51 protein-coding genes and 5 pseudogenes (2 of these 56 running past the window's edge) are annotated in these 57,039 nt (G+C 61.0%); 30 read left to right on the top strand and 26 right to left on the bottom strand.

The window, feature by feature from the left end:
* Positions 1-985, top strand: the 3' portion of a protein-coding gene (locus HX866_RS07360; protein WP_177097689.1) for an alpha/beta hydrolase family protein. The gene continues 47 nt to the left of window position 1, outside the view; only the last 985 of its 1,032 coding nucleotides appear in the window; the start codon falls outside the window, past its left edge; its stop codon occupies positions 983-985.
* Between the two features lies 1 nt (position 986).
* Here the strand turns inward: HX866_RS07360 and HX866_RS07365 are convergent, their stop codons facing one another.
* From HX866_RS07365 to HX866_RS07380, 5 genes and pseudogenes are all read right to left on the bottom strand, one after another.
* Positions 987-2,180 carry an MFS transporter gene (locus HX866_RS07365; RefSeq protein WP_177138738.1) on the bottom strand — a complete coding sequence of 398 codons (1,194 nt, stop codon included), beginning with the start codon at positions 2,178-2,180 and terminating at the stop codon, positions 987-989.
* 274 nt (positions 2,181-2,454) lie between these two features.
* The gene (locus HX866_RS07370; RefSeq protein WP_152739692.1) at positions 2,455-4,044 is read right to left on the bottom strand and encodes an ABC-F family ATPase; all 1,590 of its coding nucleotides are present in this window, start codon (positions 4,042-4,044) and stop codon (positions 2,455-2,457) included.
* Between the two features lie 20 nt (positions 4,045-4,064).
* A pseudogene (locus tag HX866_RS34240) lies at positions 4,065-4,340 on the bottom strand (site-specific integrase); the annotation flags it as partial.
* A 125-nt stretch (positions 4,341-4,465) separates the two neighbouring features.
* Positions 4,466-4,996 carry a hypothetical protein gene (locus tag HX866_RS07375; RefSeq protein WP_177138739.1) on the bottom strand — a complete coding sequence of 177 codons (531 nt, stop codon included), beginning with the start codon at positions 4,994-4,996 and terminating at the stop codon, positions 4,466-4,468.
* Positions 4,993-5,304, bottom strand: a complete 312-nt coding sequence (locus HX866_RS07380) for a DUF4406 domain-containing protein (RefSeq protein WP_177138740.1) — start codon at positions 5,302-5,304, stop codon at positions 4,993-4,995. Before HX866_RS07380 ends, HX866_RS07375 begins: the two co-directional genes overlap by 4 nt.
* Before the next feature lie 102 nt (positions 5,305-5,406).
* On the opposite strand from HX866_RS07380, the gene HX866_RS07385 reads away from it, so the two are divergent.
* The 4 genes from HX866_RS07385 (at position 5,407) to HX866_RS07400 (ending at position 6,863) form a co-directional block, all read left to right on the top strand.
* Entirely contained in the window at positions 5,407-5,766 is a 360-nt protein-coding gene (locus HX866_RS07385; RefSeq protein ID WP_177138742.1) for a DUF4160 domain-containing protein, read from the top strand.
* Between the two features lie 75 nt (positions 5,767-5,841).
* Positions 5,842-6,192 (top strand): hypothetical protein, encoded by a 351-nt coding sequence (locus HX866_RS07390; RefSeq protein ID WP_177138744.1) that lies wholly within the window; start codon positions 5,842-5,844, stop codon positions 6,190-6,192.
* Positions 6,193-6,276: 84 nt separating this feature from the next.
* Positions 6,277-6,417, top strand: a complete 141-nt coding sequence (locus HX866_RS07395) for a hypothetical protein (protein ID WP_177138746.1) — start codon at positions 6,277-6,279, stop codon at positions 6,415-6,417.
* A 197-nt stretch (positions 6,418-6,614) separates the two neighbouring features.
* On the top strand, positions 6,615-6,863 hold the full coding sequence (locus tag HX866_RS07400; RefSeq protein ID WP_177138747.1) for a hypothetical protein: 249 nt from the start codon (positions 6,615-6,617) through the stop codon (positions 6,861-6,863).
* 172 nt (positions 6,864-7,035) lie between these two features.
* On the opposite strand, the gene HX866_RS07405 is transcribed toward HX866_RS07400, so the two are convergent.
* A complete protein-coding gene (locus tag HX866_RS07405; RefSeq protein ID WP_177138756.1) occupies positions 7,036-7,287 on the bottom strand; it encodes a hypothetical protein in 252 nt (83 codons plus the stop codon).
* Positions 7,288-7,391: 104 nt separating this feature from the next.
* Between HX866_RS07405 and HX866_RS07410 the strand changes: the two genes are divergently transcribed.
* On the top strand, positions 7,392-7,586 hold the full coding sequence (locus tag HX866_RS07410; RefSeq protein ID WP_177138758.1) for a hypothetical protein: 195 nt from the start codon (positions 7,392-7,394) through the stop codon (positions 7,584-7,586).
* Between the two features lie 177 nt (positions 7,587-7,763).
* Positions 7,764-8,267, top strand: coding sequence for a hypothetical protein (locus tag HX866_RS07415; RefSeq protein WP_256344841.1), 504 nt, complete (start codon positions 7,764-7,766; stop codon positions 8,265-8,267).
* Here HX866_RS07415 and HX866_RS34245 read toward each other — a convergent pair.
* From HX866_RS34245 to HX866_RS07430, 4 genes and pseudogenes are all read right to left on the bottom strand, one after another.
* Complete coding sequence (locus HX866_RS34245; protein ID WP_256344842.1) at positions 8,230-8,586, bottom strand: hypothetical protein; 357 nt, start codon at positions 8,584-8,586, stop codon at positions 8,230-8,232. The genes HX866_RS07415 and HX866_RS34245 overlap by 38 nt on opposite strands.
* A 195-nt stretch (positions 8,587-8,781) precedes the next feature.
* Entirely contained in the window at positions 8,782-8,916 is a 135-nt protein-coding gene (locus HX866_RS34250) for a hypothetical protein (protein WP_256344843.1), read from the bottom strand.
* A gap of 53 nt (positions 8,917-8,969) precedes the next feature.
* Positions 8,970-9,516, bottom strand: a pseudogene (locus tag HX866_RS07425) (nucleoid-associated protein); the annotation flags it as partial.
* 5 nt (positions 9,517-9,521) lie between these two features.
* On the bottom strand, positions 9,522-9,746 hold the full coding sequence (locus HX866_RS07430) for a hypothetical protein (protein ID WP_177138762.1): 225 nt from the start codon (positions 9,744-9,746) through the stop codon (positions 9,522-9,524).
* A 98-nt stretch (positions 9,747-9,844) separates the two neighbouring features.
* On the opposite strand from HX866_RS07430, the gene HX866_RS07435 reads away from it, so the two are divergent.
* The 3 genes and pseudogenes from HX866_RS07435 to HX866_RS07440 form a co-directional block, all read left to right on the top strand.
* Positions 9,845-9,982, top strand: coding sequence for a hypothetical protein (locus HX866_RS07435; protein WP_177138764.1), 138 nt, complete (start codon positions 9,845-9,847; stop codon positions 9,980-9,982).
* A 63-nt stretch (positions 9,983-10,045) separates the two neighbouring features.
* Positions 10,046-10,168, top strand: a pseudogene (locus HX866_RS34680) (hypothetical protein); the annotation flags it as partial.
* Positions 10,114-10,477, top strand: a pseudogene (locus HX866_RS07440) (DNA methyltransferase); the annotation flags it as partial. The pseudogenes HX866_RS34680 and HX866_RS07440, both read left to right, overlap by 55 nt.
* A 19-nt stretch (positions 10,478-10,496) precedes the next feature.
* Here the strand turns inward: HX866_RS07440 and HX866_RS07445 are convergent.
* Positions 10,497-10,823 carry a hypothetical protein gene (locus tag HX866_RS07445; protein ID WP_177138766.1) on the bottom strand — a complete coding sequence of 109 codons (327 nt, stop codon included), beginning with the start codon at positions 10,821-10,823 and terminating at the stop codon, positions 10,497-10,499.
* A 229-nt stretch (positions 10,824-11,052) separates the two neighbouring features.
* Between HX866_RS07445 and HX866_RS34685 the strand changes: the two are divergent.
* The 3 genes and pseudogenes from HX866_RS34685 to HX866_RS07455 form a co-directional block, all read left to right on the top strand.
* Positions 11,053-11,142 (top strand): annotated as a pseudogene (locus HX866_RS34685) (terminase large subunit); the annotation flags it as partial.
* 210 nt (positions 11,143-11,352) lie between these two features.
* Positions 11,353-17,934, top strand: coding sequence for a TcdA/TcdB pore-forming domain-containing protein (locus HX866_RS07450; RefSeq protein ID WP_177138768.1), 6,582 nt, complete (start codon positions 11,353-11,355; stop codon positions 17,932-17,934).
* Between the two features lie 112 nt (positions 17,935-18,046).
* On the top strand, positions 18,047-18,403 hold the full coding sequence (locus HX866_RS07455; RefSeq protein WP_177138770.1) for a hypothetical protein: 357 nt from the start codon (positions 18,047-18,049) through the stop codon (positions 18,401-18,403).
* Positions 18,404-18,431: 28 nt separating this feature from the next.
* Here HX866_RS07455 and HX866_RS07460 read toward each other — a convergent pair whose 3' ends face one another.
* Positions 18,432-19,538: a GNAT family N-acetyltransferase/peptidase C39 family protein gene (locus HX866_RS07460; RefSeq protein ID WP_177138773.1), complete on the bottom strand. Its 1,107-nt coding sequence runs from the start codon at positions 19,536-19,538 to the stop codon at positions 18,432-18,434.
* A 91-nt stretch (positions 19,539-19,629) separates the two neighbouring features.
* Between HX866_RS07460 and HX866_RS07465 the strand changes: the two genes are divergently transcribed.
* Complete coding sequence (locus tag HX866_RS07465; protein ID WP_256261330.1) at positions 19,630-21,216, top strand: RimK family protein; 1,587 nt, start codon at positions 19,630-19,632, stop codon at positions 21,214-21,216.
* A 199-nt stretch (positions 21,217-21,415) separates the two neighbouring features.
* Positions 21,416-22,447, top strand: coding sequence for a threonine ammonia-lyase, biosynthetic (gene ilvA, locus HX866_RS07470; protein WP_177138775.1), 1,032 nt, complete (start codon positions 21,416-21,418; stop codon positions 22,445-22,447).
* Positions 22,448-22,458: 11 nt separating this feature from the next.
* On the opposite strand, the gene eco is transcribed toward ilvA, so the two are convergent.
* Positions 22,459-22,941: a serine protease inhibitor ecotin gene (gene eco, locus HX866_RS07475; protein ID WP_177102053.1), complete on the bottom strand. Its 483-nt coding sequence runs from the start codon at positions 22,939-22,941 to the stop codon at positions 22,459-22,461.
* A gap of 426 nt (positions 22,942-23,367) precedes the next feature.
* On the opposite strand from eco, the gene HX866_RS07480 reads away from it, so the two are divergent.
* Both HX866_RS07480 and pgm read left to right on the top strand, forming a co-directional pair.
* Positions 23,368-23,637, top strand: a complete 270-nt coding sequence (locus HX866_RS07480) for a DUF1652 domain-containing protein (RefSeq protein WP_177097697.1) — start codon at positions 23,368-23,370, stop codon at positions 23,635-23,637.
* Between the two features lie 164 nt (positions 23,638-23,801).
* Entirely contained in the window at positions 23,802-25,448 is a 1,647-nt protein-coding gene (pgm, locus tag HX866_RS07485; protein ID WP_177138777.1) for a phosphoglucomutase (alpha-D-glucose-1,6-bisphosphate-dependent), read from the top strand.
* A gap of 200 nt (positions 25,449-25,648) precedes the next feature.
* Here pgm and HX866_RS07490 read toward each other — a convergent pair whose 3' ends face one another.
* The gene (locus HX866_RS07490) at positions 25,649-26,347 is read right to left on the bottom strand and encodes a pirin family protein (RefSeq protein ID WP_177138778.1); all 699 of its coding nucleotides are present in this window, start codon (positions 26,345-26,347) and stop codon (positions 25,649-25,651) included.
* A 271-nt stretch (positions 26,348-26,618) separates the two neighbouring features.
* On the opposite strand from HX866_RS07490, the gene HX866_RS07495 reads away from it, so the two are divergent.
* Positions 26,619-29,084 carry a UvrD-helicase domain-containing protein gene (locus tag HX866_RS07495; RefSeq protein ID WP_177138780.1) on the top strand — a complete coding sequence of 822 codons (2,466 nt, stop codon included), beginning with the start codon at positions 26,619-26,621 and terminating at the stop codon, positions 29,082-29,084.
* A gap of 6 nt (positions 29,085-29,090) precedes the next feature.
* Here HX866_RS07495 and HX866_RS07500 read toward each other — a convergent pair whose 3' ends face one another.
* Entirely contained in the window at positions 29,091-29,381 is a 291-nt protein-coding gene (locus HX866_RS07500; protein ID WP_177097701.1) for a DUF1652 domain-containing protein, read from the bottom strand.
* Between the two features lie 170 nt (positions 29,382-29,551).
* Between HX866_RS07500 and HX866_RS07505 the strand changes: the two genes are divergently transcribed.
* From HX866_RS07505 to HX866_RS35025, 5 genes are all read left to right on the top strand, one after another.
* Complete coding sequence (locus tag HX866_RS07505; RefSeq protein WP_177138782.1) at positions 29,552-30,367, top strand: helix-turn-helix domain-containing protein; 816 nt, start codon at positions 29,552-29,554, stop codon at positions 30,365-30,367.
* A gap of 49 nt (positions 30,368-30,416) precedes the next feature.
* Positions 30,417-31,823, top strand: a complete 1,407-nt coding sequence (locus HX866_RS07510; RefSeq protein WP_177102044.1) for an NAD(P)/FAD-dependent oxidoreductase — start codon at positions 30,417-30,419, stop codon at positions 31,821-31,823.
* Positions 31,824-31,866: 43 nt separating this feature from the next.
* Complete coding sequence (locus tag HX866_RS07515) at positions 31,867-32,208, top strand: cupin domain-containing protein (protein ID WP_177102042.1); 342 nt, start codon at positions 31,867-31,869, stop codon at positions 32,206-32,208.
* 50 nt (positions 32,209-32,258) lie between these two features.
* Complete coding sequence (locus HX866_RS07520) at positions 32,259-33,338, top strand: polyamine ABC transporter substrate-binding protein (protein ID WP_177138784.1); 1,080 nt, start codon at positions 32,259-32,261, stop codon at positions 33,336-33,338.
* 338 nt (positions 33,339-33,676) lie between these two features.
* Positions 33,677-35,302, top strand: coding sequence for a methyl-accepting chemotaxis protein (locus HX866_RS35025; RefSeq protein ID WP_177138786.1), 1,626 nt, complete (start codon positions 33,677-33,679; stop codon positions 35,300-35,302).
* A 49-nt stretch (positions 35,303-35,351) separates the two neighbouring features.
* Here HX866_RS35025 and HX866_RS07530 read toward each other — a convergent pair whose 3' ends face one another.
* The 9 genes from HX866_RS07530 to HX866_RS07570 all read right to left on the bottom strand — a co-directional run bounded on the left by HX866_RS07530 (position 35,352) and on the right by HX866_RS07570 (position 44,258).
* Positions 35,352-36,329: an NAD(P)-dependent oxidoreductase gene (locus HX866_RS07530; RefSeq protein ID WP_177138788.1), complete on the bottom strand. Its 978-nt coding sequence runs from the start codon at positions 36,327-36,329 to the stop codon at positions 35,352-35,354.
* Positions 36,330-36,348: 19 nt separating this feature from the next.
* Positions 36,349-37,647 carry an MFS transporter gene (locus HX866_RS07535; protein WP_177097708.1) on the bottom strand — a complete coding sequence of 433 codons (1,299 nt, stop codon included), beginning with the start codon at positions 37,645-37,647 and terminating at the stop codon, positions 36,349-36,351.
* A gap of 64 nt (positions 37,648-37,711) precedes the next feature.
* A complete protein-coding gene (locus HX866_RS07540; RefSeq protein ID WP_177138790.1) occupies positions 37,712-38,665 on the bottom strand; it encodes a sugar kinase in 954 nt (317 codons plus the stop codon).
* Positions 38,658-39,446: a sugar phosphate isomerase/epimerase family protein gene (locus HX866_RS07545; protein ID WP_177138792.1), complete on the bottom strand. Its 789-nt coding sequence runs from the start codon at positions 39,444-39,446 to the stop codon at positions 38,658-38,660. Before HX866_RS07545 ends, HX866_RS07540 begins: the two co-directional genes overlap by 8 nt.
* A 71-nt stretch (positions 39,447-39,517) precedes the next feature.
* A complete protein-coding gene (locus tag HX866_RS07550) occupies positions 39,518-40,546 on the bottom strand; it encodes a LacI family DNA-binding transcriptional regulator (protein ID WP_177138794.1) in 1,029 nt (342 codons plus the stop codon).
* 117 nt (positions 40,547-40,663) lie between these two features.
* Positions 40,664-41,593, bottom strand: coding sequence for an alpha/beta hydrolase (locus HX866_RS07555; RefSeq protein WP_177138796.1), 930 nt, complete (start codon positions 41,591-41,593; stop codon positions 40,664-40,666).
* Positions 41,594-41,666: 73 nt separating this feature from the next.
* The gene (locus HX866_RS07560) at positions 41,667-42,608 is read right to left on the bottom strand and encodes a choline ABC transporter substrate-binding protein (protein WP_177138798.1); all 942 of its coding nucleotides are present in this window, start codon (positions 42,606-42,608) and stop codon (positions 41,667-41,669) included.
* A 135-nt stretch (positions 42,609-42,743) separates the two neighbouring features.
* Complete coding sequence (locus HX866_RS07565; RefSeq protein WP_177138800.1) at positions 42,744-43,355, bottom strand: LysE family translocator; 612 nt, start codon at positions 43,353-43,355, stop codon at positions 42,744-42,746.
* 51 nt (positions 43,356-43,406) lie between these two features.
* Positions 43,407-44,258, bottom strand: a complete 852-nt coding sequence (locus HX866_RS07570) for an AraC family transcriptional regulator (protein ID WP_177138801.1) — start codon at positions 44,256-44,258, stop codon at positions 43,407-43,409.
* Between the two features lie 169 nt (positions 44,259-44,427).
* Between HX866_RS07570 and HX866_RS07575 the strand changes: the two genes are divergently transcribed.
* The 7 genes from HX866_RS07575 to HX866_RS07605 all read left to right on the top strand — a co-directional run bounded on the left by HX866_RS07575 (position 44,428) and on the right by HX866_RS07605 (position 54,253).
* Positions 44,428-45,531: a DmpA family aminopeptidase gene (locus HX866_RS07575; protein WP_177138803.1), complete on the top strand. Its 1,104-nt coding sequence runs from the start codon at positions 44,428-44,430 to the stop codon at positions 45,529-45,531.
* A 311-nt stretch (positions 45,532-45,842) separates the two neighbouring features.
* Positions 45,843-47,291: a serralysin family metalloprotease gene (locus HX866_RS07580; protein ID WP_177097717.1), complete on the top strand. Its 1,449-nt coding sequence runs from the start codon at positions 45,843-45,845 to the stop codon at positions 47,289-47,291.
* 135 nt (positions 47,292-47,426) lie between these two features.
* The gene (locus HX866_RS07585) at positions 47,427-47,738 is read left to right on the top strand and encodes an AprI/Inh family metalloprotease inhibitor (protein ID WP_177138805.1); all 312 of its coding nucleotides are present in this window, start codon (positions 47,427-47,429) and stop codon (positions 47,736-47,738) included.
* A gap of 183 nt (positions 47,739-47,921) precedes the next feature.
* Entirely contained in the window at positions 47,922-49,703 is a 1,782-nt protein-coding gene (locus HX866_RS07590) for a type I secretion system permease/ATPase (protein WP_177138807.1), read from the top strand.
* Between the two features lie 14 nt (positions 49,704-49,717).
* A complete protein-coding gene (locus HX866_RS07595; protein ID WP_177138809.1) occupies positions 49,718-51,028 on the top strand; it encodes an HlyD family type I secretion periplasmic adaptor subunit in 1,311 nt (436 codons plus the stop codon).
* 1 nt (position 51,029) lies between these two features.
* A complete protein-coding gene (locus HX866_RS07600; protein ID WP_177138811.1) occupies positions 51,030-52,379 on the top strand; it encodes a TolC family outer membrane protein in 1,350 nt (449 codons plus the stop codon).
* Between the two features lie 26 nt (positions 52,380-52,405).
* Positions 52,406-54,253 (top strand): polyurethane esterase, encoded by a 1,848-nt coding sequence (locus HX866_RS07605; RefSeq protein ID WP_177138813.1) that lies wholly within the window; start codon positions 52,406-52,408, stop codon positions 54,251-54,253.
* A gap of 188 nt (positions 54,254-54,441) precedes the next feature.
* Here the strand turns inward: HX866_RS07605 and HX866_RS07610 are convergent, their stop codons facing one another.
* A complete protein-coding gene (locus HX866_RS07610; protein ID WP_177139285.1) occupies positions 54,442-56,037 on the bottom strand; it encodes an ArnT family glycosyltransferase in 1,596 nt (531 codons plus the stop codon).
* 143 nt (positions 56,038-56,180) lie between these two features.
* Positions 56,181-57,039 carry the 3' portion of a UDP-glucose dehydrogenase family protein gene (locus HX866_RS07615; protein WP_177097723.1) on the bottom strand. The gene runs 503 nt beyond the window's last position, so 859 of the gene's 1,362 nt are visible here — the last part of the coding sequence; the start codon falls outside the window, past its right edge; the stop codon is at positions 56,181-56,183.

Raw genomic sequence — 57,039 nt, forward strand, 5'->3', positions numbered from 1 at the left:
CCTGACGGTGCAGGCTGCCCCGCCTGCTCATTGGAGCGTGGGCTATCATCGCCTGACGTTCCTTGATCCTCTCGACCTCAAGCCGATGTCGGCGATTGCCTTCTACCCCTCCAGTGACCGCGAGCATCCGAGCCGGATCGGCAACTACACGATCCAGGCCAGCGAAGACGCCAAGGTCGCCATCGGCCGTTATCCGTTGTTGATGCTGTCCCATGGTAACGGCGGCACGCCTCTGGCCCTGCACGACCTGGCCACCTCCCTGGCGCGCAAGGGCTTTGTCGTAGTTGCCGTGCTGCACCCTGGCGACAACTACAAGGATCAAAGTCGCCTGGGCACGCTGAGCAACCTTTACGGTCGGCCCATGCAGATTTCCGAAGCCATTACGGCCACCCTTGGCGACACGATGCTGTCACCTTATATCGAAGCCGAGAATGTCGGTGTGATCGGCTATTCGGCGGGTGGCGAAACCGCGCTGATCCTGGCTGGGGCCCAGCCGAATCTGGAGCGACTGCGCCGTTATTGCCAGCAGCGTCCGGATGACAAGGACGCCTGCAACACCAAGGGTGAACTGATCGTCGACCGCGATGACCTGCAGCCGGTGGCGGATCCTCGAGTGCATGCCTTGTTGCTGATGGCGCCGCTGAGCCTGATGTTCGGCCGCCACACCCTGGCCGATGTCCACGTGCCGGTATTGATGTACAGCGGTGGTGACGACAAGCTGGTGTTCCCGGACAAGAACGCTGCTGCCCTTGCGCGCAAGTTGCCGGCGGCGCCTGAGTTCAGGCTGATTGCCGGGGCCGGGCATTTTGTCTTCATGGCGCCCTGCAACCCGGAGCAGCTCCAGGCCACGCCAGGACTGTGCACCGATGCCGAAGGGGTCAATCGTGAGGATATCCATCGCGACCTGATCCACGAAGCCGGGCGTTTCTTCGCCAAGACCCTCAGCACGCCGAGCCATGGCGGGATGCAGACCGCCGATCAGTGAGTCATTGGGCTGCTGCGCGACGTGCCAGCAGCACCGTGACCGACAGGCCGCTGATTGAGAGTAAGGCTGCGGTGAAGAAAATCCACGAATAGCCCAGGTTCGAGGCGATCGCGCCCATCACCGGACCGGCGATAGCCAGGGCCAGGTCGAAAAATACCGCATAGGCGCTCAGGCCCGCACCACGACTAGTGCTCGGCACCTGTTTGATCGCCTCTACCCCCAGCGCCGGATACACCAGCGACAGGCCGAACCCCGCCAGGCCCGCGCCGGCCAGGGCGACGCCGGTGGAAGGTGCCAGCCAGAGCAGCACCAGCCCGAGGGTTTCGATACTCATGCAGACGATGGCCGCCCTGAAGCCGCCGAAGCGGTTGATGCTGCCGATAAAAAACAGTCGAGCGAGGATGAAGCAGGTGCCGAACACCGTCAGGCAATAGGCGGCGCCGGTCCAGCCGCGGCTCAGATAGAACAGGGTGACAAAGGTGGTCAGGGTGCCGTAGCCGATGGACGCCAGGGTCAGGCTGGCGCCATAGGGTGCGATCCGCCCGAACACCGCCCAGAACGGCAGGCGCTCGCCGCGAATCACCGGCACCGAGGGTTTGTTGCGTATCAGCAGCAGGGCGCCGAGGGCCAGGGTCGACAAGGCGATGCCGAGGCTGGCAAAGCCGTAGTCCTCGACCATCAGCACCCCCAGTGGCGCGCCGATGGCGATGGCGCCGTAGGAGGCGATGCCGTTCCAGGAGATGACCCGGGCGGTCTGCTCGGCGCCGACCTGGCCGATCCCCCAACTGATGGTGCCGACGCCGATCAGGCCCTGGGCGATCCCCAGCAGCAGGCGCGCGACGATCAGAATCCCCAGGCTCAGCAACGGCAGGTATTGCACCTGGGTCGACAGCCAAGTCAGCGCGCCGCTTAGAACGATGCCCGACAGGCCATAGATGATCGAGCGCTTGGTGCCGATGCCGTCGGCCATGCGTCCGGCCATGGGGCGGCTGAGCAGGGTCGCCAGATATTGCGAGCCGATGGTCAGGCCGGCGATCACCGCGCTGAAACCCAGTTGTCCGTGCACGTAACCGGGCAACACCGCAATCGGCAGGCCGATGCAGAGGAAGGCGATAAAAGTGTAGAAGACGATGGAAACGATCTGCAGGGTGATCGTCAGGTTGCTGGTCGGTCTAGGGGGTTGCTGGGCGGACATGAAGGCTCGTTCGCGGGCGGGCGGTTAGAGAGCTGCATGATGGCGGGATGGGAGGATAAAAGAAAGCAGGCTAACGAATTTCTTGAGCGTGGCGTGGATATTGGCTTGTCAGTGACAGCGATGCGGGATTCACCGCCGCCATCGCCAGCAAGCCGGCTCCTGCAGGTCGGTGCTCAGCGCAAGATATTGTCGTACGCAAAGCCCTTGTGGGAGCTGGCTTGCCGGCGGTGGCGATAGATGATTCACACTCGCCGGCAAGCCAATTGCGCGGTGTTTAGAACACCACGCCCTGGCTGCGCAGGTAGTCGTCATAGGTGCCGCTGAAGTCGATCACGCCGCTTGGGCTCAGTTCGATGATGCGGGTGGCCAGGGACGAAACGAACTCGCGGTCGTGGCTGACGAAGATCAGCGTGCCCGGGTAGTTCTCCAACGCCAGGTTCAGGGATTCGATGGATTCCATGTCCAAGTGGTTGGTCGGTTCGTCCATGATCAGCACGTTCGGCTTTTGCAGGATCAGCTTGCCGAACAGCATACGGCCTTGCTCACCACCGGAAATCACCTTGACCGACTTGAGGATCTCGTCGTTGGAGAACAGCATGCGGCCCAGGGTGCCGCGAACCACTTGTTCGCCTTCCTTGGTCCAGCGGCCCATCCAGTCGAACAGGTTGGATTCGTCTTCGAAGTCCGAGGCGTGATCCTGGGCGTAGTAGCCAAGTTCCGCGGCTTCGGTCCACTTGACGGTACCGGCGTCCGGGGTCAGTTCGTTGACCAGGGTGCGCAACAGGGTGGTCTTGCCGATCCCGTTCGGGCCGATGATCGCCACGCGCTCGCCGGCTTCAACCTGGAAGCTGAAGTCCTTGAACAGGGTCTTGCCATCAAAACCTTTGGCCATGCGCTCGACGATGACCGCCTGGCGGTGCAGCTTCTTGGTCTGTTCAAAACGAATGAACGGGCTGACGCGGCTCGACGGCTTGACTTCGGCCAGCTGGATCTTGTCGATCGCCTTGGCGCGGGAAGTGGCCTGCTTGGCTTTCGAGGCGTTGGCCGAGAAGCGGCTGACGAAGGATTGCAGCTCGGAGATCTGTGCTTTCTTCTTGGCGTTGTCCGACAGCAGCTGCTCGCGGGACTGGGTCGCCACGGTCATGTATTCGTCGTAGTTGCCCGGGAACAGGCGTAGCTCGCCGTAGTCCAGGTCCGCCATGTGGGTGCAGACGCTGTTCAGGAAGTGACGGTCGTGGGAGATGATGATCATCAGGCTGGAGCGCTGGGTCAGGATGTTTTCCAGCCAGCGGATGGTGTTGATGTCCAGGTGGTTGGTTGGCTCGTCGAGCAGCAACACTTCCGGATCGGAGAACAACGCCTGGGCCAGCAACACCCGCAGTTTCCAGCCTGGGGAGACTTCGCTCATCGGGCCGTTGTGCTGCTCGATGCCGATACCCAGGCCCAGCAGCAATTCACCGGCGCGGGATTCGGCGGTGTAGCCGTCCATCTCGGCGAAGTCGGTTTCCAGCTCGGCCACGGTCATGCCGTCTTCTTCGGTCATTTCCGGCAGCGAGTAGATGCGGTCGCGCTCGGCCTTGACCTTCCAAAGCTCTTCGTGACCCATGATCACGGTGTCGAGTACGGTGAATTCTTCGTAGGCGAACTGGTCCTGGCGCAGTTTACCCAGGCGTACGTTCGGCTCCAGCATGACCTGGCCGCCGGACGGGTCGAGGTCGCCGCCGAGGATTTTCATGAAGGTCGACTTGCCGCAGCCGTTGGCGCCGATCAGGCCGTAGCGGTTACCGGCGCCGAATTTGACCGAGACGTTCTCAAAGAGCGGCTTGGCGCCGAACTGCATGGTGATGTTTGCGGTGGAGATCAATTACTTTACCTATCAATAGCTTACGGTGCGCTTATTTGGGCTGGGACCAATTTTGGACCAATTTGGAGCTTTTCCATTTCACCCCAATCTGAGCTTGAGTTGATCCAACGCGCATAAGTCGAGAGCAGCATCTGCACGCTATGGCCGAGCTGCTGGGAGATGAATGCGGGGTTCATGCCAGACATGATGTCTATTGTCGCATAGGTGTGACGACAGTTGTATGGCGGCCGACGACGGATCTTCAGAGCGTTCAGTGTCGGAACCCACTGCCCGTGCACGTCGGATGGCCAGTTGACTGGCAGTGAGTGTGCTCAGTGAGTTGTGGATGGTTGCATCGAGCATAGGGGTTCCTTGCCGCTATAGCTGCTGACTTTGAAGAGGGAGGGATTACAGGTTTTGCGGGCGGAGTACAAATGTACTCCTATCGGGATTCGGCTGACTTTGCGCCGGTGGATATAGAGACCCTGATGCTTTTCGCAACAGACCCAGCGTAAACCCAGCCAGGGTGTGGGCCTCTGGCTTGCCCCGCGTACCCGTCTGCCAATTTTGAAAGCTCGGCCAACTGGGCGCGCAGGGTGTCTCGCTCACGCTCCAGATCTTCCATTTTCTGCCCGGCTTCCAGGCTCAGTAGTGCGAGCTCATCCTCCATGCGTTCAATGTCTCCCTTGTCAGAATGGGTGTAGAGCGGTCCGAGCTTGTTCATGGCATCAAGGCAGGAATTCCATCCGCCTCTAAAGCTTTCATGGATCATCGGGTGGCATTGAAGGGCGTGCTCCATTCGAGCTGGCAACACCACTGGCCGCGTATTGGCAGGCGTTGGGGCTTCGGGGGAGGCGTTGGGCATTGCGAGCCATTCACGCCGGGGATTCAGTGGGGCGTTCAAATTGGCATCGATCATTTCTTTTGTCGGCTCAACCGGCACCAACTTCCAGCCTTTAGGGATGTTGCTCATACAGCCTCCTTCATCAAAAGATCCTGGGCGCTCACAACCGTCATGCCGAGCCGTTCGGCGATCAGCACTGCCAGCCTGGCGCCTTTCGAGTGCTCCCAACCGGGCAGAGTGGTCACGGTGTCGCAGTCCATCAGGGCGCAGATGTCGCGGCGCATGCAGTCGTTCCAGGTTCCGCCGTTCGGGTTCAGCTCGGCGGGGTTGGTGACGGTGTGTCCGCTGGCGCGCAGGCTGGCTGTCATTGCGGCGAAGGCAGGGAAGTTCAGGCCGGGCAGGCCAGTCATGGGGCCGCTGAGATAAATTCGGGTCACGGGGAGTCCTTGCCCGGCATGCCCGGGTGATGGATTGGCTTTGCTCTCCAGATGTAAGATCTCCAGCAAAGCAACTGGTGTCATCGTTCATCGAGGGTGTTCATGGAAGATCAGGGAAAAAAGCTGCAAGACAGTCTGGCTATGGTCGACATGCTTAAAAGAGGCTCCAGTCGTTCAGGCTTCATGGAGCTCTTACTGAAAAAGCTTCTGGACCTAGGGATTAGGATGGAGGCTGACCATCATGCTCGCGCCCACGTGCACATCGATTACGGAGCCCAGCGGCATACGGCTAGTTTTTCGGTCGATACTGGAGATCGTTTGGTTGGCAGGTTGCCAGCTAAGTACGATCGCGAGATCAAGGAGTGGATACTTTCAAATCAACAGCAACTTTTACTGTTATGGGCAGCAATGAAGTCTGGGGGTAATCACGCTGTTGTCCTTGCCAAACTCAAAGGCAAGTAGCTCGCCGGAGTGGCGTGATTGGTTGAAGTAGGCTATTGCTTAAGGCCCGGCATGGAGCCGGAGACGGGAGATTGAATGAGTTGGGAGATAGTTTCGTACTGGGTCGAGAGTCACCCAGGATTAGCGTCATGGGTTCAAGCGATTGGATCGCATGTTGCTTTGGTAGTTGCTATTGGCGTTGCGTGGTGGCAAGGGCGACAGTCTCGAAAGCTATTTCAAGATCAGGTCAACCACCAGGCTGAAGAATCCAGACTTCAACGAATTGCATCGCTTAGAGCCACAGTTGAAGTTGCTGAAATTGTCGCCAAGCGCGTGATTAATGCGGCCAGAAAGATGCCCGATATCCTTGTGGAAGGAAATGCGCCCCGACATAGGGACGCTCTTGAGGCGGCAGTGCTATGGATTGCAAGGCTGCCTATTTATTAACTCCCTGCAGCTTTGGTCGTCAGGGAAGTGCAGAGCATAGGCTTGTACGCAAACAGAATGCTCAAAGTTCTAGAGTCCATTTCCATGGAAGGGCATCTTTCAGATGAAAACTATAAATCTTTGTGCGGACTTAGCGATGCCGCCGAAAAGGCTTTGGAGGACATATCTTCTTTTGCGGATGAATATAGTGGTAAGATCGGCGTAATCAGGGCTGCAGATATTTAAACTATGCTCATCGTCTCAGTATGCGGCGAGGGGCGCTCAGCGCTCAGCGCAATAGGTGAGGGCTCAGGCCGCCAACTCGACCAGCCGAATTCGGCTCATGTGCATCGTGTCGCGCCCAGCCTCGCCAGGGTGGCGTGATTGGTTGTTGTGGGCTATTGGTTGATGGCCCGGCATGGAGCCGGATCAAGGAGAAGTAGTTGGCAGATTACGAATGGGTTGACGCTGAATTGTTCTTTGATCAGCGACGGGGAAGCATCAGGGTTAGGCCTCTGCCCGGGCAAAAGTACCCGCCAGACATGGTGATCGAATGCGATAAAAGTTTCAGGAGCTCAAACCCGGCGGGATCTAGGTTCCGTTTGATGGTTAAAGAGAAAAAGAAAAAGACGCCTGATTGCCGCACCCATCTCTATTCGCGCTATGACTGGGGTGCTACACCAATTAAATGACCTTCAGCGCAATAGGTGAGGGCGAGTCGGGCCGCCAGGTCTTGCCGAGCCTGCAGCTTTGGCGGCCACTCGCTGAACCCGACCTTCGGCGCTTTCGTCTTCGGGTTGATGATTGGCTAGCCCTTGGCATCGACCAGCACCGCCTTGGCCCTGATGTGCATGTCTCTGCACCTCAGCTTTTACGCGCCAACTCAATGAACTGCTCGGCGTACTGCGGCGCGTCGAAGGGCTGGCTGAGCTGGCGAACCTTCTCGTTGCGCATGATCTTTGCCGCCTGCTCGTCGACAACCTGGCTCCACTCACTGAGGCTCATGTCCAGAGGGGGGCGGCCATGGGTTGGGTTCGGCTTCGTTGTTGGGGTGGTTTTCCTGGCCTCGGCCAGTGCTACGTCGGCCATCATGCCGAACACTGCAAATATGCTCATGGGTTATCTCCGTGCAGTCTATGACCTCGCCAGGCTGGCGTGATTGGTTGAAGTGGGGTATTTGTGTTCGGCCTGGCATAGGGCCGGACGGAGGGGCGGTACGAATGTCGAACCAGGCACAGATTGATGCTATTGAGCACCTGCTGCTTGCAGTGCTGAAGCGATCCGGAACAACGCTATCCGACATCGCAATTGAAGAAGCGCTTGCATCACTGATGAGAGCGGATGCGCCTGGCGGTCTTGAGCGACGAGGAGCTGCCGGTGATTATTTGATGGAGCTGAGATTGCGGCTGGGATAGGAGCTGGTCGCACATTTGGCAAGGTCCGAATCATGTCGATGCAGTAGCCGACCAATATCTGGTGCTGCTGAGACATGGTTTATCTCCGTGCAGCCTCTGGCCTTGCCAGGGTGGTGTGATATGGGTTTGTGGGCTATTGGTTGATGGCCCGGCATGAGGCCCGGTAAGGAGCGTCTGATGACAGAAGAACAAAGCTTTGCAGCGTGTCTTCGGAGTGGCGACATCCAGACATCTATCCGAAAGTGTCAAGAACTGTTCAGCTCCGGGGTGTTTTCATCGACTGGAATTTCGAACCCACTCTTCGAGCCTGCCGTCGTAATGCTGCTGATAAACTTGAATGACCTCCTAGGGAAGTCCAACAAAGATGAAATGCGAGTGGTCTTCGCAGATCATGTTGAACTTACTGACAAGATCAAAGATGTGACCGATCTGGTCAGGGAGTGCAGAAATGCCGCCTGCCACATCGGCAGCGGCGAGCACCTGTTCGAAGGACTAGGAAAGTTTACTTTTAACGTTATCTCGGGCCTGTCTCCCGAGGCGTTCAGTCTGAACGGCGTAAAGCTTGGATGCGATTTTGCAGATGACATAGCTGTTTACTACGGCGAGAAGCGCGTGTATCTAGGGCGTCATCTATTGTTGGCACTTAAATCTGTTGAGAGAAACTATCCACCGGTTCGTTAGATGAGGACGGGCAAGCTGCCGATTGTTCGGCGATGAAGTAGTCCCAAGTCGCTTTATCGCCCTGGGCCACGTACCAGCTCAGCTCCAGGCTATCCTCGGTGTCGCGCACCGATCTTCCGAACTGAGTGCCCGGGAAGGTGAATTTCCTGCTGTTGGCGCACCATGGGTAACCGCCGGTGAACTCGGTGAATGTGACGCCAGGCCGAGCCGCGACCACCTTCTCCTTGAACGCTTCGAACTTGGCATTGCGTGCCGTGGCCTCGGCCTCATATCCGGTCTTGCGGTCCGCAGAGCAGTAGACGACACGGCCATCGAACACTAGGTCCAGTGGGATGTCGGTGTCGGTCTCTTCGTCCCAGGTTCTAGCATCCCTGTCGCACCTGGTTCCGCAGTGGTTGCAGTCGAACCACCAGCCAGCGTCGACGTATGCTTTGGCCGGGATAAAGCGCTGATGTACGTACTGGTCGGCCCACTGAGTTCGTCGACAGGGCACTGCGCTGAAGTCGGTGCTGATTTAATCCGCACCCTGGCGCCGGACCGCGGCGTTTGACGTGGCGAATTGGGTGTTGGATTCTTCGGGGTCGTCGGTTTCCGCGGAGTAGGCCAGCACCTTGCGCTGCGCGGTCTCGACGTTCGGCTTTTTGCTCATGGTGTTCTCCAATGCAGGCGCTGCCCGGCGGCCCGGTGCGGCAAGTGGGCGGGTTACTCCGACGCGCGCTTGAGCTGGTCGGTCAGTAGCGTGGGCAAGCTACGAAGGGTGAGTGTTTCCTCGCCGGCGTCGAATTCGATCTTCTTGCCCAGCAGGTGCTCCTCGAAGCTGATCGACAACCCATCGACCCGGCCGGTGAGTCGCCGGAAGTGGTTGATCGTTTTCTTGTCCGCAGGAGTGGTCGGCGACAGGCCGTAGTCTTTGTCGCGGATGAAGTCGGCGAACGCTTTCGGCCGGTCATCGTCCAGCAGCACCGACAGGTCGTCCAGCTTCATCGGCTCACCAAGCTTGGCCTGGGCCATGGGGTAGTCGACCAGGGTGTGGGTCTTCTCTCGGGCCGACTCTTCGCCCAGGTCCCCGCTTTCCACGAGGTCAGTGAATGCCCTGAGTATGTTTCGGGTTTCGCCAGGGCCATCGCTCCCTTCCTGGCAGCCGATGAAGTCGCGGAAATACTCGCTGCCCCTTGAGGTACGAGATGTACTGCTTCGACTACGGATTGTTCTGCCACTCGCGGATGTTGATACACGCTGCCAGGCGGATATGCATCACCCCTCATCAAAATCAATTGGCCCCGTGTATATCAACCATTCATTGCCAAGCTTCAACGGCTTGAGCGGTGGACCGCCCGGCATGTCTTGATGAGGCCGCAGAATGTAGCCAGAGCCATCAGCCTTTGGTTCAACATTCACAATGAACCGGCTTACGTCCTGCTGGCTCCAGCCGATCACTGCAGCAATTTTTGCGTCGTTGTCGATATTACGGGTAACCATAGCAAACCCCTTCCGTGAAGTTGAGCCAGCTAGCTTAGCTCACCGCTCAAACCCACTCTGAACACCTATTGCATCCAATCCCGAGGACGATATCGCGAATGCCCATTCGCCACAGCGCAATCCACAAAACCGATAAAAAGCCCGACGGCACCCCGGCCATTCTGTTCCTCTGCAAAGCCGAGCAGGTAGAGAGCCAGGCACGCGACGATCTGATGCAGCAGTTCAACGGGAGCTAGAATGAGACCGCCGGCAAGGGGTGGGGTTTCTTTCATCAAGAGTCCGGCGCTTATCCGTTCAGCGGCTGGCTCGGAAAGTACCTGGCCAGTGCCGGCGACTTCCTCAAATTCAGCACCACAGTCGTCGAACACCTGGGCAGAAAGCCCAGCACCGGACAGACCGGGAAGATATCGGTTACACACTGACGTGGAACAAGCGAAGGGTATGTATGGTCCGTACCAACCCAGGGTTTCAAAGGTGCACATTTCGCCACATTCCCGCCTGACCTGATCCAATCGTGCATCCTGGCCGGTGCACTGCGGGGCGGCATGCTGCTCGACCCGTTCGGCGGGGCCAGTACCACGTCGCTGGTGTCAATGCAGGAGAGGCGCCGGTCGATCATCTGCGAGCCGAATCCGAATTACGCGGATATGGCTCGGCGACGGATCGACGCGGCCTGGCTAGATGAAGCGGCGCAGATGGATGTATTTCGCGATTCTGCGCCAGCCGCCTGACGCACTGTTATCCGTTCGTTTACGGTCTTTTCTGGTTAAACCAGTAGTGCAGTGTGTCTACCAGATGTGAAACACGATATCTATCGTCAAGCGTAAACTCTCGAGCCTTGACAAGGTATGCCCCCTCTTGCTTAGGGTCCAAAACCCCTTCGGTAGACATCAAGCCGTCCAGTTCTTCTACCCAGGCTCGTGAGTCGTCATCAAGCTGATCTCTATCGATATCAGTAAGACCAAGGCTGCACTCAAAAAATGCTTCAGCTATAGATCGGTCTTCTCCCTGCGGATGAGGGAGCATCAATAGTGAGCGTGCAGTGCTGAATTTCTCTGAGGCGTAGCTAAACGTCATTGGATCTCCTTGATCCGGCTCCATGCCGGCCCCCTGTAGATACCCCACGAAAGCTCAAATTGCCACTATCCGTTTGTTGCATCTGGTAACGGAGGGAGGCACCCTCATTGGAGAACACCATGAGCCACAACTACGCATATGTCCGGCAGCACTATCAGGTGCCCGCCGAAGTCGGCCGCTGCGTCATCGCCTACGGGAAGCCCTGCGTCATCGTGGCTGATCGCGGCCATTCACGAGGTTGGTGTGCATCGTCCAGTTGGATGCGGCACTGTTTGAGGCTGCTAAGTGTGCCTTGATCGTTCACACCTTGAACGACGCGATCCCGCAGCGCCTGTCTGTCCACGACGCCCCGGCGCTGAGTTGTGCCATACATATGTACGACTTGAGGCAAGAGGCTTCTCAGCACAATAGGTTCCAGTTATTGGAATCATAATGCTGGAGGCAGGACATGGGTGGTGGAGCGGCTACAACCAGGGGCGGTATTGATGGGGAAGGCAGCCAAGGGTCGAGGAAAAGACCCGGTTCGGCCGTGCGGAACGAAGGCGGACGACCCAGGATCCTGCAAAATGACGCCGGCGCTACGGCACCAGGCAATGAACCGGGCCCATTCGGGACCAATCTCGCGCTCTGGGGACAATCGACGCGCTACAACGAGGCCGACGAACCCTTTGACAGCCAGATCATCCTGGAGCTCGGTGAGGTTCCAGGGATTGCCGACGCCATACGCTCGCTGGGATTGCAGCACCCCGACAAGCCCACCGTGTGGTTTCGGCTGAGCGGGCAGGACTTTGCGCTGGTGCTTGGCGACCCCACGCACATGACCGGCCATGCCCGTATCCTGGTTCTCGGCGTGACAGGTGCGGAAGGGACCTTGAGTGGCTTTACGCCGGCCGTGGTGGAGAACCGGATCAGCGAGTTCCGCGGCTGGCTGCGTGATCGCTACCACTACGGTGGTTATGGCTTGAAAGGTTCTGTTTACGACGACTATCTGAGCACTTCCTCGAACTGGACCTCCCGGCATCCCGCTTATCCGGTGACCGGCATGGGCGGCGGCAAGCGTGATCCCGATTTCTGGCGCAAGGTGCAAGAGCGCTTGCGCGATAGCAGCGGTACACGCGCAGAAAAGATCCAGGCGCTCCGCCAGATGGACCTCAGGATCGATCTGCGTGGCCTGGCTTTTTTCAGCATGCCGGGCAGTGTCGCGGCCGAACTGGAGATGGCGGATGGCGCGCTGATTGCCGATATCCTTCAGCGCCAGTCAGGGGAGACGCACGGACCCCAGATTACCCGCGTGATAGAACCCATGGCCGGCTCGGGGGTTTACTCGAACTGGGCCCGGGCGCAGGGGTTCAAGGGCAAGGTCATCCTCAACGATATCAATCCCTTGATCGCGCTGACCCAGAGCGAAGTGATCAAGCATCCCCAGGGCGTTACCCGGGGTATCCAGGAGGTCAAGTCCGACCTCCTGGCCATCAGTCGTCAGCACGGCTTTGATTTCGACGAAAACTTCTCAATCAGCTTTGAGCGCCTCTTTCCGGATGATGTCCCTTTATTATCCAAAAAAGACAATGCCACCGTAGCCGAAAAAAATGAGGAAAAAATAAGAAAGCAGGAAAAGCTCAAGGCGTTTGTCAGGGAGGAGCGCGCGGACACTCTTCGTCAGGCGGTAAAGGATTATTTTGAAGACAGCCTGGCTGAATTGATCTCCGTGAGAGATGGCAGGATGAGTGTTGACGAACCGGCGGTAACGGTAAATGGCCGTTTAAGCGCCAGAACACGGGTCGCCGCGTTGTTTTATGTCATGCAGAATGCGGCTCAGGGTGGTGATGCGGTCAGGATCAACCCGATCTCCTCGGCAGAATACCGGTTGCACTTGCCTCTGCGCTTGTTGATGACGCACGAACATTACAATGTCCAACTTCTTCGTTTGATCACCAATGAAAGAAAGTTGTTTTTTATCAGTCGGCTCCACGGAGGGAATCTCGACACTACCGAGTTTCTGAACGGTGATGGTTGGGCGTTGTTTGCGCGCGCCGATGTGGGGCCAGGTGATTTGATCCTGCTCAGCGGGCATTTCAGTAATAGCTATCTAAGTGTCGAAGCGTTTTATGAGAAAGTCGATCGTTATGTGATGCGAGCGGTTGAAAAGGGCGCGCAGGTCATGATTATCAATGACTTCAGTGACGCCAAGGAGCAGGGTTTCAAACAACGTGGTTTTCAGGTTTCCCGGCATGCGCGAATGAAAAAAACTGATAATTCCTATCTGTTGGCATTGCGTAATGTTGTCGCGACATCCAGTACACCCGAGGCATTAGGCAAGACTCTTCGCGATTTTGTGGTCGCGATGCATGATATCGAGAAACGGGTCGGCTTTATTCCCGGTGAAGCATCGGTTGCCTGGAATGACACGGAGTATTACGACCCCGAGGCGGTCCAGAGGGCGAATGTCGAGCAGTGGGCTTTGTCAGCCGCTGACGACGAGGACCGAGAGCCTCTTGCGCAAGATGACCGCGTGCTGAGCCGGGACGAAGTCGGTGAGTGGGAACTGCCGGCGCTGAAGGCCTCCAACGAAGGCGAGAGTCCCAGCCGGTTCGACTACCAGCTGATTGTCCAGCTTGAAGATAATCAGACGGTCAGGCAGGCGGCGATTGATCTGGCCGGTAAACATCCGTCGAACTCATTGCTGCTCCAGCTCGACGTCGCGGGCCAGTTGCGCATAGCGGCAGGCCAGGACACGGTGCAGGCGCGTGTCAGCCAATTGAACCGGCAGGGGAAAAGCCACTGGCGTTTGCAAGCGGTCGGGCATGGCCGTGACGACGCGGCTGGACAGCGGACCCTGGCGGGGTACTTGCCGTCCGAATTGGTGCAAACCCTCAGGCAGTTACCGAATCATCCCTTGCTGTTCAGGCCGGCGCAGGTGGGTACTGCCGCGCCGGAACATATCAGCCTGGTGGGGTGTGCGCTGGTGGATAACGAGCCGACAGAAACCAGCAGCTATATACAGGCGTTTGCACACACCCTGGATCGGGAAAAGCTCTCCGTACGTTCGGTCGCGGCCCATTCGGCGAAGCTTATCGTCAATCCCCAGGGCGGCAAACGGGGCGTCACCCTCACGGACACCAAAGTGGTTCTGCGCCGCAACGGCGACGCCTGGATGGCGTTGGTCTCGCCAGGAAAAACCGGCTATGACGACAGCCTGCTGCTGACGGAGACGCTGGATGAAAAACTGGCTCAGTTGGCGCTGAAGAAACAGCGGCTCGCCGTGGTGACGCGGGCACAGGATTTTCAGCAGGGCATGGAGCAACTGTACCGTGACAATCATTTGTCCGAAGGCGAATGGCTGCCGCTTTGGCACAGCCTGACGCAGGAGGAAATCGCCAAGGGCGGCGGGTACCGATTGGCGTTCGCCCGGGTTGCGCATCCTGAGCAAGCGACGCGAGCACTGCATTTGACGGACCGGCGTGTGATTGAGTTCATGCAGGACTACAACCGGCAGTTGGCCAAGGTCGCGCAGGCTCACGAGGTGACGGGCGAACATTTGGCGGGCCAGCCCGAGCCGGAAGGGGAGGCCCTCGATGGGCTCAATGCGCTGTTTGTGGTCCAGACCCTGTTCGCCTGGTTCAGCCACAAGAGTCGCGAAGCGGTGACCGGCGGCGAGTTGTCGCGGGTATTGGGCTGCTCGCTGCAGGTACACGGTTGGCTCAATATGGCGCAGATCGTCCATGGCACGGTCATGGATGTGGTGAAAGTCGTACAGCTGTTTCGTTCGGCGCTGGCGATCAGCGAGGGCAAGGCGTTTTTCAGTCAGGCGCAGTCCCTCGACGTGATGTCGTCGATCTCGAAATTCAATGCCGGCGTTGGCCTGTTCTTGAACCTGGGTAGTGTGGTACTGGACGTCATCGAGCTGTCGCAGGCGCAGAACGAAGCCCAGCGTGCGGTTTTCGCCACCCAACTGGCCTTTGATAGCGCCGGGCTGGCCCTCGGCGTGTTCAGTTTTGGCGCTTCGATGGCGGCGAATGCCGGTATCGTCGGTGCCGCCACTGCCTCGGGTTTTGCCGGCGCGCTGGCGGCACCCCTGGCGGGCCTGGGAATCGGCTTCAGCGCCTTGGCCCAGGCATTCAGCGTAGTGGCCGAGGAGGCCGCCCAGGTGGGCAGCTATTTTGCCGATCTCGATGCCGCGTATCGCCAGGGCGGCTATCGACGCGTGGAACGTAAAAGCAGCGCGGAACCTGGGCATTTCCTGATGGAGAACATCCCCGGTGCGGTGATCAGCACGCTGGATTTGCGCAGCCGGCAATTGACCTTGGGCAGTCAGTACCTTTACCGCAACGACCCCGGAGGCTCGATCGGTTCCGGCAGGAGCAACTACTTCTTCTGGTGGCCAGGTCGCGGGGCGAATCTGGACAAGAACCAGGCGATCAATATTCGCGAAGGTATCGGTTATCGCCAGGCCCAGCTCAGCTTCGTCCTCGACGATGCGATCCTGGTACTGCCGACGACCGCGAAGTCGTATCTCAATTACGAGTACATGATCCTGCCGTTTGCCACCACTCGCAACGACCACGGTTTTGATGTGCTGCGCAGGCTGGAGGAAGACGAACGCTTCGATTTTGATTTCTACGCCTTCCCCGGTGAGCGGATTGTCCGGCGGATTATGCCGGAGTACGTGGAGACGCCGGTCAGGGTGCTATTGGACGCGCAGGAGCGTGACATTCTGGTGCCCGCGCTGCCGGATATCCTGCAGGGCAAACTGTCTTATCAGTTGGAGGGTGAGGGCGGTCATTACCGTCTCAGTCTGCAGGAGGGTGTGTCGATTTCCCTGGGGGGCACGGCGGACAGCCGTTGGACACTGGATGCCCGTCAACTGAAGGCGGCCACGAACCGTCTCAACGGCAATCAGTTGCAGGTCGGCAGCCTGATCATCACCTTGTCGCAGAACTGTGGCGAGATTGCGTTGATCAACGCCAGTGGCGAAGTGTTTGCCGTCGACCGGGAAACGCAGCAACTGGTCCTCTCGGAAACCGATGGCAGCGGATTTGCCGATTGGCAGGCGCTGCATGCGCATCTCCAACAATTGACCAGCGACTCACCCCACAGCCAGCCGTTTGTGACGGTTGATCATTATCGTCCGGCCGGGCAGGACACCGGCCGGGCGTTCTATCAAGCGAGCCTGGACCGTTTTATCTACACCGATTATCCGCAGGCCAGTGAGTTTCTCGGCCAGGCGCTGTTGGGCGGCGTCGTCGAAGACAAGGCCTGGTTCTATCGGGGCACGGATATCTGGCAGGTGGCGATCGCCACGGGAAAGGTGCTTGCCCAGTACCAGCCACGCAGTTTTTCCGGAAAAATCACCCATAGCAGCCTGGTGCAGCGCAATGGCCAGCTCCTGCTGGCGATTGAAGAGCTGTTGTCGGACTGCACCGTCCAGCACATTTATCAGGTGGAAGAGAGCGAGCTGAAACTGCTGGCGTTCCATTGGACCGGGCAACCGGGCGCGTCCGACGAGAACCGTTTTGCCCTGCTATCAGGCATTGCGCACTGGCGTGATCCGCTACAACGGATGACCGAACAGCAGGTTGGCGCCATCTATGCGCCAGTCGTGATCTGCACCGCAAAGAGGGGAGAAACGACGAAGCACCAGTGGCTGTTTTTTGACCGCGACTCTCTGTCGCCGCGCGTTGTGAGGGCAAACCTGGGTGTCGTCATACCGCAGGACCTTGCGCTGGTCGGTTCGACGGGTGGGGACAAGCCGGGCTTCTACTTTTATGACTCGCACGCGCGACGGGCTTACTTCCAGGCCGACGAGGGCATGACCGGGACGCCAGCGACGGTGCTGGGCATCAGCGAGGTCAGTGCCGTCCAGGGTGGCGATCAGTCGCCGTGGCTGGCCCTGACGACGGAGGGCAGTGTATGGCTGTTGGAGCGTGGAACCGCGCGGCTGGCAGGCGTGCTTGCCAGTTGGCTTTTCAGCCATCGCGAACAACTGACGGCGGGGCTCGGGCGACTGGCCAGTGCTACGCCAGCGCGGCTCGACAACCTGGTGTTGTGGGGGCTGGGAGGTCGCACCGGAAAAACCTTCGGTGCCTGGTATGACTGTGCCGCACAACGACTCGTGCAGGCTGGCGGCAATCTTGATGGACGACACGCCCTGACCTATCTAGGGCTGACCGCCGATGACGGCCATGCCTGGATTCTGGATGGCGAGAGCCGGCAGCTCTATCGCCAGGCCCTGCTCTCGGCCGAGACCGAGCTGTCATTCGACGAGCAGATGCTCCCGTCACCTCAGGCTCCCGATGCATTGGCCTGGCAGGCGCCACAGCGGTGGATCAGGGGCCAGCGCCAAGGGAATCGGCTGCACCTGGAAAGCAGCGATGGCGTCATGGTCCTGCTACCGGTAGCCGCCAGCCTGACGGAGCGGGCGGTGCTGATTGCGCTGCGGATCAAGGCGCCTCAGGAGATCAGGCAGGTAGGCGAGCGGATTACGGCGTTGAGCAAGTATTACGACCTGCCCTCGGCCGTGCGACTGTTGACCGCGCCGGGCCAGAGTCCCGGTTGGTACGTGCCGGGCAGCGCAGAACTGCTGTGTGCCCCAGGTCCGCAGGCGGAACATCAGTTGACTTACCTGGGCAAGGCCGCAGGCCAGGCAGGCGGCTACATCCATGATGAAGACAGCGGGCAGCTGTGGTGCCTGGACGATGTGCGGTCGACGCCGGTCGGGCGCTACAGTTTTGTTCATTTGTCCCAAGGCAACCTGATCCTGCAACTCGACAACAGCCATCCGGCGGAGGCCGAGTCATTGCCGGTCCTGGAGGAGGCCGACTGCCTGATGGTGTCTGGCCATAGTCATGGCGTGCACCATTACCCACTGGATCGAGAACTGCTGACCCACTATCGACAGATCATCATCGACGAGCAGAGCCGTGATGCGGTGATCCGGGCTGATTCCGAGCGGCTGGTGCTGCAACGCAGCGGCGAAGATCTGATGCTCTACGACAATGAGGTCCATACCAGCCTGCTGATTCCGGATATCGAGCAGGCGGCGCAACGCGGGACGAAACTGCAACTGGCGCCCCAGGCGCTGAATGACGTGTTGGCAGGGCTGAACCGGTAGTCAGGAGGCGGGTTGTCCCGTTGAGGCGCTGAACTCGATGCGGCGACGGGTATATTATGGGGCGAGGCGTTGTCCAAGCCCCATAACGAACCCACTCTTGAAGAGAGGCGTCATGAACAGACTTGTCTTCGCGCCGACAGCTTTGCTGGTTGTCGGGCTTCTGGTCGTAGCCCTTCCTGCCGACGGTGCGCCCCAGGGCGGCGCCCCGCTGGCGACGCCGTTGCTGGCGCAAAACCTGCCCAACAGCGATAACCCCTATAACAGCCCGATTCGACGCGCCAATCCCAATAGTCTCCAGGGTTCGGTGTCCAGCGCACCGCCCTTGCGCGGCCCGAATACCTTGCCGACGCCACGGCCTTCGACGATTGAAAACGGCGCGATCCGCAATGGCTACCCACGTGACACGTCAGCGCCGATGGCGGTGCCGATCCAGTCGGGCACCCGCAGCGATCCGAATACGCAACGTTGAGCTCGGCCTCAAGTCGTGCGCAGTTTTGTCATGGCGTCTCACGCCGGTAGACAATCACCGCCGCCCGCAGCTTGCTGCTGCCGAAAGTACTCATCTTGTCGAACTCGGCATGGCTGACCGGCAGGTGCTGGCAGTCCAGGGGCTGGCGGTGCTGGCTGTGGTCCACATCCGGGTCGTGCAGGTAGACGAATTCTTCATCACAGTCGGTGACGATCACCCAATGGGGCGCCTTGGAGCGGGTCAGGCGGTAGCTGCTGATCAGCACCAGCGGCTGACCCGCGGCAGCCAGCAGGCGTGGCAGATCCAGCGGGCCGCCTAGCACCTGCTCGACATCGGTTTCGGCCAACTCGCTTTCGAAGCCTTCATGGACCAGGCGCATGACGTCTTTTTTATGCTCATTACGCACGCCGTTGAGCAGCAGGGGACCGCTCATGCTCACTTGCAGACGCACCGCAAAACCCCGGCGCCAGGCGGCCAATGCCAGGCCCTGGGGGCTGCAACCGCCATGCCCGGAGGTCATGAACACCGTCGTCGCTTCGCGCCAGATCTGTACCTCTTCCCGGCGCGAAGTACTGCGCCCAGGTTGCAGCGCGCCCATGGCCATCAGCAGGCACGCCGGCCCACAGGTGAACTCGGTGGTCTGGGCGTAGTAGGGCACGTGCAGATCGCGGCTGTCTCGGTGTTCGAGAATGCGTTTTTCCAGGCGCAGGGCGTCGGCATGGTCTTCGTAATAATCGCTGATCCGCCCGAAGCGGCGATAACCGTTGCGTTCGTAAAGGGCAATGGCGGTGGCGTTGTCGCTGCGCACTTCCAGGCGCAGGTAGGCGCAATCATGCTCCAAGGCGCAGGCTTCGCTGCGTTGCAGCAGCGCCTTGCCAAGTCCGGTGCCACGGGCATGGGGGGCGATGGCGATCGAGTACAGGCGTGCCAGCGAGGTGCCGCGGTGAAACAGCACCAGGGCATAACCGGCCAGGTGACCGTCAGCTTGCTGGGCGACCATCAGTTGCGCATGAGCCCGGCTGACCATCCACTGGAAGCTGCGCGAGGTCAGCCGGTCGGTGGTGAAACAGTGTTCTTCCAGTTCCAGCAGGGCGGGCAAATCATCGGTCGTGGCAACGCGAAAGACAAGATCCATATAACCACCGTAAAAGTTGTGTAACGAAACGGGACTTTCAAAAAACTTCGTGCTTAATAGGAACTGTCTTGTTTTCCAGGGGATCGGTTTTATGTCAGCGGTACAAGGTCATTGGCGCGAAGTATCCGAGCAAACTGCACTGACAGCAATAACAACGACAAATATTTTGTCAAGTTCAACAAGTCCCGGCAGTCAGTTGGTTATTATCGTCGAGCGCAAGGAAGACTGGGCCTCTTATTTTCCCAGCGAAGACATCGTCACCGCTCAGGAATACCTTGAGCAAACCCGGGTCAACGAGCCCGGCAAGCGTGTCCAGGTGATCAACCTGTGCCGCAGCTACAAGTACCTGGGCCACGGTTATTACTGTTCATTACTGGCCGAGGCGCGGGGGCACAAGGTCATTCCGTCGGTGCGCACGATCAGCGAGTTGACCCGCAAGGCACTCTACGGCCTGGCCCTGGATGACCTGGACAAAACCCTCGATAAAGCCTTGGGACATAAACTTTACCAAGGCACGGAAGGCTTTACCCTGACCTTGTATTTTGGCAGTACGGTCATTGAGCCGTTGCAGGACCTGGCCCGCCAGTTATTTGAAGTTTTCCCCTGTCCGATATTGTTGGTCGAGTTTAAAAAAACCAACGCCTGGCATATTGAAGGGGTCAAGTCGGGGACCTTGCACAAGTTGCGCGAAGATCAGGAAGACCACTTCGCCCAGTCCCTCGACAGTTTCAGTCGCAAGATCTGGCGTGTGCCCCGTTCGCGGCGTCTGGCCCGTTATGACCTGGCGGTCCTGCATGATCCACAGGAGGCTTTGCCCCCCTCGAATGCCAAGGCCCTGGAGAACTTTATCCGGGTCGGCAAGGGCCTGGGCATCGATGTCGAACTGATCGAGAAAAAGGACTACGGGCGCATCGCCGAGTACGACGCCTTGCTGATCCGCGAGACCACCAGCGTCGACAACCACACCTACCGCTTCGCCAAGAAAGCCGAAAGCGAAGGCCTGGTGGTGATGGACGACCCGACCTCGATCCTGCGCTGTACCAACAAGGTCTACCTGACCGATCTGCTCAAGAGCCACAAGCTGGGCATGCCCGCCACCGAGATTCTCTACAAGGAACGACCGGAGGACTTCGAACGGGTCGGCGACCGATTGGGCTTCCCCCTGGTGCTGAAAATCCCCGACGGTTGTTTCTCCCGTGGCGTGATCAAGGTCGAAAGCCAGCAGGCGCTGCTGGAGGCCACCGCCGAGTTGTTCGAACACTCGGTCCTGCTACTGGCCCAGGAGTTCTTCTACACCGAATACGACTGGCGCATCGGGGTGCTCAATCGCAAGCCGATCTTTGCCTGCCAGTACTTCATGTCCAAGGGTCATTGGCAGATCTACAACCACAAGGCCAAGGGCCAGGACATCAACGGCGAATGCCGTACCCTGGCGGTCCACGAAGCGCCGCGAGCGGTGGTGGAGCTGGCGGTGAAGACCGCCAATCTGATCGGCGACGGTCTCTACGGCGTCGACCTCAAGCAGTCCGGCGACAAGGTGGTAGTGATCGAGGTGAACGACAACCCGAACATGGACGCCGGCATCGAGGACGCCTATCTGCAGGATGACCTGTACGGCTTGGTGCTCGAGGAGTTCGTCCGGCGCCTGGAGCTCAAGCGTCGTGGCCAGGCCTGGTAGTCGATGAGGCTGGGCATTGACTTGGCTGCGGCGCACGGATAACGTCGGCACATGACTTCCGTACAGCGCTTTTCTCAGCCAAGCATTATTACCGCCATTCCTTATCTGGCGGGCTGACCTGTATCTGTTACCCAAACCCGCCTCCGAGGCGGGTTTTTTGTTTCTGTCTCCGAGGCCAACCGATCACCCGGAGACCGCCATGACCTGCACCGCCCCCCTCAGTTCGGAACCTGCTACCGACAGTCGCCTGCTCGGCGACTATGTGCGAAAGATCCTTGCCGCGCCGGTCTACGACCTGGCGATCTGCACGCCCTTGCAAGTGGCCCCGGCGTTATCCCTGGCCCTGGGCAATCAGATCCTGCTCAAGCGTGAAGACCTGCAACCGACGTTCTCCTTCAAGATCCGTGGGGCCTACAACAAACTGGCCCAGCTCAGCGAGGCCCAGCGCCGCTGCGGCGTGGTCACGGCGTCGGCGGGCAACCATGCCCAGGGCGTGGCCCTGGCGGCGCGAACCTTGGGGATCGAGGCGACCATCGTCATGCCGACCACCACGCCGGAGCTGAAAGTGCAGGGTGTGCGCAGCCGCGAGGCCACGGCGGTGTTGCAGGGGGAGAGTTTTCCGTTTGCCCTGGCCCATGCCCTGCAACTGGCCGAGGAGCGGGGCTGTACCTTCGTTTCGCCGTTTGACGATCCGGATGTGATCGCCGGGCAGGGCACCGTGGCCATGGAATTGCTCAACCAGCACCCCGGGCCACTGGACGCAATTTTCGTCCCGGTCGGCGGTGGCGGGCTGATCGCCGGCATCGCCGCCTACGTCAAATACCTGCGGCCAGAGGTGCGCATCATCGGCGTGGAGTCGGAGCACTCCAATTGCCTGCAAATGGCCCTGAGGGCCGGGGAGCGGGTGGTATTGCCCAAGGTCGGGACGTTTGCCGATGGCGTGGCCGTGGCGCAGATCGGCGCATATGGTTTTGAAGTCTGCCGTGGTTATGTCGATGAGGTCATCACCGTCAGCAACGACCAGCTGTGCAGCGCGATCAAGGACATCTATGACGATACCCGCTCCATCACCGAACCTTCGGGGGCACTGGCGGTGGCGGGCATCAAGCAGTACGTGGCGGCCCATGGGCTGCGGGGGCAGACCCTGGTGGCGATCAACTCGGGGGCGAATATCAACTTCGACAGCTTGCGGCATGTGGCCGAGCGCGCGGCCCAGGGCGGGGCCGCGTGAGTGGGGAGCGGTTATTCGCGGCTGGCAGGCTTGATCAGCTTGGAGGGCGTCCAGATCCGATAACGGATTTCGATGTCATCAGGGGCATAGATCACCAACGGCAGTTTGCTGTTGTAACGCAACATGTAGCCGTCGCCGACCACCGGGACGAAGTCTTTTTTCGTCTTGCTGCCGGGCGGGCAGGCCATCAAGGTCGACACCGGTCCGATGGCTTTCTCCAGGCGGTAATAGGAGTAGCTCCAGCCTTCGAGGTTCTTCTCGTCAAGGTTGCCACCCAGACGCTTCTGGTTGCAATCGACGGTCATGACCTTGCCGGCGATGATCTCGACCCGGTGGTCGGAGTCCTTGGTCATCTTCGGCACACGAATGACCGAGCGGGTGAAACCGTCTTCGGCTTTCGGGAACGGTGCCAGGTCCGCTTTGTCGGCGGCGATCGCGCCAGTGGTGGTGGTTAGCGCCAGCAGGAAAGTTGCGGCGATAGTCGTCGAATTCATGAGCTCTCGTTGCCCTGTCATGAGGGGGACTCCCTCGTTTGATGGATGCGGTGGCGGCACGGCGCCCAATGATACTGGCGTCGGATGCCGTTCCAGGCCAAGGGCAACTGCCACGATACCGGCAAACTGCATGATCCTAGAAGGCATTTAATGCATTTTGCACTGCCGCTCGAGGCTATTAGCGCCTTAACGCATTGATTTTTCCAGCAAACAATCATTCATCTTGTTTCGGCATGTTGAATGCAAGGTCATTGTGTCGGATTGTCAGACGAATAACCTTAACGAGTTGTGTGAAAAGGCCTAATCTGAAAGTCGGTGTCGTCCTCCATGGTTGGACCGGGCGCCCGTGTGAACCACAGATGTGAATGGCTAACCCTGGCTGTTCTGCCCAAGACCTGGCCGTCTCACATAAAGGAGAGAGTCGCCATGCAAGTATTGTCCACGTTGGAATTACGCAACATCATCGAGAGCAGTTTCCTGCCCACCCGCTGCCAATGCAGCCTGGGTGCCGACGAATCGTTGACGGTCAGAGTCTTCGATCGCAAATCCGAACGGGTCGACCTGTTGGTCACCGGCATCCAGGCTTCCAGGCTCGATAGCAGCCGGGCCATTTCCGACTTGATTGCAGGACTGCGGTTCGACCTGAAAAATCATCAGGTCGCCGCTCTCAGCGAATTGAAAGCCCGGGCGCGTTAACGCGCCGGATCATTTGCGCCCACCGAAAAACGCGCTTCCCCGGAGGGGGAAGTGCGTAGCGTATGGAAAATCTTCGCGCCAACGGATAGAACCCTTAACGCCAGTGTCGAACTGCCAGTAAACTGCGCGTCTTCCCCCGTACCATCCATCTCCAGAGGTTTTGCATGACACTCAGTCCTTTTGCGGGCAAGCCGGCACCGGCACAGTTGCTGGTTGATATCCCGCGACTGGTATCGGCCTATTACACCGGCCAGCCCGATACAGCGATTTCCACCCAGCGTGTGGCTTTCGGCACCTCCGGGCATCGCGGCAATTCCTTCGAGCTGAGTTTCAACGAGTGGCATGTCCTGGCCATCAGCCAGGCCATCTGCCTGTACCGCCAGGCCCAGGGCATCGACGGCCCGCTGTTTGTCGGCATCGACACCCACGCCTTGTCCACCCCGGCCGGCGCCAGCGCACTGGAAGTGTTCGCCGCCAATGGCGTGGAAACCATGATCTCCGCTGACGACGAGTACACGCCGACGCCGGCGGTGTCCCATGCGATCATCTGTTACAACCGTGGCCGGACGTCGGGCCTGGCGGACGGCGTGGTCATCACCCCGTCCCACAACCCGCCGGAAAGCGGTGGCTTCAAGTACAACCCGCCCAACGGCGGGCCGGCCGATACCCACGTGACCAAGTGGATCGAGGCCAAGGCCAACGAGCTGCTGGGCAATCGCCTGGCCGGCGTGAAGCGCGTGGGTTACGAGCAGGCACTCAAGGCCAGCACTACCCATCGTCACGATTACCTCAATACCTACGTGGCCGACCTGATCAATGTCATCGACCTGGACGCCATCCGCTCCGCCGACTTGCGCCTGGGCGTCGATCCGCTGGGTGGGGCCGGGGTGCGTTACTGGTCGGCGATTGCCGAGCACTATCGCCTGAACCTGGAAGTGGTCAACACCGAAGTCGATCCGACTTTCCGTTTCATGTGCGTGGACTGGGACGGCAAGATCCGCATGGACCCATCCTCCAGTCATGCGATGCAGGGCCTGATTGGCTTGAAAGAGCGTTTCGAGGTGGCCTTCGCCTGTGACCCGGACCATGACCGCCACGGCATCGTCACGCCGTCCGGTGGCCTGTTGGCACCGAACAACTACCTGGCGGTGTCCATCGACTACCTGTTCCAGAACCGCCCACAGTGGCGCGCCGATGCAGCGGTCGGCAAGACCGTGGTCAGCAGTGGCCTTATCGATCGGGTGGCAGCACGCTTGGGTCGGCGTCTCTACGAAGTGCCGGTGGGCTTCAAGTGGTTCGCCGACGGCCTGTTCGACGGTTCTCTCGGCTTTGGTGGCGAGGAGAGTGCCGGTGCGTCGTTCCTGCGCAAGGACGGCAGCGTCTGGACCACCGACAAGGACGGTCTGATTCCGGCCCTGTTGGCGGCAGAAATGACCTCGCGTACCGGTCGTGATCCGAGCCAGATCTACCGTGGCCTGACCGATGAGCTGGGTGAGCCGTTCTCGGTGCGGGTCGATGCCAAGGCGACGCCGGCGCAGAAAGCCCTGTTGAGCAAACTGGCGCCGGAGCAGGTGACGTCCACGCAACTGGCGGGCGAATCGATCCAGCGCATCCTCAGTCATGCACCGGGTAATGATCAGGCCATTGGCGGATTGAAGGTGATGACCGAGAACGGTTGGTTTGCCGCGCGTCCTTCGGGCACCGAGGACATCTACAAGATCTACGCCGAGAGTTTTATCGGCGACGATCACCTCAAGCGCCTGGTGGAAGAAGCGCAGGTGCTGGTGGACGGGGCGATTTCGCCGAGCTGATCCCTAGCGCGATTTATGGTGCGAGTTCGTGTGGCGAGCGGGCTTGCCCGCGCTGGGCTGCGGAGCGGCCCTATAACCAGAGAACTCGGTGTATCAGGTACACCGAGATTAATGGTTTTGCGACTGCTTCGCAGTCGAGCGCGGGCAAGCCCGCTCGCCACAATCGTCTTTTGCTTCATGTTGGTGGGTTGAGCAATAAATCAGGCCAGGTCCACCAGGATGATTTCGCTGTCCTGCAGCGCCGTCACCCGCAACACCTGCTCATCGGCCACCGCGACACCGTCGCGCGCTTCGGCTCGCAGGCCATTGACCTCAATCACCCCTGTGGCCGGCACCAAATAGGCCCGACGACCGCTGTCCAGGCGATACTCGGTGGTTTCCCCTGCCTTCAGATTGGCCGCCACCAAGCGGGCATCGGCGCGAATCCGCAGGCTCTGGTCGTCGCCAGCCTTGCCGCTGGCCAGGGTCACGAAGCCTTCGCCACGTTCACCCTTGGGAAACGGCTTGGCGCCCCAGGACGGTGCCGAACCGGCCTCGTTGGGAATGACCCAGATCTGGAAGATCTTGGTCGGTGTCGATTCCAGGTTGTACTCGCTGTGGGCGATCCCGGTCCCGGCGCTCATGACCTGGACATCACCGGCTTCGGTGCGACCCTTGTTGCCGAGGTTGTCCTCGTGGCTGATGGCGCCTTCACGGACGTAAGTGATGATTTCCATGTCCCGGTGCGGGTGCTTCGGAAAGCCGGTACCGGGTGCGATCACATCATCGTTCCATACTCGCAGGTTGCCCCAGTTCATGCGTTGCGGGTCATGGTATTCGGCGAATGAAAAGTGGTGGTGCGCATCCAGCCAGCCGTGATGAGCGCCGCCCAGGGTCTTGAAGGGTCGAAGTTGCAGCATGAGTCTTCTCCTGTTCAGGTTCGTCGTGGGCCGGCAGAAGCCAGGGCAGGACGGTAACCGGTGGTTGATGGCAACGATCATCTATTAAAGTGATATCGATAAAAAGCGTAAAAAATGCCTTAAACCAATCATGTTATTCGATGGTTATAGTTCTCTCTGAACCTTCAATTCGTCGCCTAAATGGCTGATCGACAAGCAATTGACTAGAACTCAGGACGCAATGGAGCGACCATAGGCCTTCCGCCCAGACCGTCGCCTAACTGGAGTCAGCGTGCCATCACCGACACCCGAACCGCCTGCCGAACTTTCTTCCCTGGCTCAATTGCCCCTGTTCAAGCGCTTGCTCGCCAAGTTGCTGGGTGGCGGTCTGAGTCGCCTCCGCGCCCAGCACGTGGCGTCCTGGTTGCAAGGGCAGGCCGACGGCTTTCGTAGTGGCCACGGCGCGGGCGTCGAGTACGGTTACGACGAAGGGCGGCGCGATGGCCTGGAGGAGGGACGCCAGGTCCTGCTGATCCGCGATACGCGGCCCGTGGAGCACCGCGCTCCCGGGGTCGACGACAATCTGTTCGATGATTGGCGCCTGCCACTGACCGCCGAACTGAAGAAGCGGATCAAGGCTGATGTGGCCCGGCTCCTGCCCGCACACGCGCAGCCCAGTGCGGCGCAATGGAAAATGATCTTCAGCGACACGCCCTCGACGTCGGTGATCGCGGGGGCGGGTGCCGGCAAATCGACCTCGTTGGTGCTGCGTATCCTGTTGTTGACCCACTACCTGGGCTTCGAGCTGGACACCATGACCGTGGTGACCTTTACCCGCGAGTCACGCAAGGACTTCATGGCCAAGCTGGTGGAGGTCATGGGGCTCTGGGGGCATGTGCTCAGTCCCCGGGATGCCCGTGAAGTGGTGCGCACCTTCCACTCGCGCATTCTGCCCATGGTCCGCAGCCTGCCGGGTTTCAGCCAGTTGCAGGCATTCGAGAACCTCAGTGAGCGCAGCCTGTTCACTGACGAGGGGGCCGACAGCAACCCGTTCGACCTGCGGATCAACGACGCCCAGCGCCAGCAACTGAATGCCTGCTACCAGCGTTTGCACACCGACAACCCGCGTTTTCGTGAAGTGCTGGTGCCGCTCTACAAGCAGGCCTTGCAACTGCGCGAGTTGGATCAGGATCACCCGGATGTGCGCAAGCGCATGGCGGTGACTGAACTGGCATCCAAGCGCGACGAGGAATTGTGCGACACCCTGGAGGATCTCTGGTTTCGCGCGGGCGCCTGGCCGATCGCCGGGATTGAGCCGGACCGCGAAGTCATCGAGATCAATGGTTCGGCATTCCATTGCCACGGTTACATTCCTGAGCTGGAGGCCTGGGTGGTGCTCGGCTTCGATCCGCGGGAAAGCCCGCAGATCAGCCGGCCCGGGTCCAGGCTCACGGTGCGCGCCGAATGGGCGGTAAAGCGCACCTTGTTTCAAGCTTTCTGTCATAAACCATTGATATGGTTGGAAAGTTATGAGTCGGCCAAGCGTGTGCTTGCGTCCCTGGCCGGAGATGCCACGGCCGGTCCCGGCTTCGATTACAAGGTCAAGGGCGAGCTGGCGTCCGCGCCGCTGCTCGACTGTTTTGTGATGGCCGCCGGCTTTATCGAGAACCTCGGCCTGGATGTGCCGGCCGCCGTGGCGCGGATGAGTTTCGCCCAGGACGATCCGGACCGTTTCTTCTTCGAGGCCCTGAGCCTGTTCTGGAAAGCCCTGGAGAGTCATCTGCTGGCCCAGTCGCCACCGATCATGACCTACAACCGCATGTTCTCGCTGTTCGGCGAAAACACCCCGGAAAACCAGGCGCTGCTCAGCGATGAGCTGTTGCGCCCGTTGTCGCACCTGATGATCGACGAGTTCCAGGACGTTTCACCGCAGATCGTCTCCTGGCTGCGGGCCAGCCTGCGGGAAATCCGTCGGCGTGGCCCGGCGATGCAGATCGGCCGGGCGGCCCGACATTCGTCGCTGTTGTGCGTAGGGGATGACTGGCAGTCGATTTATGGCTGGCGGGGCAGCTCACCCAAGTACTTCATGGAGTTCAGCAAACAGTTCCCCTCACCGGCGACCACCCGGGTCATGCTCAGCGACAACTTCCGCAGTCACCAGCACATCATTGATGCGGCCGAGCATATCGTTCGTACGGCGCCGGCGATTGCCGGGAAAAAGGCCAAGGCCAGTGGCGAGCCCAAGGAGCTGTGGCCGGTCAATGTGCTGGATCGGGACGATGCCGGTTTGGCCAAACGCCTGGAAGAACACTACCGGCGCGGCGAAAGTATCTTGATGTTGTTTCGAAAAAGTAGTGATAAGTTACTGATTAATGATCATATTTCGTCTCTAGTTAATGTTGATTCTAGCTTGCCTGTCGAGCAGCGCCGGCTCAAGCAATTGACCTATCACAGCGCCAAGGGCTTGCAGGCCGACGTGGTGTTCCTGCTGGGTGACTGCCTGCACCTGACTCGTTCGCCTTACAAGAATCAGGTCTATCGCATGGCTGGGCTGGGGGATGACGGTGATGCCGAGGCCTACGACAATGCGCAGAAGGACGAGATCCTGCGGCTGGCCTACGTCGGCATTACCCGTGCGGTGAAGCACTGCTACTGGTATCTGGATGGACAGGATGGCCAGGCCGCGAATGGGCCCAAGGCTTCGGATCGGATTGCCGGGGGCAAGGCGTTTTTCGCCGATCTGCGCGCCAAGCCCTAGGCGCCGTCAGTTGACGGCGCGCAGGCTCATGGGCGGCACGAAGGATTCGAGCTCGTCTTCAACCGCCTCGATGATCCGCTCGACATCCGCAGCGTTCATCACCGTGGCGCATGGAATGCCGGCGATGGCGATCAGCGTTTCACCGCTGGCCCGGTCGAACAGCCGGGCGACCATGCTGCCCGGTGCATCCATGCTGGCTTCGAATCCGATCGGATGAAAATGCCAGCGCATCAGCTGGCAAGCATTGGGGAAGGTCACCTTGCTGAAGACTTTACTCATGTTGCCCACCTGTTTCATTGAGCGCTTCCTTTTGCTCGCGGGTAGGAACGGCGGGACCTCATGGTCCCACCCGTGGAAGGCTTAAAAATAGCATTCGTTCCGCGAGCGCAGGAGAGTTTTTTCAAGCCGTTCGGCAATTGTTTTCGTGTAATTTGATGGCCGTCGCATACCTTGATTCGAGTGCCCCCATGTCCAACGACGATGACGGCCCGCTACAGACCCGGGCGACCGGCGAAACCGTTCTGCGTTACCACCTGTGCTGGAAACACCGCGATCTGGACGGGGTGATGGCGCTCTATCACCCCGAGATCCAGTATCACGACTTCTTCCAGAACCGTGTCCTTGGTCTTTCGGAACTGCGCGAGTACGTGCGCCTGAGTATGCCGAGGGATTCGGATGAAGCCCTTGAGCACAGCGATCGCATCCGTTTGGATGGTAATACCGCTTTTATCCAGTACCAGACCACCCTCCGTGGCGGCCAGGGCCTGGTGTCATTCCGTTCCAGCGAGGCGATCACCGTGCGTGACGGGCTGATCTGGCGCGTCAATGAGTACGCGTCCCTGGTGCGTGAGCCGGCCACTGGCGAAGCCCCCGGCGGTCCGCGCGCGGCGGCGAGCCGCCTGGGCCTGTCGCCCCGCCAGTTGAGCTTTATGGCTAACGACCTGCAGCAGTATTTCCAGCGTCAGCAAGCCTACCTGGACCCTGACCTCGACCTGCAACGGGTGGCCAGGGAGTGCGGCTACAGTCGCAATCAGATTTCCTATCTGCTCAACCAGGTGCTCGGCCAGAGTTTCTACCGCTACGTCAACCAGGCCCGTTTGCAGCATCTGCTGGCAGCGCTGGACAAAGCCGTGCCGCCGGTGCGCATCGACGAACTGGCATTCGCCGCCGGGTTCAATTCCCTGTCGGCTTTCTACAAGTGCTTCCGCGAACATACCGGCCTGTCGCCCAAGGCCTACGCCAGACAAATTTCTCTGCGGGCACGCACGCAAGACAGCCTCTGAGCGCTGGCACTAGGATCGCAACCATCTGTTAGCGGTGGTGGAGTCTGGAATGCCGGCATGGCGCAATATCAGTTTATGGATGGACCAGCTCGATGAGTCGCTGACGCCGCGGGCGTCGCTGGAGCAGGACCTGGATGTCGATGTGGCCATTGTCGGTGCCGGCTACACCGGGCTCTGGACCGCGTACTACCTCAAGCGCCAAGCCCCGGAATTGAACGTGGTGATTGTCGAGGCGCAAACCGCCGGTTTCGGCGCGTCGGGGCGTAACGGCGGCTGGGTGATGGGCAATTTGCTGGGTGAAGACCGCCTGCTGGCCGGGCTGTCACCCGAGCAACGACGGGCGTCCTTCGACCTGTTGCATGACATTCCCGATGAGCTGAAGCGTGTTATCGATCGCGAAGGTATCGATTGCGACTACCGCAAAGGCGGGGCGTTGTACTGCGCCGCGCGTTACCCCGAGCAGGAACACAGCCTGCGCGCCTACCTGGACAAACTCTACAAACAGGGCCTCAACGAGAGCGACTACCGCTGGCTGAGCCCCGAGCAACTGGGCGGGCAGATTCGTCTCGCACGGCCCTACGGCGGCATCCATGCCAGCCATGTCGCCACTGTCCAGCCGGCCAAGCTGGTGCGCGGCCTGGCGTGTGCCGTCGAGCGTCTGGGCGTGCGGATTTTCGAAAACAGCCCGGTGACCGACTGGCGTGCTGGCAGCTTGCGCACCGCTGGGGCACGGATTCGCAGTCGTTGGGTGGTTCCGGCCGTGGAAGGCTACTCGGTGACGCTGCCGCCCTTGGGTCGTTATCAATTGCCGGTGCAAAGCCTGCTGGTGGCCACCGAGCCTTTGTCCACGGCGACCTGGGATGAAATCGGCCTCAGCCAGGGCCAGGCTTTCAGCGAAAGCAGCCGCCAGGTCACCTACGGCCAGCGCTCGGCGGACAACCGGCTGATCTTCGGTGCCCGCGGCGGCTATCGTTTTGCCGGCCAACTGCGCCATGACTTCGACCTCACCGACGGCGAAATCGAATTGCGCCGCTACCTGTTCGGCGAACTCTTCCCACAGTTGAAGAAGGTCCGCATCAGTCATTCCTGGGGCGGCAACCTCGGCATGTCGCGACGTTTCCAGCCGCACATGCTCTGCGACCGGGCCAGTGGCCTGGCCCTGGCCGGTGGTTATGGCGGCGAGGGCGTCGGCGCCAGCCAACTGGGCGGGCGAACCCTGGCCGACCTGATCCTCGAACAGGACAGCGAACGGGTCCGGCAACCCTGGGTGATCCGCGAGGGTGGCCTCCAGGCGCTGAAGGCCTGGGAGCCCGAACCCTGCCGCTGGCTGGGCTACAACGCGATCATCCGCAGCTTCGTCCATGAGGACCAGACCCTGGCCAACCCCCATACGCCGCCCTGGCGCCGCAAGCTGGCGAGCCGCGTCGCCGGCTTCATGGAAGGTTTCATGCAGTAACCGGCGCCTGGGCGCCGGCTCATCCACCCGCAGGATCAAGCCCATGAGCATTACGCAATTCAGAAACACCGCCACCGTCGTTCTCGAGCTTTCCAATCCGGTGGCCGTGCCCCTCGGCGAGCCGGTTTCAGTGGCCTCGGTCACCTGTGTCGAGCGTGACGACGGTGTCGAGACCGGGATCTGGGAATGCACCCCCGGCCGCTGGCGGCGGCAGATCGTCGCCCAGGAGTTCTGTCACTTCATCCAGGGGCGCTGCACCTTCACCCCGGACCACGGCGAGCCCTTACACATAGAAGCCGGTGATGCACTGATGTTGCCGGCCAACAGCACCGGGATCTGGGATATCCAGGAAACCGTGCGCAAGACCTACGTCCTGATTTTCTGATCCTCTGATCGCCCGAACCTGCCAACAAAAACTCACACAGGAATCGACTCATGATCCGCATGTCCCTTGCTCCCTTGATGCTGGTCGCCTCCCTCGGCCAGGCCGCCGAGACCGTCAAGATCTACAACTGGTCGGACTATATCGCCCCGCAGGTCACCAAGGACTTCCAGGCTCAGACCGGCATCGCTTTCACTTATGACGTCTATGACAGCAACGAGACCCTGGATGGCAAGTTGATGACCGGCAAGTCCGGCTACGATGTGGTGTTTCCCTCCAACCACTTCATGGCCCGGCAGATCGAGGGCGGGGCGCTGAAAAAGCTCGACAAGAGCCAGCTGCCGAACTGGAAGAACCTCAACCCGGCGTTGCTCAAGGCGCTCGAGGTCAACGACCCCGGCAATGAACATGGTTTCCCCTACCTGTGGGGCAGCACGGGTATCGGCTACAACATCGACAAGGTCAAGGCGGTGCTCGGCGACAACGCGCCGGTGGACTCCTGGGACTTGATTTTCAAACCGGAGAATATGCAGAAACTGCAGAAGTGCGGGGTGGCGATACTCGACAATGGCCCCGAGTTGCTCCCGGCGGCCTTGAACTACCTGCATCTGCCGCACCACAGCAAGAACCCGGCAGACTATAAGAAAGCCGAAGCGTTGCTGATGAAAGTGCGTCCCTATGTGGCTTACTTCCATTCTTCCAAGTACGTCAGCGACCTGGCCAATGGCGATATCTGTGTGGCTGTTGGTTTCTCCGGCGATATCCTGCAAGCCGAGAGTCGCGCCACGGAAGCCAAGAATGGCGTGAACATCGGTTACTCGATTCCCAAGGAGGGCGCGGCCATCTGGTTCGACATGGTGGCCATGCCGGCCGATGCACCGGATGAGAAGGCCGGTTACGCCTTTATGAACTATCTGCTGCGCCCGGAAGTAATGGCCAGCATCAGTAATTACGTGAAGTACGCCAATGGTAATGCGGCGGCCGATAGCCTGGTGGACCCGGCGCTCAAGGCCGACACCAAGGTTTACCCGAGCCCGGAAATGATGGGCAAGTTGTTTGCCCTGGAAGCCATGCCGCTGAACATCGATCGGATTCGTACCCGCCTCTGGAGCAAGATCAAGACCGGCGAATAATTGGCGACAGGTTATTGACCTGCTTGTGGGAGTTCGAAGCTCCCATAAGTTACTGCGCGCATTAAGCGAACATGTCTGTACAGTTGATGGCGTATAGCCATAAATTCAAGCGCGTGGGGCGTTAAGTGTATCGGCGGTGAAACATTCGTCCACGCCCAGTCATAAAATGAAATATTTTTTCATTCCCCCCTGAATAAATTCACAACTTGTGCCGATACTCAGTTGTAAGCCCACCGTTGTTGAAAAGAGTGGTGCACAACTGTCGGCGTAGCCTTTTGCTATCTGGCAGGTTTCCGGCATGGAAGCTAGTAGTCCTCACGTCTTATAGAGAGCAGCCCATGTCCCTACGAAATATGAATATCGCCCCTCGCGCCTTTCTCGGTTTTGCATTTATTGCATTACTGGTGATTGTGCTGGGGGTGTTTTCCCAGACCCGCATGACGGTGATTCGTCAGGCGTCCATTGACATGGATACCAACCAGCTGCCCAGCGTGGGCTATCTCGGCAACCTGATCGAAGGTGTGCTGCGCATGCGCATTCTTTCGTTTCGCGTGTTGATCAACCGTGAACCGGCGGCCCTGCAGGACGCTGAAACACGGATCTCGGTGTTGTCGGAGAAGTTGCGCAAGGATCAGAAGAGTTACGCCGACTTGCCTGCCGTCGGTGAAGAACTGGCCAAATACAAGGAGTTCGCGGCGACGCTCGATACTTATATGAATGATCAGAGCCGGATGATGGACCTGTCGCGGCAGAACAAGGTCGACGAGATGCGCGACCTGATCAACAACCAGATCAAGGCCGGTACCGACCTGATGGGCGTGCAGCTCAATCAGTTGGTGGACATCAACAAGGCCGGTGCCAGGGCGGCCTCGAAGCTGGCGGGCGAGGAGTACAGCACGGCCAGCTTCGGTATCATCCTGGTCTCGGTGGTGGCGGCGCTGATGACCGTACTGCTGGCCTGGTTGTTGACTCGAAGCATCGTTACGCCATTGAACAAGGCCGTTGAAGCCGCCGAAACCATAGCCGGCGGCAACCTGACCAAAGCCATCGAGGTTGACGGCAAGGACGAGCCGGCGCGGCTGCTGACGGCTTTGTCGGCCATGCAGAAAAATCTGCGCAAGACCATTGAGCAGATCTCCGGTTCCGCCACCCAGCTGGCCTCGGCGGCCGAAGAGCTCAGCGCCGTGACCGAGGAAGCATCCCGCGGGCTGCAGCAGCAGAACAACGAGATCGAGCAGGCGGCCACGGCGGTCAACGAAATGACCAGCGCGGTGGAAGAGGTGGCACGCAATGCGGTGTCGACTTCCGAAGCCTCGCAGCAGTCCAACCAGGCGGCCCGGGAAGGCCGGGACCGGGTGGTGGAAACCGTCGGCGCGATCCAGGCCATGACCCAGGATGTGCAGAGCACCTCGGTACTGGTCGAGGGGCTGGCGGCCCAGGGCCGGGAGATTGGTCAGGTGCTCGACGTGATTCGCGCCATTGCCGAACAGACCAACCTGCTGGCCCTCAACGCGGCCATCGAAGCCGCCCGGGCGGGCGAGGCAGGGCGTGGTTTTGCCGTGGTGGCCGATGAAGTGCGGGCATTGGCCCATCGCACTCAGCAGTCGACCAAGGAAATCGAACAGATGGTCGCCGGTATCCAGAATGGCACCGGCCAGGCCGTGCAATCGATGCAGCAGAGCAACCAGCGGACCCAGACTACCCTGGAATTGGCCCGTGCCGCCGGTGTGGCCCTGGAGCAGATCACCCACTCCATCAACCTGATCAATGAGCGCAACCTGGTGATCGCCAGTGCCTCGGAGGAACAGGCCCAGGTGTCCCGTGAAGTGGATCGCAACCTGGTGAACATCCGCGACCTGGCTTCCCAGTCGGCCGCCGGTGCCAACCAGACCAGCGCCGCCACCCATGAACTGTCACGCCTGGCAGTGGACCTGAACACCATGGTCGCGCGCTTCGTGATCTGACCCTTCGAGGGTTGCCAGTCCCAGGCAACCCTCGCTACCGGCACCGGTCTCAGTGCCGGTAGGCCTGGGGGTTGACCAGGTTCGCCGGCCGTTCTCCGGCCAGTGCCGCCAGCAGATTGTCCACCGCGCAGCGGGCCATGGCTTCGCGGGTCTCGTGGGTGGCCGAGCCGATATGCGGCGTGGCCACCACATTGTTCAGGCTCAGTAACGGCGAGGTCGACGCCAGCGGTTCGCGCTCGAACACGTCGAGGCCGGCGCCACGGATCTGCCGATTCTGCAACGCCTGGATCAGCGCCTGCTCGTCCACCACCTTGCCCCGGGAAATATTGATCAGGATGCTTTCCGGGCGCATCAAGGCCAATTCTCCGGCACCGATCAGCCCCTCGGTCTCAGGCGTCAGGGGCAAGGTCAGGCAGATAAAATCGGCTTCCCGCAACAGGGCGTGCAATCCCAGGTAGCGTGCATTGAAGCGCCGCTCGACTTCAGGCTTGGGCGAGTGGCTGTGGTAGAGCACCGGCATGCCGAAGCCGAAATGCCCGCGCTGGGCCAGGGCCTCACCGATACGCCCCATGCCGATGATGCCGAGTTTCTTGCCATGCACATCACTGCCGAAATGCAGCGGGCCGATAGTGCGGGTCCACTGACCGTTACGGACTAGGTTGGCCAGTTCCACCACGCGTCGGGCGCTGGCCAGGATCAGGGCGAAACCGGTGTCGGCGGTGGTCTCGGTCAGCACGTCCGGGGTGTTGCTGAGCAGGATCCGTCGGCGGGTCAGGTAGTCGATGTCGTAGTTGTCGACCCCCACCGAGACACTGGCAATGGCTTCCAGCTTTGGCGCCAGGTCGAGCAGGGTGGCGTCCAGCTTCAGGCTGGCACCGAGCAGGCCGCGAGCCTCGGGCAAGGCTGCGCGCAGTTGCGCCAGGCCGTTGTCACCGAGGTCTTCGATCAGGGTGACCTGGGTGTGTTCATGCAGGCGGGCCATCAGTGACGGCGAGAGCTTCTTGTACAACACAACCGGTTTTTTCATCGGGTCCGCTCGACAGGGTTCAGGAATGGGAGAGCTCGCGTCGCGTCGGCAAGCCCTTGGGGGCTGTGCGATCGCTGGCGCCGGGTTTGAGGAAAACGGTCAGGATCACCGACAGCAGCAGGGCGCCGCTCATCAACAGGTAGGACGCGCCCGGCGAGCCGGTTTCGCTGTTCAGGTAGCCCACCAGGTAGGAACCGCCGAAGGAACCGAGGGCGCCCATACTGTTGATCAGCGCCATGGCGCCGCCGGCGACGTTGGCCGGGAGGATCTCCGGGACAATCGCAAAGAACGGACCGTAGGGCGCGTACATGCAGGCCCCGGCGATCACCAGCAAACTGTAGGACCACCAGAAATGCTCCGCGCCCAGGGCGTAGGAGGCATAGAACGCCACTGAAGCCACCAGCAAGGGCGGCCAGACAAAACGTTTACGGCGCTGCAGCTTGTCCGAACCCCAGGACACCGCGAGCATGGCGATCACCGCGGCCAGATAGGGCAAGGCCGACAGCCAGCCGGCTTCGACCATGTCCATTTTCAAGCCGCTTTTCAGAATCGACGGCAGCCACAGCACAAAACCATAGACGCCGATGCTCCAGCAGAAGAACTGCAGGGCGAGGATGATCACCTTGGGTTCGCGGAAGGCCTGGGCGTAGTTCTTCACCGCCTTGATGCCGACCTGCTCGGCGGCCAGGGCGCTGTCCAGGTCACGTTTTTCCTCGGCGCTGAGCCAGCTCGCCTGGGCCGGGCGTTCATCTGCCAGGCGCCACCAGATAAAGGCCCAGATCACCGCCGGCAGGCCTTCGACGATAAACATCCAGCGCCAGCTGAAATGCTGCACCAGGTAGCCCGAGACCACCGACATCCAGAGCATGGTCACCGGGTTGCCGAGGATCAGGAAGGTATTGGCCCGTGAGCGCTCGGCGCGGGTGAACCAATAACACAGGTACACCAGCATTGCCGGCATCACCGCGGCCTCGACCACGCCCAGCATGAAGCGGATGCCGATCAGCATATAGGCGTTGGAAACGATGCCGGTGAGGGTGGCCAGGCCACCCCAGAGAATCAGGCTGACGAAGATCAGCTTTTTCACACTGTGCTTCTGCGCGTAGAGGGCGCCGGGTACCTGGAAGAAGAAGTAACCCAGAAAGAACAGTGCGCCGAGCAACGACGACAGGCCGGGGGTGATGTTGAGGTCGGTGGCCATGCCCGAGGCCGCAGCGAAGCCATAGTTGGCGCGGTCCAGGTAGGCGAGGCTGTAGGTGATGAAAACGATGGGCATGATGTACCACCAGCGGCGGGTGGCGAGTTTCAGCGTGTGCATGGTGTGGCTCCTGAGCTTGTTGTTTTTGTCGCAGCAGGGGGCATTCAAAAAAGCGTGATCTTGCTTAGTCGGCGGGTGCGGACCGCTGGGCCGCCGTCAGTTGTTCCCGGGTCGGCAAACCCTCCATGTCGCCACGGCTCTGCACCGCCTGGGCACCGATCCAGTTGCCGCGTGCCACGGCCTGGGCCACGCTGTGGTTTTCCAGCAGCGCGCTGACCACGCCGACGGCGAACGCATCACCGGCGCCGACCGTGTCCACCACCTTGTGTACCGGGACGGCGGCGACAAACCCTTCGTCCCGTTGGGTCCGGTAGTAGGCGCCATCGGCGCCGAGCTTGATGGCCACGACCGCGGCGCCCTGGTCGAGGTAGAAGGCGGCGATATCACGCGGCTCCTGATAGCCGCTGAGCAAGCGCCCTTCGCCGAGTCCCGGGAGGACCCAATGGGCGAGGGCGGCGAGGGCGTTGATGTCCTCGATCATCTGTCGCTCGCTGGCCCACAGGCTCGGCCGCAGGTTGGGGTCGAAGGACACGCTGCGCCCGGCGGCGGCCATGCGCGTCATCAGCTCGAACGACAGCTCGCGGGCACTGGCCGACAGGGCCGGTGGAATACCGGTGGCGTGCAGATGGTGAGCCTCGAGTAGCTGCGGACGGATATCGGCGACTGACAGCCGGCTGGCGGCCGAACCCCGGCGAAAATATTCCACCCGGGGATCCGCTCCCAGATCCTCGCGGGATTTGAGTTGAAAACCGGTGGGATAGCCTGGATCCATGTCGACGTCATCGCAGCACAGGCCTTCGCCTTGCAGGGTGTCGATGACAAAACGGCCCAGGGAGTCGGCGCCGACCCGGCTCAGCCAGTTCACCTTGAAACCCAGGCGTGCCAGGCCGATGGCTACATTGCTGTCAGCTCCGGCGATACGCTTGTGGAAGTGTTCGACCTGGGCCAGATCGCCGGTCTGTTCGGCGACGAACATCGCCATGGTTTCGCCGAATGAAAGAATTTCGATCTCAGGCATGTGCGCCTTCCTCCATGGAGTGGCCCAGGCGGGCCAGGTTCTGCACCTGTTCACGGGTGACGGCCAGCAGGTCGTCGCCTTGCAGCGGGTATTCCACGGCCCGGGTTACACCTTGACTCATCTGGCTCATCAAACGTTCCCACTGCTCCAGGTCGCTGGCGCTCGGCGGCAGGGCGACGAGCTGGCCATCCGCGCGCCGGCTCACAGCCTTGCAGTGCAGGTAGTCGACGTGCCGGCCGAGCAGGCGCGCGGCGCTGCTGGCGGATTGGTCCTGCCACTGCCAGTTGCCGATATCGAAGGTCATCTTCACCGGCAGGTGCTGTTGCTCGACCTGGTCGAAAAAACGCAGCAGGGGTTCGATGCGCCCGCCCTGGGTGGTCTGGTCGTTCTCCACCAGCAAGCGCACCGCTGATGTCGACAGCTGGCCGGCGAGGGCCGACAGGTCGCTGTTTTCGCTGAAGTAACCCAGGGAGACTTTCAGCCAGCGGGCGCCAAAGGCGGCGGCGCGTTGCAGGGTGGCCGCCAGTTGCGGGTCGGGTCGCGACTGGCCGGCGGGCCACAGTTCGAGGGGCGAAGAGTAGGCACATTCCAGGTTCATGGCCGCCGCGCGGGCGGCAAAACGCTCGGGGTCTTCGTCGGTCAGCAGCTCTTCGCGAACTTCGATACGGCGGGCACCGGCCTCGGCCAGCAGTTCGATAAAGCTTTCCTGGCCACGTTCGCGAACCCATGTCGCGCCATAGCTGGAGAGGCTGATGGAGACGGGAAACAGCTGTTCTTTCATTGTTTTTGTACCTCTGAAACCGGTTTCATTTTTGGGCAGATTTTTACGGCTGAGTTCAGGCGCCGAGTGTCTCAGGTCAATTTCGCGGGTTGGGTGGAACCCCGGACGATCAATTGCGCGGGAAAATCGATCGCCCTGGCGGCGCCCTTGTCGCCGCGCAGGCGCTTGAACAGGCAGTCGAAGGCACTGGCACCGATCTGTTGGGTAGGCTGGGCGAGGGCGCTGATACCGCTGCCGACCAGCGGGAACCATTCCAGGTCGTCGAGGGCGATCAGGCCGATGTCGTCGAACAGATCACAGCCCAGCGCCCGCAGGGCCTGGACACTGGCCAGGGCGGCAATGCCGTTGGCGCAGAACAGCGCCTTGGGCCCGGCGCCCGGTGTCGCCAGAAAATCTTGCAACTGGCGCTGCAAGGATTCGCCGGTATGGCCGACGCGGCCACTCAGCGCGCCGTGTCTGGCGACTTCGAGATTGAAGTGCTCGATCCGTTCCAGTCGCGAACTGGTGCCATCGAGGGGTTCGCTGATCAGCATCAGATCGCGGTAACCCTGTTGTTCCAGGTGGTCGATGGCGCTGCGCACGGCGGCGCCGTTGTCGAGGCCGACCAGGTCGCTGTCCAGTTGCTCGACCTTGCGGTCCACCAGCACCATCGGCATTTCCCGCTGCAGTTCCTGCAATTCTTCGAGGTCATGACCGAGGGTGTTGAGGATCAGGCCTTCGATGTTGTACGAGCGCAGCGCGGCCAGGTGCAGGCGTTCCTGCTGGTCGTCGCGGTCGGTGTTGCACACCACCAGGCTGTAGCCGTGGGCGCGGCAGGCGGTTTCCACACCATGCATCACGGCAATCGAATAAGGGTTGCGGATATCGGCCACCAGCATGCCGATCAAGCGCGTACGCCCGCGCTTCAGGCCACGGGCCATCTGGTTCGGGCGATAGCCCAGTTCGCTGATCGCCTGCTCGATACGCAAGGCGATGGCTTCGGAGAGCAGGGAGCGGTCATCGCCGATAAAGCGCGACACGCTGGCCTTGGAAACCCCGGCGCGTTCGGCGACATCGAGCATGGTCACGCGGCTGCGCTGGGCAGCGGAAAAACTGTTCACGGCCTGAAACCTTTTCTTGGCGTTATCGGCAGGCGGTTAGTGCGTTCGCACTGAAACCGGTTTCAGAAGAACTCAAGGCAAGGGTGGCCGTCAAGCAACTTTTGCCGGCCAGATCGATTAGAGGGTCAGGGCTTTACGCAGTGCGGCGAGGAGTCTGGTGTAGAGCAGATCGACTTCCGGCGCCAGGTTCCGGGCCCGCAGGCAGCCGTGCACCAGGCCGTGGCCGGGGTGGAAATCCACGGTTACACCGGCCGCTTCAAGACGCTCGCGGTATTGCACGCCGTCATCACGCAGGGGGTCGAACTGTGCCACGGCGATAAATGCCGGGGCCAAGCCCCGCAGATCCGTGGCCTGTAACGGCATCGCATAGGCCGAAGGCTTGGCCGAACCCGGCAGGTACAAGGCGTGATAGCAGTGCACGTCGCTGGCGCTGAGCAGCGGGGCGTCGGCGCATTCGGTGCGTGAGGGCAGTCTGTCGTCGCCACCCAGCCCCGGGTAGATCAGGGCTTGCAGCAGCGGCTGCGCCTGGCCGCCATCGCGCAGTGCCAGGCACACGGCGGCGGCGAGATTGCCGCCGGCGCTGTCGCCGGCAATCGCCATGCGCCGTGGGTCCAGTTGCCAGGTTGCGGCGTCGGTCTGCAAGCCGCGCCATACCGCCAGGCAATCGTCGAAGGCCGCCGGAAAGGGGTGTTCTGGTGCAAGTCGATAATCGACGGCGATCACCACGGCGTCGAGCAGGGAGGCCAGTTCAGCGGTGATGAAATCGTGGGAGTCGAGGTCGCCGACCACCCAGCCGCCACCGTGCAGGTAGACCACGCAGGGCCAGCCATTGGCCGGCGGCTCGGAGGCTGGGCGGTATTGGCGTATCGGGACTTGGCCGATCAGCTGTTCGCTGACGCTGATGCCTGTGGGGCGCACCGGGGTAAAGGCCCGGCACATAGTGCTGTAACCGACACGCAGGCCATTGATGCTGGTGTCCGGATAGCTGAAATCGAGGGTCCGGGCGACAAAGGCGCCCATCTGGGGAGACAGCGGGTAATCGCTCATGCAAAGTCTCGGGAGTGTTCCTGATGCCAGGTAAGCCGGTGGGAGCGGTGCATCGCTCCCACACGGATGACCACTACTTCAAACTGGCCTGCACGGTGGCGACACCGTCCTTGCCATCAACACTGGTCACGCCACTCAACCACTTCTGCAGATCTTCCGGGTGATCGCGCAGCCATTTCTTCGCCACGTCCTGGGGCGTCTGGCGCTCCATGATCGGCACCATCAGCTGGCTTTCCTGGGCGGCGCTGAAGGTCAGGTTTTCCAGCAGCTTGGTGACGTTCGGGCAACGCTGGGCATAGTCCGGAGCGGTGACGGTGGACACGGTGGCCGCACCCTCGTTAGGCCCATAGACATCTTCGCTGCCGGTCAGGTAGGTGATCTTCATGTTGATGTTCATCGGGTGCGGGGTCCAGCCCACAAAAACCACGAACTCCTTGCGGTTGACCGCCCGCTGTACCGCCGCGAGCATCCCGGCTTCCCCGGACTCCACCAGGTTGAAACCCTTGAGGCCGAAGTGGTCGGTGTCGATCATGGTCTTGATGGTGGTGTTGGCGCCGCTGCCGGGCTCGATGCCATAGATCTTGCCGCCGAGCTTGTCCTTGAACTTGGCGATATCGGCGAAGGTCTTCAGGCCCGCGTCAGCCACATATTGCGGCACGGCGAGGGTGGCCTGGGCGTCGGACAGGCTCGGCTGGGCCAGGACCTTGACCTGGTTGGCGGCGACAAACGGCGCGATGTTCTTGTCCATCGCCGGCTTCCAGTAGCCGAGGAAGACATCCAGGCGCTTGTCGCGGATCCCGGCAAAGATGATCTGCTGCACGGCGCTGGTCTGCTTGCTTTCATAGCCCAATCCATCGAGCAGTACGTCGGCCATGCCACTGGTGGCGATCACGTCGGTCCAGTTGACCACGCCCATGCGTACGGTCTTGCAGGAAGCGTCTTCGGAAGCGAGCACACTGGTGCTCAGGAGGGCGGTACCGCAGAGGAACAGACAGCTGTTGAACAGTCTTTTCATGATTCGCAGATCTCGCGGCAGGTCGTTTATTGTGGAGGCCGGTGTCTTCATGCACCGTCCGGCCACGTTACGCAGCCGGTCGAGGGCGAAAGCGCACCAGGGCGACCGGCTTTTGCACTGCGGCGACTCCCCTTGTTATACCAGCACGCTCAGCCAGGCCGAAACCAGCAGCAACAGCGCCATGCAGCGATTGAAGCGTTGCATCGCCCGGGGCGAACGAAACAGCCGCGCGGAGCCGACGCCCAGCACGCCCCACAGCACCAGGCACGGAACCGACACCAGGAAAAACGCCAGGGACAGCGACAGCACATGGGCCTGGCGTTCGGCGCCGCTGCCGGCGAATACGCCGACCACCGCCAGGGCCATCATCCAGACTTTCGGGTTGATCAGTTGCAGGCTGGCGGCGCCCAGTAGGCCAAGGCGCCTGGTGTGTTCGGTGTCGGGGTCGATGGCGTTCGCCGGTGCACTGAAGATCTGCCAGGCCAGGTAGTTCAACCAGGCGATGCCCAGCCATTGCATGGCGGTCTGCACCAGGGGCAGGCCGGCCAGCGACTGGCCGACGCCGCAACCCACCAGCAGGACGATCAGCGCCGCGCTGGCACAGGCTCCGAAAATGATCGGCAGGGCCGCGACCAGGCCATAGCGGGCGCTGTTGCTCAGCACCAGGACATTGGTCGGTCCCGGTGTGATGGAGGCGACGGTGGCGAACAGCAGGAATGGCAACAGGCTGGGGAAGGTGGACAACATGGGGTGGGGCTCCGCGGGAAGATCGATGGGCCGATCTTCCCGTGCGGCGCCTCAGGCGTCTGGAAGATTTGAGCAACGCTTGCGGTAGGCGGCCGGGGTGAGGCCGTAGGCGCGCATGAACCAGCGCCCCAGGTGACTCTGGTCGGCAAAGCCCAGGGCCATGGCGACATTCGCCGGGGTTTCGCCCCGGGACAGCAGTTGTCGGGCCTTGGCCACGCGCAATTGCACCAGATAGGCGTGGGGCGGCAGGTTATAGGCGGCCTTGAAGGCGCGGGTCAGGCGAAAGCGGTCGACGCCGCAGATCGCCGCGACTTCATCCAGGCTGATGTCGTGTTGCAGGTGGGCGTGCAGGTACTCGCGGGCGACCTGGGCCACCCGGGGCAGGCGTGGGTCCTCGTTGTAGCGGGTGCGCCAGTGCAGATGGCCGGTGAGACTGTCGAACAGATGGTCCAGGGCGCTTTGCCGGATGATGCGCAATTCCTGGGTATGAATGGCCTCGAATGCCGCGCTGGTGGCCTGGGCCAAGCGGGTATCGGTGGCCAGTGGGTTGACGAAACCCAGCTGGCTGCCTTGCGGCGCTTCTTCAAACAGGGCGTTCATTTCCCGTTCCAGCCAGAGCGGATCGAGATACAGCGTGCGGTAGGTGAAGCCGCCTTCGGTAGGGGCGTCGCCGTCATGGATCTCGCCGGGTTCGAGCATGAACACGTTGCCCGCCAGGCTGTGGTAGCGGTTGCGTCGGGAATTGAACTGTTGCACGCCCTGTTCGGTGACACCGACCAGATAGCTGTCGTGCCAATGGGCGTCGTAGGCGTGGGCATGGCCCTTGAAGCGCGCGCGCAAGGTTTCGATGCCGGTGTCCCGGTCCTGGGCCAGGTCGATCCAGTGGTTGACGGTAGTGGACATGGGGTTCCTGGAGCCGTGGTCAATCATGCAGAAGGTCAGTTAACGCCTGCGGCCGGGTATCCGTCTAGAAGATCCGTGCAAAGGCCAGTACCCCGATAGGGGAATGGGCGACCCGCGCCCGAGCGCCTAGAGTGGTCGCCTATTTCAGAGACACCGACAGAGAGAGATTATGCGCGCACGTGAATGGGGAATCACCCTGGGCCTGGGCACACCGGGGCCGTTCAATGCCATCACCGATGTGCCGGGGGTGCGGGTCGGTCACAGCACACTCAGGACCGAGATCGACGGTAAGCAGGTGCGCACCGGGGTCACGGTCGTCCAGCCTCGGGCCGGCGCGGCGCGGGCACAGCCCAGTTTTGCCGGCTGCCATGTGCTCAACGGCAATGGCGATGCCACGGGGCTGGAGTGGATTCGCGAAGCCGGACTGCTGACCACGCCGGTGGCGATCACCAATACCCATAGCGTCGGTGTGGTGCGTGATGCGCTGATCGCCGACGAGCGCGACAGCCTGGCGGACCCGGCGGTGTACTGGTGCATGCCGGTGGTCATGGAAACCTATGACGGGGTGCTCAACGATATCTGGGGCCAGCACGTCGGGCCGGCGCAGGTCCGTGAAGCCTTGGCCGATGCCCGGCCAGGGCCGGTGAGCGAAGGCGCGGTGGGCGGCGGGACCGGGATGATCTGCCACGAATTCAAGGGCGGTATCGGCACCTCGTCGCGACGCTTGTCGGCAGCGCAGGGCGGCTGGACCGTCGGCGCACTGGTCCAGGCCAATCATGGCAAACGCCAGGAACTGCGGGTGGACGGTTATCCGGTCGGCCGCCAGTTGCTGGACGTTCCTTCACCATTCGCACGGCGCGGCACTCCAGGCATGGGTTCGATCGTGGTGATTCTCGCCACCGACGCACCGCTGTTGCCCCATCAATGCCAGCGTCTGGCGCAGCGGGCTTCCATCGGCATCGCCCGGACCGGCGGCGGCACCGAAGATTCCAGCGGCGATATCTTCCTGGCTTTCGCCACTGGCAACAACCAGCTGCCCGCCGCCGATTACGGGCGCAAGGGCCTGCCGTTCAGCAGTCCGCTGGAGATGGTCAACAACGACCATATTTCGCCGCTGTTCCTGGCGGCCGCCGAAGCGGTGGAAGAAGCCATCATCAATGCCTTGCTGGCCGGCGAAGACATGACCACGGCCGATGGAACCGCTGTGCTGGCATTAAAGGGCGAAGTTGTACTGGATGCACTCAGGACGAGTGGGCGACGGGAGAACTTATAAGTAATGTTATGACTGCTTGGTCATTTATTGATGCATGTCACAAGTGCATTCTTGTGACTTGAAGTTTTTCGAAAGCCTGCTTGGCGAAGTAGGTTATCGCCGTAAGAAAAAACTTTTATGACACTCGGTCAATGTTTGTAGGCCTTTTCCTTGTTTAGGCGTTTTGACATCAAAAAAAGCGCTGGACGTTTGTTTTCAAGATGTGTCAGTTTCTCGCTGCCTTCAAAAAAGGCGAGTGATAGGATGATCTCGCCAAGGGATTGTCGCTATCTGACAAAAACTGTTTCACTTGCAAACAAGGAAGTGTGTTTATGTCGAAAGTCAAAACCAAAGCTATTGTTTCTGCGGAGTCGGCACTGGCGGCCAACGGTACAAGTTCCGCCTTTAACCAGATCGATAGCTTCAGCCATCAATACGACCGTGGCGGTAATCTTACGGTCAATGGCAAACCCTCCTACTCCGTCGATCAGGCCGCCACGCAATTGCTGCGTGACGGTGCCACCTGGCACGATCTGAACGGCAGCGGCAAGATCGAACTGACCTATACCTTCCTGACGTCCCAGACCTCGAATTTCAGCGGTCTGGGTGTCACCGGGTTCAATCAGTTCAGTGCGCTGCAGAAGTCCCAGGCCGTGCTCGCCATGCAATCCTGGGCGGACGTGGCCAACGTGACCTTCACGGAGGCAGCGAAGGGTGGCGATGGTCACATGACCTTCGGTAACTACAGTGGCGGACAGGAAGGCGCGGCGGCATTCGCCTTCCTGCCGGGTACCGAGCCTGGCTACGACGGCCAGTCCTGGTACCTGACCGGCAGCGGCTACAACGTCAACAAGACGCCTGGCGTGAACAACTACGGTCGTCAGACCCTGACCCATGAGATCGGCCATACCCTCGGCCTGGCTCATCCCGGCGACTACAACGCTGGCGAAGGCAACCCGACCTACAATGACGCGTCCTATGGACAGGACACCCGCGGCTACAGCGTCATGAGCTACTGGAGCGAAAGCAACACCAGCCAGAACTTCAGCAAAGGCGGGGTCGAGGCTTACTCCTCGGGTCCGCTGATGGATGATATCGCGGCGATCCAGAAGCTCTACGGCGCCAACTACAGTACCCGCTCCGGTGACACCACCTATGGGTTCAACTCCAATGCCGGTCGTGACTACATGAGCGCCACCTCGTCTTCGGACAAGCTGGTGTTCTCGGTCTGGGACGGTGGCGGCAACGATACCCTGGACTTCTCCGGGTTCACCCAGAACCAGAAGATCAACCTGCATGACGGCTCGTTCTCCGACGTTGGCGGCATGGTGGGTAATATCTCCATTGCCCAGGGTGTCACCATCGAGAACGCCATCGGCGGTTCGGGCAACGACCTGCTGATCGGCAACGACGCCGCCAACGAACTGCGTGGCGGGGCCGGCAACGACATCCTCTACGGGGCCGGTGGTGCCGACAAGCTCTGGGGTGGTACGGGCAACGATACCTTCGTGTTCGCTGCCGTTTCCGACTCGACGCCGAAAGCCGCCGACCGGATCATGGATTTCACCAGTGGCCAGGACAAGATCGATCTGTCCGGGATCACCCATGGTTCGGGCCTGACGTTCGTCAACGCGTTCACCGGCCATGCCGGCGATGCGGTGCTGACGTATGCGTCGGGCACCAACCTGGGTACCCTGGCGGTGGACTTCTCCGGGCACGGCGTCGCCGATTTCCTGGTGACCACCGTGGGTCAGGCAGCGGTCACGGATATCGTGGCTTGAGTTGATGCGGTAGGGGCAGCGCTGCAGCGCTGCCCTCTGGTCCGGTAGTCCATGTCCATGATCAAGATGTGTGTCCGCAGTATCTATTCGACGTGGCTAATGGCTGCGTTTCTGGCGTTTTCTGGAGAAGTCACCATGGCGAGCAGCCTGCTCATGACCAGCCCCGAGGCCCTTGTCGGCCAGTGGCGGATGTACCCCGAAGGTGAAGACCCGAAGGCCTGCGAGCTGGACCTGGCGTTGCAGTCGCCGCGCCTGAGCGGTGACCTGGCGTGTATCGCCGGCTGGTTGGGCGAGCGCCCGGCCAACTGGGAACCGACCCCCGATGGCCTGTGGCTGTATGGCGTCGAAGGGACGGGCATCGTCCACCTCAATCGGCAAAAAACAAATCGCTACGAAGTGCGCTTGAAGAACGGAACCGTTCTGGTATTGATGCGCGATACGCCGTGAGTATTCAGAAGCCAATCGATTAAATGGCAACTTGATGCTACGTATCCGTTAGTTGCCTTATCGTCCAGTCTCTATGAGTTGCGAAACAGCGACTCATGTTGAAAGTACCTATATTCCCGAGCGGCTTGTCGGCCATCGAATAAAGGTGCGCATCCGGCTGTCCGTAAACTTCAAGGAAGATAGATGAAGCCGCCGAAAATGATGTCCGGGACACCTTTGATCCGTGTGCTCGGCGATTATAAAAGTGTCTTGCTCAGCGTCGGTTGTTTCACCGCGCTGATCAATCTGCTGATGTTGGTGCCGTCGATTTACATGCTCCAGGTCTATGACCGGGTATTGACCTCGCAGAATGAAACCACCCTGGTGATGCTGACCCTGATGGTGGTGGGGTTCTTTGCCTTTATCGGGCTGTTGGAAGTGGTCCGCAGTTTTATCGTGATCCGCATTGGCAGTGCCCTGGAGCGACGCTTGAACCTGCGGGTCTACCAGGCGGCCTTCGAGCGCAACCTGTTGCGCAACGAAGGGCATGCCGGCCAGGCCCTCGGCGACCTGACGCAGATTCGCCAGTTCCTCACCGGACCGGCGCTGTTCGCCTTTTTCGATGCCCCGTGGTTTCCCATCTACCTGTTGGTGATCTTCCTGTTCAACCCCTGGCTGGGCGTGTTCGCCAGTGTCGGGGCCTTGTTGCTGATCGCCCTGGCGTGCCTCAACGAGTCGATGACGAAAAAGCCCTTGAGCGAAGCCAGCGGTTATTCGCAACGCTCCAGCCAATTGGCGACCAGCCATCTGCACAACGCTGAAACCATCCAGGCCATGGGCATGCTCGGCGCCCTGCGGAGCCGCTGGTTCCAGGTGCACTCGCGATTCCTGGCCCGGCAGAACCGCGCCAGCGATACCGGGGCGGTGATCACCTCCCTGAGCAAGATGTTGCGCCTGTGCCTGCAATCGCTGGTGCTGGGCCTGGGGGGGTTCCTGGTGATCAAGGGCGAGATGACCGCCGGGATGATGATCGCCGGCTCCATCCTGATGGGGCGGGTGCTCAGCCCTCTCGACCAGTTGATTGCGGTGTGGAAACAATGGAGCACGGCCAAGCTCGCTTATCAGCGCCTGGACGGCCTGTTGCGCGAGTTCCCGGAGGAGGAAGGACAGATGAGCCTGCCCGCGCCCCAGGGGCAGGTGGCTTTTGAACAGGTCAGTGCCGGACCGCCCGGCAAACGTATCGCCACCTTGCACCAAGTGAGTTTCAGCCTGGCACCGGGCGAGGTGCTGGGGGTGCTCGGTGCCTCGGGTTCGGGCAAGTCGACCCTGGCCCGGGTGCTGGTGGGCGTCTGGCCGACCCTGGGCGGCACCGTGCGCCTGGACGGCGCCGACCTGCATCGCTGGGACCGCGACGACCTCGGTCCGCATATCGGTTACCTGCCCCAGGACATCGAGTTGTTCAGCGGCACTATTGCCGAAAACATCGCGCGGTTTGCCGAAGTCGATTCGCCGAAAGTGGTGGAGGCGGCGCGTCAGGCCGGTGTGCATGAGTTGATCCTGCGCCTGCCCCAAGGCTACGACACGCTGCTGGGAGAAGACGGCAGCGGCCTGTCCGGCGGACAGAAGCAGCGGGTGGCGTTGGCCCGTGCGCTGTATGGCGGCCCGCGTCTGGTGGTGCTCGACGAGCCCAATTCCAACCTCGATGTGGTCGGGGAGACCGCCTTGACCCAGGCGATTGCCTTGCTCAAGGCCCGGGGCAGCACAGTGGTCCTGGTGACCCATCGCTCCACCTCCCTGACCCAGGCGGACAAGTTGCTGGTGCTCAATGAAGGTCGCTTGCAAGCCTTCGGCAGCAGTGCCGATGTGCTCAAGGCCCTCTCGGCCGGCGCGCAGCCGGCCCCTCAACCGACCCGCGAGGCGGCGACCCCGGCCGGTGTCAGCCTGAGCCGACAGTATCCCGCGCCGACTCGCAACAGCGACGCATAAGCAAGGACAGCACGATGCAGATCAGTACCCCTGTTGAACACCGGGAGCACGACGCCCGGTTCTTTGCCCGCATGGGCTGGTTGCTGGCCTTGTTGGGCGCCGGCAGCTTCTTTCTTTGGGCGGCCCTGGCGCCGCTGGATCAGGGCATTGCCGTGCAGGGCACCGTGGTGGTGTCTGGCAAGCGCAAGGCCGTGCAATCCCTGGGCGGCGGGGTGGTCAGCCGGATCCTGGTGCGTGAAGGGCAAGTGGTGCATCAGGGCCAGCCGCTGTTTCGCCTTGACCAGACGCAGTTGTCGGCCGATGTGCAATCGCTGCAGGCCCAGTACCGGATGGCCTGGGCCAGCCAGGCCCGTTGGCAGAGCGAGCGTGACAACTTGCCCCGGGTGGCGTTTCCGCCCGAGTTGAGCACGGACCCCGACCCGCACCTGGCACTGGTGCTCGAAGGCCAGCGGCAATTGTTCAGCAGCCGTCGCGAAGCCTTTTCCCGCGAACAGGCCGGTATCCGCGCCAACATCGATGGCGCCAGCGCGCAACTGGCCGGCATGCGCCGGGCGCGTAACGACATGTTGGCCCGCGCCGATTCCCTGCGCAGTCAGTTGGACAACCTCAAGCCCCTGGCGGACAACGGCTATATCCCGCGCAACCGCCTGCTGGACTACCAGCGCCAGCTGTCCCAGGTGCAGCAGGACCTGGCGCAGAACAATGGCGAAAGCGGGCGGGTCGAGCAGGGGATTGTCGAGTCGCGTCTAAAACTCTCCCAGCACGGCGAGGAGTATCAGAAGGAAGTGCGCAGCCAATTGGCCGACGCCCAGCTCAAGAGCCTGACCCTGGAGCAGCAATTGCGCTCGGCGGGTTTCGAGTTGCAGCACAGCGAGATCATCGCGCCGGCCGAGGGCATCGCGGTCAACCTCAGCGTGCACACCGAAGGCGCGGTGATCCGCGCCGGGGAAACCCTGCTGGAGATCGTGCCCCAGGGCGAGCGCCTGGAGGTCGAGGGGCACCTGCCGGTCAACCTGGTGGACAAGGTCGGCAGCCATCTGCCGGTGGACATCCTGTTTACCGCGTTCAACCAGAGCCGTACCCCGCGGGTGCCGGGCGAAGTCAGCCTGGTGTCCGCCGATCAGTTGCTCGATGAAAAGACCGGCGCGCCGTATTACGTGCTGCGCACTTCGGTGAGCGACAGGGCCTTGGAAAAGCTCAACGGCCTGGTGATCAAACCGGGCATGCCCGCCGAGATGTTCGTGCGCACCGGTGAGCGCTCGATGCTCAATTATCTGTTCAAACCGCTGCTGGACCGCGCGGGCTCCGCGTTGACGGAGCAATAGGATGTTCCACCGAATGAAGACACTGTCGATAATCGCCGCGATGCTGAGCCTGTTGGTCAGCACCGGCAGCCAGGCCATGGGGCCGTTCCAGGTTTACGAGCAGGCCTTGCGCAATGACCCGGTGTTCCTGGGCGCGCTCAAGGAGCGCGATGCCGGCCTGGAAAACCGCGCCATCGGCCGGGCCGGCCTGCTGCCGAAGATTTCCTACAACTACAACCAGGGTCGCAACGATTCACGGGCCACTTACCTCAGCGAGCGTGGCAACGCCCATGAGGACCGTCACTACACCAGCTCTGGCTCGACCTTGATGCTGCAACAACCGCTGATTGACTACGAGGCCTACGCCAATTACCGCAAGGGCGTGGCCCAGGCGTTGTTCGCCGATGAGACCTTTCGCGGCAAGAGCCAGGAACTGCTGGTGCGGGTGCTGACCTATTACACCCGGGCGTTGTTTGCCCAGGACCAGATCGAGATCGCCCAGGCGCGCAAGAAAGCCTATGAGGAACAGTTCCAGCAGAACGAGCACCTGTTCCGCCAGGGCGAGGGCACGCGTACCGATATTCTCGAGGCCGAGTCGCGTTTCGAGCTGGCCACCGCCGAGGAAATCGAGGCGCGCAACGAACAGGACGCCGCCTTGCGTGAGTTGGGGGCGCTGATCGGTGTGCCGACGGTAAACGTTGCCGAATTGGCCCCGCTGACCCAGGCCTTCCAATCGTTCCCCCTGGAACCGGCCAATTTCGACACCTGGCATGCCATGGCCCTGGAGAACAATCCGACCCTGGCGTCCCAGCGCCAGGCCCTGGAAGTGGCCCGTTATGAAGTGGAGCGCAATCGCGCCGGGCACCTGCCCAAGCTCAATGCCTACGCCAGCGTGCGCAAGAGCGAGTCCGACAGCGGCAACACCTACAACCAGCGTTATGACACCAACACCATCGGTTTCGAGGTGAACGTGCCGTTGTTCGCCGGTGGCGGGGTTTCGGCTTCGGTGCGCCAGGCCAGCGCGAATATGGAGCAGGCCGAATACGATCTGGATGGCAAGACCCGCGAGACCCTGATCGAACTGCGCCGTCAGTTCAGTGCCTGCCTGTCGGGGGTGAGCAAGTTGCGCGCCTATCAGAAGGCCTTGAGTTCGGCCGAAGCCCTGGTGGTCTCGACCAAGCAGAGCATCCTCGGCGGCGAGCGGGTCAACCTCGATGCGTTGAACGCCGAACAGCAGCTCTACAGCACCCGGCGCGACCTGGCCCAGGCGCGCTACGACTATCTGATGGCCTGGACCAAATTGCATTACTACGCGGGCACCTTGCGCGAAACCGATCTGGCCAGGGTCGATGAGGCCTTCGTACAACAATAATTCCAACCAGCAAGGAGGCAATACCGATGGGTGTCTTTGACTATAAAAACGCAGGGACCGAGGCGTCGAAAGCGTTGTATGCGGACGCAATGGCGATCACCTTGTACTCCTACCACAACCTCGATAACGGCTTTGCCGTGGGGTATCAGCAAAATGGCTTCGGCCTGGGGCTGCCAGCGACCCTGGTCAAGGCCCTGATCGGCGGCACGGATGCCCAGGGGGTCATCCCCGGCATACCGTGGAATCCGGACTCGGAGAAAGCCGCGCTGGCCGCAGTGAAGGCGGCCGGCTGGACGCCGATCAGTGCCGCGCAGCTGGGCTACGGCGGCAAGACGGATGCACTCGGCACTTTCTATGGTGAGAAGGCCGGCTACACCACGGCGCAGGCCGAGATCCTCGGCAAGTACGACGCCAGCGGGCACCTGACCGAGATCGGTGTGTCCTTCCGTGGTACCAGCGGGCCTCGGGCAAGCCAGATCAGCGACACCATCGGCGATGCGATCAACGATTTGCTGGCGGCCATCGGACCCAAGGATTACGCGAAAAACTACAGCGCCAATGCCTTCGAAGGCCTGCTCAAGAGCGTGGCGACCTTTGCCGCGGCCAATGGCCTTTCCGGCAAGGACGTGCTGGTCAGCGGCCACAGCCTCGGCGGGTTGGCGGTCAACAGTGTGGCCGATCTGAGCAAGGACCATTGGGGCGGTTTCTACAAGGACGCCAACTACATCGCCTTCGCTTCACCGACCCAGAGCGGTCCGGGAACCCAGGTGCTGAACATCGGTTATGAAAACGACCCGGTGTTCCGCGCCCTCGACGGTTCCAGCCTGACCCTGGCGACCTTGGGGGTGCACGATGCCAACAAGGCTTCGGCGACCAACAATATCGTCAGCTTCAATGACCATTACGCGTCCGATGCCTGGAACGTGTTGCCATTCTCCATCGGCAATGTCGCCACCTGGATTTCCCACCTGCCGACGGCCTATGGCGACGGCCTGGGCCGGGTGATGGCGTCGCAGTTCTATAACCTGACCAGCAAGGACTCGACGATTATCGTCGCCAACCTGTCGGATCCGGCGCGGGACAAGACCTGGGTGCAGGACCTCAATCGCAACGCCGAAACCCATAGCGGCAGCACCTTTATCATCGGCAGCGACGCCAATGATCTGCTCAAGGGCGGGCGTGGCAACGACTACATCGAAGGGCGTGGCGGCAACGACACCTTCCGCGACGACGGTGGCTACAACATCATCCTGGGTGGCAAGGGCAACAACACCTTTGACCTGCAGAAGTCCCTGAGCAGTTTCGATATCGCCAATGATGGCCATGGCACCTTGTATATCCGCGATGCCAGCGGCGGCATCACCATCGCCCAGAACATTGGCACGCTGATCAGCAAGGAATCGAACCTGGTGTTCTTCAACAAGGACGTGGCCCATGTGGTGGGCAACCAGAGCTTGTCCGAGGGCAGCTACGTCAACTCGCAGGTCGGCGGCGACGGTGCCGATACCCTGACCGCGAAGTCTTCAGGGGAGTGGTTGCTGGGCAATGGCGGCAATGATCATCTGATCGGTGCGGCCAAGGGTGGCAACCTGTTTATCGGCGGGGCCGGGAATGACCTGATGGACGCGAAGGGCGGGGGCAATACCTTCCTGTTCAACGGTTTCAACGGATCGTTCGGTCAGGACAAGATCACCGGTTTCCAGGCTTCCGACAAACTGGTGTTCATGGGCTACGCCGATTCCCAGGGACACAATATCCAGGATCACGCCAAGGTGGTGGGGCACGACACCGTGCTGACCTTCGGGGCGGATTCGGTGACGTTGGTGGGGGTTGGGCTGGATGTGCTGAAGGGGGCGAGTGTGGTCATCGCCTGACCACGGATCTCAAATCCGGTTGAGACCCGTGTGGCGAGCGGGCTTGCCCGCGCTCGGCTGCGAAGCAGTCGTGAAACAGTTCACCTCGGTGCATCTAATACACCGAGCTCTCTGGTTTTAGGGGCGCTTCGCGCCCCAGCGCGGGCAAGCCCGCTCGCCACCTATTCTCTGTTCGCCACAAAACTGCGTTATGGCAGCTTCAGCAACACATAATCGTTCTTGTCGAAGCGCTGGCTGAGCGCCGGCACCAGGTCACCAATGGCCGAGCCTTTCAGCCCATCGTAAGTGTCCTTGCCCATCATCACCCAAGCCGGTCGCGCCACGGCCTGAAGCTGCTCGGTCGTATCGGTGAAGATCGGTTGCAGATCGCCTTCGGCATTGACCATGAACTTGATCGCCCGTCCGTCCTTGGCCACCGCGTGCATGACCAGCGGCGCCGGGTCTTTTTTCATCAACTGCTGGGTAGCCTGGGTAAAGGCGCGGGTGTCGTAGGCGACGCGTTCGGTCGGCTCGACAATCAGGATATAGCTGCTCCACAGCGCCAGTACCGCACAACCGGCCAGCCCGAGTGCGCGCCAGCGAGCGTTGAACAGCACCACCACGGCGATCACCTGCAACGCCCCGACCAGATAGGGCGCGACGCCCAGGGCGGGCAGTTGCTCGGGAAAGCGCCGATGGAGCATGAACATCCCGGCAATCAGCAGGCCCGGCAGGATCAGCCAGAGGCCCTGCATCAGCACACGCAATCCGGCGAACAGGCGGCCCTTGGCAACCTGGAACGGATAGGCCGCGACAATGGCCGCCATGGGCACCATCGGCAGGATATAACGGGCCTTTTTCGCCTGGGGCACGGACAAACCGAGCATCACGATCAGGCCCGCCGCGATCGCGTAGAGGGTCAGTTGCAGCGCCGGTCCACGATGCTGGCGACCGGTCGCCAGGATGGCCACCAGCACCAGCACCGCCAATGGATAAGCCAGGGCATAGTTACCAAAGGCACTGCTGAAGTAATACAGCGCTCCGCTGGAGCCCGCCGTGCCGTCCATGCGGCCGGTGAACTGCATGTGGATCACTTCCTGGAGAAAGGCCGGGCCGCCATCCAGCGAGGCCATCCACAACAGCAGGCCGATACAGGCCGCCAACAGGAACAGGGCCTGGAAGCCGAAGATGAACAGCCGGCGCCATTGGCCGCTGAGCAGGTAGAAACTGCAGAGCATGCCGGTGGGAATCACCAGACCCATGGGACCGCGAATGGCAAAGCCGAGCACCAGCAGCGCCAGGAGCAGTACGCTGCGTTTCGGCGCGCCGTAGTATTTGGCGGCATAACCCAGGTAGAACACCGCCAGGGACACGGCGGCGAGCATCTGGTCGAGGGAAACCGCGCGGGTTTCGATCAGGAAATTGTTGGTCAACAACAGCAAGGCGATGCTCAGCAGCGCCCAACGTGGCGAATGCGGGGCCACCAGCCGGTACATCAGCACCACGATCCAGGCCGAGGCCAGGGCGCTGGGCAACCAGGCGGCGAGGGCGTTGACCGTGCCGAAGGGCAGGGCCAGCAACCAGATCAACAGGGTGGAAAACGCCGAATAGTCGGGATACGGCACGCCATAGGTGGTCGGGAAGAAACTCGGACCGTGGCGCAGCATTTCCTCGGCGAACAGCACGAAGCGCGAGTCGAAGCCGATGGCGGCTTGCTGATAGACGCCGGCGATGAACAGCAGCAGGGCTAGCAGGCCCAGGACGAGGGATTGGCGATTCAGGGTATTGCGGGATGAGGACGTCAATGTCACGGCCGTGAACCTGAAAAAACGGGCGAACCCGCTAGGAACGAAAACGCGGTCATTTTTTTCGAAATGACCGCGTCGTTTGTTTGCTCGGCAACCCCTGGCGAACTAGCCACACGGGCCACTAGGCAAGGGGTAGGGCATCATTCCAGACCGTGACGGGTCACCGGCAGGTCCAGCGAAGCTCCACGGCCGATCGCAAAGTAGGTGAACCCCTTGCGCTGCATGCGGTTGGCATCGAACAGGTTGCGGCCGTCGAAGATCACCGGCGCTTTCAGGCGCTGCTTGATCAGTTCGAATTCCGGTGCCTTGAACTGCTGCCATTCGGTGCAGATGATCAGCGCGTCGGCGCCCACCAGAGCCGATTCCGGCGTGCCCATCAGCGACAGACCTGGCTCATCCGGGTAGATGCGCTGGGTTTCCTGCATGGCTTCCGGGTCGAAAGCACGCACCTGTGCGCCGGCTGCCCACAGGGCTTCCATCAGCACGCGGCTTGGTGCATCGCGCATGTCGTCGGTGTTCGGTTTGAACGCCAGGCCCCAGAGAGCGAAGGTCTTGCCTTTCAGGTCGCCCTTGTAGAACGCGTTCAGACGGTCGAACAGCTTGTGCTTCTGGCGCTCGTTGATCGCCTCGACCGCTTGCAGCAGGTCGCTCGAGCAGTTGGCTGCCTGGGCACTGTGGATCAGCGCGCGCATGTCTTTCGGGAAGCACGAGCCGCCGTAGCCGCAGCCCGGGTAGATGAAGTGGTAACCGATGCGCTGGTCGGCGCCGATGCCCATACGCACGGCTTCGATGTCCGCGCCCAGGTGTTCGGCCAGTTCGGCGATCTGGTTGATAAAGCTGATCTTGGTCGCCAGCATGCAGTTGGCGGCGTACTTGGTCAGCTCGGCGCTGCGCAGGTCCATGAACATGATGCGGTCATGGTTGCGGTTGAACGGGGCGTAGAGGTCGCGCATCACTTCACGGACTTCTTCACGCTCGCAGCCGATGACGATACGGTCC

The organism is Pseudomonas gingeri, from assembly GCF_013386165.1.
GTDB classification, from domain to species: Bacteria; Pseudomonadota; Gammaproteobacteria; order Pseudomonadales; family Pseudomonadaceae; genus Aquipseudomonas; species Aquipseudomonas gingeri_C.

Bases quoted from the DNA above. Each gene is read 5' to 3' on its own strand.
- HX866_RS07560 (WP_177138798.1), bottom strand. From the start codon at position 42,608: ATGAAAAGACTGTTCAACAGCTGTCTGTTCCTCTGCGGTACCGCCCTC.
- HX866_RS07510 (WP_177102044.1), top strand. From the start codon at position 30,417: ATGCCGGCATGGCGCAATATCAGTTTATGGATGGACCAGCTCGATGAG.
- HX866_RS07460 (WP_177138773.1), bottom strand. From the start codon at position 19,538: ATGGATCTTGTCTTTCGCGTTGCCACGACCGATGATTTGCCCGCCCTG.
- HX866_RS07455 (WP_177138770.1), top strand. From the start codon at position 18,047: ATGAACAGACTTGTCTTCGCGCCGACAGCTTTGCTGGTTGTCGGGCTT.
- HX866_RS07395 (WP_177138746.1), top strand. From the start codon at position 6,277: ATGGAAGGGCATCTTTCAGATGAAAACTATAAATCTTTGTGCGGACTT.
- HX866_RS07465 (WP_256261330.1), top strand. From the start codon at position 19,630: ATGTCAGCGGTACAAGGTCATTGGCGCGAAGTATCCGAGCAAACTGCA.
- HX866_RS07580 (WP_177097717.1), top strand. From the start codon at position 45,843: ATGTCGAAAGTCAAAACCAAAGCTATTGTTTCTGCGGAGTCGGCACTG.
- HX866_RS07540 (WP_177138790.1), bottom strand. From the start codon at position 38,665: ATGCCTGAGATCGAAATTCTTTCATTCGGCGAAACCATGGCGATGTTC.
- HX866_RS07515 (WP_177102042.1), top strand. From the start codon at position 31,867: ATGAGCATTACGCAATTCAGAAACACCGCCACCGTCGTTCTCGAGCTT.
- HX866_RS35025 (WP_177138786.1), top strand. From the start codon at position 33,677: ATGTCCCTACGAAATATGAATATCGCCCCTCGCGCCTTTCTCGGTTTT.
- HX866_RS07405 (WP_177138756.1), bottom strand. From the start codon at position 7,287: ATGAGCATATTTGCAGTGTTCGGCATGATGGCCGACGTAGCACTGGCC.
- pgm (WP_177138777.1), top strand. From the start codon at position 23,802: ATGACACTCAGTCCTTTTGCGGGCAAGCCGGCACCGGCACAGTTGCTG.
- HX866_RS07410 (WP_177138758.1), top strand. From the start codon at position 7,392: ATGTCGAACCAGGCACAGATTGATGCTATTGAGCACCTGCTGCTTGCA.
- HX866_RS07570 (WP_177138801.1), bottom strand. From the start codon at position 44,258: ATGTCCACTACCGTCAACCACTGGATCGACCTGGCCCAGGACCGGGAC.
- HX866_RS07575 (WP_177138803.1), top strand. From the start codon at position 44,428: ATGCGCGCACGTGAATGGGGAATCACCCTGGGCCTGGGCACACCGGGG.
- HX866_RS07565 (WP_177138800.1), bottom strand. From the start codon at position 43,355: ATGTTGTCCACCTTCCCCAGCCTGTTGCCATTCCTGCTGTTCGCCACC.
- HX866_RS34250 (WP_256344843.1), bottom strand. From the start codon at position 8,916: ATGAGCAAAAAGCCGAACGTCGAGACCGCGCAGCGCAAGGTGCTGGCC.
- HX866_RS07365 (WP_177138738.1), bottom strand. From the start codon at position 2,180: ATGTCCGCCCAGCAACCCCCTAGACCGACCAGCAACCTGACGATCACC.
- HX866_RS07545 (WP_177138792.1), bottom strand. From the start codon at position 39,446: ATGAAAGAACAGCTGTTTCCCGTCTCCATCAGCCTCTCCAGCTATGGC.
- HX866_RS07530 (WP_177138788.1), bottom strand. From the start codon at position 36,329: ATGAAAAAACCGGTTGTGTTGTACAAGAAGCTCTCGCCGTCACTGATG.
- HX866_RS07430 (WP_177138762.1), bottom strand. From the start codon at position 9,746: ATGGTTACCCGTAATATCGACAACGACGCAAAAATTGCTGCAGTGATC.
- HX866_RS07535 (WP_177097708.1), bottom strand. From the start codon at position 37,647: ATGCACACGCTGAAACTCGCCACCCGCCGCTGGTGGTACATCATGCCC.
- HX866_RS07605 (WP_177138813.1), top strand. From the start codon at position 52,406: ATGGGTGTCTTTGACTATAAAAACGCAGGGACCGAGGCGTCGAAAGCG.
- HX866_RS07445 (WP_177138766.1), bottom strand. From the start codon at position 10,823: ATGACGTTTAGCTACGCCTCAGAGAAATTCAGCACTGCACGCTCACTA.
- HX866_RS07435 (WP_177138764.1), top strand. From the start codon at position 9,845: ATGCCCATTCGCCACAGCGCAATCCACAAAACCGATAAAAAGCCCGAC.
- HX866_RS07390 (WP_177138744.1), top strand. From the start codon at position 5,842: ATGAGTTGGGAGATAGTTTCGTACTGGGTCGAGAGTCACCCAGGATTA.
- HX866_RS07585 (WP_177138805.1), top strand. From the start codon at position 47,427: ATGGCGAGCAGCCTGCTCATGACCAGCCCCGAGGCCCTTGTCGGCCAG.
- HX866_RS07600 (WP_177138811.1), top strand. From the start codon at position 51,030: ATGTTCCACCGAATGAAGACACTGTCGATAATCGCCGCGATGCTGAGC.
- HX866_RS07505 (WP_177138782.1), top strand. From the start codon at position 29,552: ATGTCCAACGACGATGACGGCCCGCTACAGACCCGGGCGACCGGCGAA.
- HX866_RS07415 (WP_256344841.1), top strand. From the start codon at position 7,764: ATGACAGAAGAACAAAGCTTTGCAGCGTGTCTTCGGAGTGGCGACATC.
- HX866_RS07480 (WP_177097697.1), top strand. From the start codon at position 23,368: ATGCAAGTATTGTCCACGTTGGAATTACGCAACATCATCGAGAGCAGT.
- HX866_RS07555 (WP_177138796.1), bottom strand. From the start codon at position 41,593: ATGAGCGATTACCCGCTGTCTCCCCAGATGGGCGCCTTTGTCGCCCGG.
- HX866_RS07385 (WP_177138742.1), top strand. From the start codon at position 5,407: ATGGAAGATCAGGGAAAAAAGCTGCAAGACAGTCTGGCTATGGTCGAC.
- ilvA (WP_177138775.1), top strand. From the start codon at position 21,416: ATGACCTGCACCGCCCCCCTCAGTTCGGAACCTGCTACCGACAGTCGC.
- HX866_RS07375 (WP_177138739.1), bottom strand. From the start codon at position 4,996: ATGAGCAACATCCCTAAAGGCTGGAAGTTGGTGCCGGTTGAGCCGACA.
- HX866_RS07595 (WP_177138809.1), top strand. From the start codon at position 49,718: ATGCAGATCAGTACCCCTGTTGAACACCGGGAGCACGACGCCCGGTTC.
- HX866_RS07590 (WP_177138807.1), top strand. From the start codon at position 47,922: ATGAAGCCGCCGAAAATGATGTCCGGGACACCTTTGATCCGTGTGCTC.
- HX866_RS07500 (WP_177097701.1), bottom strand. From the start codon at position 29,381: ATGAAACAGGTGGGCAACATGAGTAAAGTCTTCAGCAAGGTGACCTTC.
- HX866_RS07520 (WP_177138784.1), top strand. From the start codon at position 32,259: ATGATCCGCATGTCCCTTGCTCCCTTGATGCTGGTCGCCTCCCTCGGC.
- HX866_RS07490 (WP_177138778.1), bottom strand. From the start codon at position 26,347: ATGCTGCAACTTCGACCCTTCAAGACCCTGGGCGGCGCTCATCACGGC.
- eco (WP_177102053.1), bottom strand. From the start codon at position 22,941: ATGAATTCGACGACTATCGCCGCAACTTTCCTGCTGGCGCTAACCACC.